At 65.1% G+C, this 51855-nt stretch carries 60 protein-coding genes, 9 tRNA genes, 1 pseudogene and 1 riboswitch (2 of these 71 only partly in view); of the genes and pseudogenes, 24 read left to right on the forward strand and 46 right to left on the reverse strand.

Annotation, left to right across the window (positions count from 1 at the left end; translation table 11 throughout):
• Positions 1 to 740, reverse strand: partial view of a nucleotide sugar dehydrogenase gene (locus AC5P8Z_RS01805; protein WP_495227914.1) — the 5' portion only. It extends 547 nt beyond the left edge of the window; the window shows 740 of its 1287 coding nt (coding positions 1-740); the start codon lies at positions 738 to 740; the stop codon falls past the left edge of the window.
• A gap of 142 nt (positions 741 to 882) precedes the next feature.
• On the reverse strand, positions 883 to 1317 hold the full coding sequence (locus AC5P8Z_RS01810) for a BLUF domain-containing protein (RefSeq protein WP_286071567.1): 435 nt from the start codon (positions 1315 to 1317) through the stop codon (positions 883 to 885).
• 131 nt (positions 1318 to 1448) lie between these two features.
• Here AC5P8Z_RS01810 and AC5P8Z_RS01815 point away from each other — a divergent pair.
• A tRNA-Leu gene (locus tag AC5P8Z_RS01815) sits at positions 1449 to 1535 on the forward strand.
• Positions 1536 to 1558: 23 nt separating this feature from the next.
• Here the strand turns inward: AC5P8Z_RS01815 and hemN are convergent.
• Both hemN and AC5P8Z_RS01825 read right to left on the reverse strand, forming a co-directional pair.
• A complete protein-coding gene (gene hemN / locus AC5P8Z_RS01820) occupies positions 1559 to 2968 on the reverse strand; it encodes an oxygen-independent coproporphyrinogen III oxidase (protein ID WP_286071566.1) in 1410 nt (469 codons plus the stop codon).
• A gap of 44 nt (positions 2969 to 3012) precedes the next feature.
• Positions 3013 to 3453 (reverse strand): group III truncated hemoglobin, encoded by a 441-nt coding sequence (locus AC5P8Z_RS01825; RefSeq protein ID WP_295565751.1) that lies wholly within the window; start codon positions 3451 to 3453, stop codon positions 3013 to 3015.
• Between the two features lie 179 nt (positions 3454 to 3632).
• Between AC5P8Z_RS01825 and AC5P8Z_RS01830 the strand changes: the two genes are divergently transcribed.
• Positions 3633 to 3920, forward strand: a complete 288-nt coding sequence (locus AC5P8Z_RS01830) for a hypothetical protein (protein WP_286071564.1) — start codon at positions 3633 to 3635, stop codon at positions 3918 to 3920.
• Positions 3917 to 4966, forward strand: a complete 1050-nt coding sequence (locus AC5P8Z_RS01835) for a 4Fe-4S dicluster domain-containing protein (protein ID WP_495227916.1) — start codon at positions 3917 to 3919, stop codon at positions 4964 to 4966. The genes AC5P8Z_RS01830 and AC5P8Z_RS01835 overlap by 4 nt, the downstream gene beginning before the upstream one ends.
• A gap of 1 nt (position 4967) precedes the next feature.
• Here the strand turns inward: AC5P8Z_RS01835 and AC5P8Z_RS01840 are convergent, their stop codons facing one another.
• Both AC5P8Z_RS01840 and AC5P8Z_RS01845 read right to left on the reverse strand, forming a co-directional pair.
• Positions 4968 to 5204 (reverse strand): hypothetical protein, encoded by a 237-nt coding sequence (locus AC5P8Z_RS01840; RefSeq protein ID WP_008267971.1) that lies wholly within the window; start codon positions 5202 to 5204, stop codon positions 4968 to 4970.
• A 352-nt stretch (positions 5205 to 5556) separates the two neighbouring features.
• Complete coding sequence (locus AC5P8Z_RS01845; RefSeq protein ID WP_286071562.1) at positions 5557 to 5766, reverse strand: helix-turn-helix domain-containing protein; 210 nt, start codon at positions 5764 to 5766, stop codon at positions 5557 to 5559.
• 111 nt (positions 5767 to 5877) lie between these two features.
• Here AC5P8Z_RS01845 and AC5P8Z_RS01850 point away from each other — a divergent pair, with 111 nt between their 5' ends.
• A complete protein-coding gene (locus AC5P8Z_RS01850) occupies positions 5878 to 6279 on the forward strand; it encodes a transcriptional regulator (protein WP_106548973.1) in 402 nt (133 codons plus the stop codon).
• Positions 6280 to 6301: 22 nt separating this feature from the next.
• A riboswitch (Fluoride riboswitch) is annotated at positions 6302 to 6365 on the forward strand.
• Positions 6366 to 6447: 82 nt separating this feature from the next.
• Entirely contained in the window at positions 6448 to 6840 is a 393-nt protein-coding gene (crcB, locus tag AC5P8Z_RS01855) for a fluoride efflux transporter CrcB (protein WP_286071561.1), read from the forward strand.
• 3 nt (positions 6841 to 6843) lie between these two features.
• Here the strand turns inward: crcB and AC5P8Z_RS01860 are convergent, their stop codons facing one another.
• Complete coding sequence (locus AC5P8Z_RS01860; RefSeq protein WP_495227918.1) at positions 6844 to 7677, reverse strand: AraC family transcriptional regulator; 834 nt, start codon at positions 7675 to 7677, stop codon at positions 6844 to 6846.
• A gap of 133 nt (positions 7678 to 7810) precedes the next feature.
• Between AC5P8Z_RS01860 and AC5P8Z_RS01865 the strand changes: the two genes are divergently transcribed.
• Positions 7811 to 8305, forward strand: coding sequence for a DUF6265 family protein (locus AC5P8Z_RS01865; protein ID WP_286071559.1), 495 nt, complete (start codon positions 7811 to 7813; stop codon positions 8303 to 8305).
• 18 nt (positions 8306 to 8323) lie between these two features.
• On the opposite strand, the gene AC5P8Z_RS01870 is transcribed toward AC5P8Z_RS01865, so the two are convergent.
• A complete protein-coding gene (locus AC5P8Z_RS01870) occupies positions 8324 to 8830 on the reverse strand; it encodes a P-loop nucleotide/nucleoside kinase family protein (protein WP_295565736.1) in 507 nt (168 codons plus the stop codon).
• Between the two features lie 261 nt (positions 8831 to 9091).
• Here AC5P8Z_RS01870 and AC5P8Z_RS01875 point away from each other — a divergent pair, with 261 nt between their 5' ends.
• Positions 9092 to 10168: an alpha/beta hydrolase family protein gene (locus AC5P8Z_RS01875; RefSeq protein WP_286071558.1), complete on the forward strand. Its 1077-nt coding sequence runs from the start codon at positions 9092 to 9094 to the stop codon at positions 10166 to 10168.
• Between the two features lie 90 nt (positions 10169 to 10258).
• The gene (locus tag AC5P8Z_RS01880) at positions 10259 to 10459 is read left to right on the forward strand and encodes a hypothetical protein (RefSeq protein WP_495227920.1); all 201 of its coding nucleotides are present in this window, start codon (positions 10259 to 10261) and stop codon (positions 10457 to 10459) included.
• Between the two features lie 211 nt (positions 10460 to 10670).
• Here AC5P8Z_RS01880 and AC5P8Z_RS01885 read toward each other — a convergent pair whose 3' ends face one another.
• Both AC5P8Z_RS01885 and AC5P8Z_RS01890 read right to left on the reverse strand, forming a co-directional pair.
• Positions 10671 to 10940, reverse strand: coding sequence for a hypothetical protein (locus tag AC5P8Z_RS01885; RefSeq protein WP_286071556.1), 270 nt, complete (start codon positions 10938 to 10940; stop codon positions 10671 to 10673).
• Between the two features lie 124 nt (positions 10941 to 11064).
• Positions 11065 to 11769, reverse strand: a complete 705-nt coding sequence (locus AC5P8Z_RS01890; RefSeq protein WP_295565733.1) for an ArsR/SmtB family transcription factor — start codon at positions 11767 to 11769, stop codon at positions 11065 to 11067.
• 176 nt (positions 11770 to 11945) lie between these two features.
• Here AC5P8Z_RS01890 and AC5P8Z_RS01895 point away from each other — a divergent pair, with 176 nt between their 5' ends.
• The gene (locus tag AC5P8Z_RS01895) at positions 11946 to 12515 is read left to right on the forward strand and encodes a flavin reductase family protein (protein ID WP_286072005.1); all 570 of its coding nucleotides are present in this window, start codon (positions 11946 to 11948) and stop codon (positions 12513 to 12515) included.
• A gap of 479 nt (positions 12516 to 12994) precedes the next feature.
• On the opposite strand, the gene AC5P8Z_RS01900 is transcribed toward AC5P8Z_RS01895, so the two are convergent.
• The 3 genes from AC5P8Z_RS01900 to AC5P8Z_RS01910 all read right to left on the reverse strand — a co-directional run bounded on the left by AC5P8Z_RS01900 (position 12995) and on the right by AC5P8Z_RS01910 (position 15977).
• Complete coding sequence (locus AC5P8Z_RS01900; protein ID WP_495227922.1) at positions 12995 to 14131, reverse strand: hypothetical protein; 1137 nt, start codon at positions 14129 to 14131, stop codon at positions 12995 to 12997.
• Between the two features lies 1 nt (position 14132).
• Positions 14133 to 15275 (reverse strand): hypothetical protein, encoded by a 1143-nt coding sequence (locus tag AC5P8Z_RS01905; protein ID WP_495227924.1) that lies wholly within the window; start codon positions 15273 to 15275, stop codon positions 14133 to 14135.
• Between the two features lie 195 nt (positions 15276 to 15470).
• Positions 15471 to 15977 (reverse strand): hypothetical protein, encoded by a 507-nt coding sequence (locus tag AC5P8Z_RS01910; RefSeq protein WP_495227925.1) that lies wholly within the window; start codon positions 15975 to 15977, stop codon positions 15471 to 15473.
• Between the two features lie 245 nt (positions 15978 to 16222).
• On the opposite strand from AC5P8Z_RS01910, the pseudogene AC5P8Z_RS01915 reads away from it, so the two are divergent.
• Both AC5P8Z_RS01915 and AC5P8Z_RS01920 read left to right on the forward strand, forming a co-directional pair.
• Positions 16223 to 16878, forward strand: a pseudogene (locus AC5P8Z_RS01915) (SOS response-associated peptidase).
• Positions 16879 to 17118: 240 nt separating this feature from the next.
• Positions 17119 to 18252, forward strand: a complete 1134-nt coding sequence (locus tag AC5P8Z_RS01920) for a hypothetical protein (protein WP_495227926.1) — start codon at positions 17119 to 17121, stop codon at positions 18250 to 18252.
• A 263-nt stretch (positions 18253 to 18515) separates the two neighbouring features.
• Here AC5P8Z_RS01920 and AC5P8Z_RS01925 read toward each other — a convergent pair whose 3' ends face one another.
• On the reverse strand, positions 18516 to 18749 hold the full coding sequence (locus tag AC5P8Z_RS01925; RefSeq protein ID WP_495227927.1) for a hypothetical protein: 234 nt from the start codon (positions 18747 to 18749) through the stop codon (positions 18516 to 18518).
• 7 nt (positions 18750 to 18756) lie between these two features.
• On the opposite strand from AC5P8Z_RS01925, the gene AC5P8Z_RS01930 reads away from it, so the two are divergent.
• Positions 18757 to 19656 carry a hypothetical protein gene (locus AC5P8Z_RS01930; protein ID WP_495227929.1) on the forward strand — a complete coding sequence of 300 codons (900 nt, stop codon included), beginning with the start codon at positions 18757 to 18759 and terminating at the stop codon, positions 19654 to 19656.
• Complete coding sequence (locus AC5P8Z_RS01935) at positions 19649 to 19867, forward strand: hypothetical protein (RefSeq protein ID WP_495227930.1); 219 nt, start codon at positions 19649 to 19651, stop codon at positions 19865 to 19867. The genes AC5P8Z_RS01930 and AC5P8Z_RS01935 overlap by 8 nt, the downstream gene beginning before the upstream one ends.
• 8 nt (positions 19868 to 19875) lie before the next feature.
• Here AC5P8Z_RS01935 and AC5P8Z_RS01940 read toward each other — a convergent pair whose 3' ends face one another.
• Positions 19876 to 20094 carry a hypothetical protein gene (locus tag AC5P8Z_RS01940; RefSeq protein ID WP_495227931.1) on the reverse strand — a complete coding sequence of 73 codons (219 nt, stop codon included), beginning with the start codon at positions 20092 to 20094 and terminating at the stop codon, positions 19876 to 19878.
• Between the two features lie 190 nt (positions 20095 to 20284).
• Here AC5P8Z_RS01940 and AC5P8Z_RS01945 point away from each other — a divergent pair, with 190 nt between their 5' ends.
• The gene (locus AC5P8Z_RS01945; protein ID WP_495227933.1) at positions 20285 to 20938 is read left to right on the forward strand and encodes a hypothetical protein; all 654 of its coding nucleotides are present in this window, start codon (positions 20285 to 20287) and stop codon (positions 20936 to 20938) included.
• Positions 20939 to 21058: 120 nt separating this feature from the next.
• On the opposite strand, the gene AC5P8Z_RS01950 is transcribed toward AC5P8Z_RS01945, so the two are convergent.
• Positions 21059 to 21640, reverse strand: a complete 582-nt coding sequence (locus AC5P8Z_RS01950; protein ID WP_495227934.1) for a hypothetical protein — start codon at positions 21638 to 21640, stop codon at positions 21059 to 21061.
• Positions 21641 to 21878: 238 nt separating this feature from the next.
• On the opposite strand from AC5P8Z_RS01950, the gene AC5P8Z_RS01955 reads away from it, so the two are divergent.
• On the forward strand, positions 21879 to 22145 hold the full coding sequence (locus AC5P8Z_RS01955; protein WP_495227935.1) for a hypothetical protein: 267 nt from the start codon (positions 21879 to 21881) through the stop codon (positions 22143 to 22145).
• Between the two features lie 55 nt (positions 22146 to 22200).
• Here AC5P8Z_RS01955 and AC5P8Z_RS01960 read toward each other — a convergent pair whose 3' ends face one another.
• The 5 genes from AC5P8Z_RS01960 to AC5P8Z_RS01980 form a co-directional block, all read right to left on the reverse strand.
• Positions 22201 to 22872 (reverse strand): hypothetical protein, encoded by a 672-nt coding sequence (locus AC5P8Z_RS01960; RefSeq protein ID WP_495227936.1) that lies wholly within the window; start codon positions 22870 to 22872, stop codon positions 22201 to 22203.
• Positions 22873 to 22988: 116 nt separating this feature from the next.
• The gene (locus AC5P8Z_RS01965; RefSeq protein ID WP_495227937.1) at positions 22989 to 24065 is read right to left on the reverse strand and encodes a site-specific integrase; all 1077 of its coding nucleotides are present in this window, start codon (positions 24063 to 24065) and stop codon (positions 22989 to 22991) included.
• A gap of 200 nt (positions 24066 to 24265) precedes the next feature.
• Positions 24266 to 24339, reverse strand: a tRNA-Cys gene (locus AC5P8Z_RS01970).
• Positions 24340 to 24405: 66 nt separating this feature from the next.
• Positions 24406 to 24481, reverse strand: a tRNA-Gly gene (locus AC5P8Z_RS01975).
• Between the two features lie 142 nt (positions 24482 to 24623).
• Positions 24624 to 24699 (reverse strand) — tRNA-Gly (locus AC5P8Z_RS01980).
• Positions 24700 to 24829: 130 nt separating this feature from the next.
• Between AC5P8Z_RS01980 and AC5P8Z_RS01985 the strand changes: the two genes are divergently transcribed.
• The gene (locus AC5P8Z_RS01985) at positions 24830 to 25231 is read left to right on the forward strand and encodes a hypothetical protein (protein WP_495227939.1); all 402 of its coding nucleotides are present in this window, start codon (positions 24830 to 24832) and stop codon (positions 25229 to 25231) included.
• Positions 25224 to 25652 (forward strand): hypothetical protein, encoded by a 429-nt coding sequence (locus tag AC5P8Z_RS01990; protein WP_495227940.1) that lies wholly within the window; start codon positions 25224 to 25226, stop codon positions 25650 to 25652. The genes AC5P8Z_RS01985 and AC5P8Z_RS01990 overlap by 8 nt, the downstream gene beginning before the upstream one ends.
• A 23-nt stretch (positions 25653 to 25675) precedes the next feature.
• Here the strand turns inward: AC5P8Z_RS01990 and AC5P8Z_RS01995 are convergent, their stop codons facing one another.
• Genes AC5P8Z_RS01995 through AC5P8Z_RS02010 form a run of 4 tightly spaced genes read right to left on the reverse strand, consistent with a single transcriptional unit; the run spans position 25676 to position 29931 of the window.
• Complete coding sequence (locus AC5P8Z_RS01995) at positions 25676 to 26596, reverse strand: HlyD family secretion protein (protein ID WP_295565726.1); 921 nt, start codon at positions 26594 to 26596, stop codon at positions 25676 to 25678.
• The gene (locus AC5P8Z_RS02000) at positions 26593 to 27321 is read right to left on the reverse strand and encodes an ABC transporter ATP-binding protein (RefSeq protein ID WP_142807664.1); all 729 of its coding nucleotides are present in this window, start codon (positions 27319 to 27321) and stop codon (positions 26593 to 26595) included. The genes AC5P8Z_RS01995 and AC5P8Z_RS02000 overlap by 4 nt, the downstream gene beginning before the upstream one ends.
• A 10-nt stretch (positions 27322 to 27331) precedes the next feature.
• The gene (locus AC5P8Z_RS02005) at positions 27332 to 28471 is read right to left on the reverse strand and encodes an ABC transporter permease (protein ID WP_495227943.1); all 1140 of its coding nucleotides are present in this window, start codon (positions 28469 to 28471) and stop codon (positions 27332 to 27334) included.
• Positions 28468 to 29931: an efflux transporter outer membrane subunit gene (locus AC5P8Z_RS02010; RefSeq protein ID WP_295565724.1), complete on the reverse strand. Its 1464-nt coding sequence runs from the start codon at positions 29929 to 29931 to the stop codon at positions 28468 to 28470. The genes AC5P8Z_RS02005 and AC5P8Z_RS02010 overlap by 4 nt, the downstream gene beginning before the upstream one ends.
• Positions 29932 to 30123: 192 nt before the next feature.
• On the opposite strand from AC5P8Z_RS02010, the gene AC5P8Z_RS02015 reads away from it, so the two are divergent.
• Positions 30124 to 30294, forward strand: a complete 171-nt coding sequence (locus AC5P8Z_RS02015; protein ID WP_286071549.1) for a hypothetical protein — start codon at positions 30124 to 30126, stop codon at positions 30292 to 30294.
• Positions 30295 to 30297: 3 nt separating this feature from the next.
• Here AC5P8Z_RS02015 and AC5P8Z_RS02020 read toward each other — a convergent pair.
• The 14 genes from AC5P8Z_RS02020 to AC5P8Z_RS02085 all read right to left on the reverse strand — a co-directional run bounded on the left by AC5P8Z_RS02020 (position 30298) and on the right by AC5P8Z_RS02085 (position 44273).
• Positions 30298 to 30373: transfer RNA gene (locus AC5P8Z_RS02020), tRNA-Gly, on the reverse strand.
• A 138-nt stretch (positions 30374 to 30511) separates the two neighbouring features.
• Positions 30512 to 30587: transfer RNA gene (locus tag AC5P8Z_RS02025), tRNA-Gly, on the reverse strand.
• A 126-nt stretch (positions 30588 to 30713) separates the two neighbouring features.
• Positions 30714 to 31340 (reverse strand): CDP-diacylglycerol--glycerol-3-phosphate 3-phosphatidyltransferase, encoded by a 627-nt coding sequence (gene pgsA, locus AC5P8Z_RS02030; protein ID WP_495227945.1) that lies wholly within the window; start codon positions 31338 to 31340, stop codon positions 30714 to 30716.
• 18 nt (positions 31341 to 31358) lie between these two features.
• Positions 31359 to 33203, reverse strand: coding sequence for an excinuclease ABC subunit UvrC (uvrC, locus tag AC5P8Z_RS02035; RefSeq protein WP_295565723.1), 1845 nt, complete (start codon positions 33201 to 33203; stop codon positions 31359 to 31361).
• Positions 33200 to 34612: a hypothetical protein gene (locus AC5P8Z_RS02040; RefSeq protein ID WP_495227946.1), complete on the reverse strand. Its 1413-nt coding sequence runs from the start codon at positions 34610 to 34612 to the stop codon at positions 33200 to 33202. Before AC5P8Z_RS02040 ends, uvrC begins: the two co-directional genes overlap by 4 nt.
• Positions 34609 to 35097: a low molecular weight protein-tyrosine-phosphatase gene (locus tag AC5P8Z_RS02045; RefSeq protein WP_295565721.1), complete on the reverse strand. Its 489-nt coding sequence runs from the start codon at positions 35095 to 35097 to the stop codon at positions 34609 to 34611. The genes AC5P8Z_RS02040 and AC5P8Z_RS02045 overlap by 4 nt, the downstream gene beginning before the upstream one ends.
• The gene (gene kdsB, locus AC5P8Z_RS02050) at positions 35094 to 35867 is read right to left on the reverse strand and encodes a 3-deoxy-manno-octulosonate cytidylyltransferase (protein ID WP_286071545.1); all 774 of its coding nucleotides are present in this window, start codon (positions 35865 to 35867) and stop codon (positions 35094 to 35096) included. The genes AC5P8Z_RS02045 and kdsB overlap by 4 nt, the downstream gene beginning before the upstream one ends.
• Before the next feature lie 74 nt (positions 35868 to 35941).
• Complete coding sequence (gene lpxK / locus AC5P8Z_RS02055) at positions 35942 to 36961, reverse strand: tetraacyldisaccharide 4'-kinase (protein ID WP_495227948.1); 1020 nt, start codon at positions 36959 to 36961, stop codon at positions 35942 to 35944.
• Entirely contained in the window at positions 36961 to 38709 is a 1749-nt protein-coding gene (msbA, locus tag AC5P8Z_RS02060; RefSeq protein WP_286071543.1) for a lipid A export permease/ATP-binding protein MsbA, read from the reverse strand. Before msbA ends, lpxK begins: the two co-directional genes overlap by 1 nt.
• Positions 38706 to 39128, reverse strand: coding sequence for an ExbD/TolR family protein (locus AC5P8Z_RS02065; protein WP_495227950.1), 423 nt, complete (start codon positions 39126 to 39128; stop codon positions 38706 to 38708). Before AC5P8Z_RS02065 ends, msbA begins: the two co-directional genes overlap by 4 nt.
• 3 nt (positions 39129 to 39131) lie before the next feature.
• Positions 39132 to 39794, reverse strand: a complete 663-nt coding sequence (locus AC5P8Z_RS02070) for a MotA/TolQ/ExbB proton channel family protein (RefSeq protein ID WP_286071541.1) — start codon at positions 39792 to 39794, stop codon at positions 39132 to 39134.
• Between the two features lie 3 nt (positions 39795 to 39797).
• Entirely contained in the window at positions 39798 to 42197 is a 2400-nt protein-coding gene (locus AC5P8Z_RS02075) for a DNA internalization-related competence protein ComEC/Rec2 (protein ID WP_286071540.1), read from the reverse strand.
• A 59-nt stretch (positions 42198 to 42256) separates the two neighbouring features.
• Positions 42257 to 43600, reverse strand: a complete 1344-nt coding sequence (locus AC5P8Z_RS02080) for a sensor histidine kinase (protein ID WP_286071539.1) — start codon at positions 43598 to 43600, stop codon at positions 42257 to 42259.
• Between the two features lies 1 nt (position 43601).
• Positions 43602 to 44273 carry a response regulator transcription factor gene (locus tag AC5P8Z_RS02085; RefSeq protein ID WP_286071538.1) on the reverse strand — a complete coding sequence of 224 codons (672 nt, stop codon included), beginning with the start codon at positions 44271 to 44273 and terminating at the stop codon, positions 43602 to 43604.
• A 146-nt stretch (positions 44274 to 44419) separates the two neighbouring features.
• Between AC5P8Z_RS02085 and AC5P8Z_RS02090 the strand changes: the two genes are divergently transcribed.
• Together AC5P8Z_RS02090 and AC5P8Z_RS02095 are read left to right on the forward strand one after the other, a co-directional pair.
• Positions 44420 to 45187 (forward strand): MipA/OmpV family protein, encoded by a 768-nt coding sequence (locus tag AC5P8Z_RS02090; RefSeq protein ID WP_286071537.1) that lies wholly within the window; start codon positions 44420 to 44422, stop codon positions 45185 to 45187.
• Between the two features lie 29 nt (positions 45188 to 45216).
• Positions 45217 to 45501: a hypothetical protein gene (locus AC5P8Z_RS02095; protein WP_286071536.1), complete on the forward strand. Its 285-nt coding sequence runs from the start codon at positions 45217 to 45219 to the stop codon at positions 45499 to 45501.
• Positions 45502 to 45552: 51 nt separating this feature from the next.
• Here AC5P8Z_RS02095 and AC5P8Z_RS02100 read toward each other — a convergent pair whose 3' ends face one another.
• Positions 45553 to 45726 carry a hypothetical protein gene (locus AC5P8Z_RS02100; RefSeq protein WP_286071535.1) on the reverse strand — a complete coding sequence of 58 codons (174 nt, stop codon included), beginning with the start codon at positions 45724 to 45726 and terminating at the stop codon, positions 45553 to 45555.
• Positions 45727 to 45855: 129 nt separating this feature from the next.
• Between AC5P8Z_RS02100 and AC5P8Z_RS02105 the strand changes: the two genes are divergently transcribed.
• The 3 genes from AC5P8Z_RS02105 to AC5P8Z_RS02115 all read left to right on the forward strand — a co-directional run bounded on the left by AC5P8Z_RS02105 (position 45856) and on the right by AC5P8Z_RS02115 (position 47295).
• The gene (locus AC5P8Z_RS02105; RefSeq protein ID WP_286071534.1) at positions 45856 to 46425 is read left to right on the forward strand and encodes a TlpA family protein disulfide reductase; all 570 of its coding nucleotides are present in this window, start codon (positions 45856 to 45858) and stop codon (positions 46423 to 46425) included.
• 113 nt (positions 46426 to 46538) lie between these two features.
• Positions 46539 to 46727, forward strand: a complete 189-nt coding sequence (locus AC5P8Z_RS02110) for a hypothetical protein (RefSeq protein WP_049444507.1) — start codon at positions 46539 to 46541, stop codon at positions 46725 to 46727.
• A gap of 259 nt (positions 46728 to 46986) precedes the next feature.
• The gene (locus tag AC5P8Z_RS02115; RefSeq protein WP_286071533.1) at positions 46987 to 47295 is read left to right on the forward strand and encodes a hypothetical protein; all 309 of its coding nucleotides are present in this window, start codon (positions 46987 to 46989) and stop codon (positions 47293 to 47295) included.
• 96 nt (positions 47296 to 47391) lie between these two features.
• On the opposite strand, the gene AC5P8Z_RS02120 is transcribed toward AC5P8Z_RS02115, so the two are convergent.
• From AC5P8Z_RS02120 to uvrB, 3 genes are all read right to left on the reverse strand, one after another.
• A tRNA-Val gene (locus AC5P8Z_RS02120) sits at positions 47392 to 47466 on the reverse strand.
• Between the two features lie 98 nt (positions 47467 to 47564).
• Positions 47565 to 47639, reverse strand: a tRNA-Val gene (locus AC5P8Z_RS02125).
• A gap of 106 nt (positions 47640 to 47745) precedes the next feature.
• Complete coding sequence (gene uvrB, locus AC5P8Z_RS02130) at positions 47746 to 49770, reverse strand: excinuclease ABC subunit UvrB (protein ID WP_286071532.1); 2025 nt, start codon at positions 49768 to 49770, stop codon at positions 47746 to 47748.
• 171 nt (positions 49771 to 49941) lie between these two features.
• Here uvrB and AC5P8Z_RS02135 point away from each other — a divergent pair, with 171 nt between their 5' ends.
• Entirely contained in the window at positions 49942 to 50436 is a 495-nt protein-coding gene (locus AC5P8Z_RS02135; protein WP_286071531.1) for a GspH/FimT family pseudopilin, read from the forward strand.
• Between the two features lie 48 nt (positions 50437 to 50484).
• Here the strand turns inward: AC5P8Z_RS02135 and AC5P8Z_RS02140 are convergent.
• The 3 genes from AC5P8Z_RS02140 to AC5P8Z_RS02150 all read right to left on the reverse strand — a co-directional run.
• Positions 50485 to 50561: transfer RNA gene (locus tag AC5P8Z_RS02140), tRNA-Asn, on the reverse strand.
• Positions 50562 to 50607: 46 nt separating this feature from the next.
• On the reverse strand, positions 50608 to 51015 hold the full coding sequence (locus AC5P8Z_RS02145) for a type IV pilin protein (protein WP_286071530.1): 408 nt from the start codon (positions 51013 to 51015) through the stop codon (positions 50608 to 50610).
• A gap of 23 nt (positions 51016 to 51038) precedes the next feature.
• Positions 51039 to 51855 carry the end of a pilus assembly protein gene (locus AC5P8Z_RS02150; RefSeq protein ID WP_495227953.1) on the reverse strand. 2954 nt of this gene lie beyond the right edge of the window, so only the last 817 of its 3771 coding nucleotides appear in the window; its start codon lies beyond the right edge, outside the window; its stop codon occupies positions 51039 to 51041.

Genomic DNA, 51855 nt, shown 5'->3' on the forward strand with positions numbered 1-51855 from the left:
GCCGCATCCAGCACGTCCTGGGTATCGATGCCGAGCCGGTCGAAGATCAGTGCCAGTTCGTTGACCAGCGCGATGTTGACGTCGCGCTGGATGTTCTCGACCACTTTGGCCGCTTCGGCCACGCGCATCGACGGTGCCGGGAAGGTCCCGGCGTCGATGATGCGCTGGTACAGGCCGTCGATCACGGCTGCAACCTCCGGCGTCGAACCCGAGGTGATCTTGCGGATGTCGGCCAGGCGCCGCTGACGGTCACCGGGGCTGACCCGTTCCGGACTGTAGCCGCAGTAGAAATCCTCGTTGAAGCGCAGGCACGAGCCCTGCTCCAGCAGCGGCACGCAGACTTCTTCGGTGGTTCCCGGGTATACCGTGGACTCGTAGATCACCAGATCGCCCGCACGCAGGTGGCTGGCGATCAGCCGGCTGGCCGAGCGCAATGGCTCCAGGTCGGGCTGCTCGTAGGCATCGATCGGGGTCGGCACGGTAACGATGTAGACATTGCAGGCGTCGAGCAGCCCCGGATCGCTGCCGTAGTGCAGATGCGGCGCACTGGCCAGCTCGTCGGCCTCCACTTCCAGCGTATGGTCCTGGCCCTCGCGCAGTTCGGCAATGCGCCCGGCATCGATATCAAAGCCCAGCGTCGGCCAGTGCCTGCCGAACGCCACGGCCAACGGCAGGCCGACGTAACCCAGGCCGATCACTGCGAAACGCGGAGTTACCGCCGCCGCAACGGGCGCGCTCATCGGCGCATCCCGTGCATCGGATGAAGGCGCATGCGCGCTGCAATGGCTTCGGCCCACCCACTCATTCGCTGTACCACTCCGGGAAACCCGCACCAGAAAGGCTACAGCCTAACGGCCCCGGCGCCCCAGCGCCAAGGCAGGCTCAGGACCCCAGCGCGACCGCAGCCGGTTCCAGTTCGCCGTCGGCACCTGTCCAGGCCTGCAGCAGGCGTTCGAAGCCACCACTGCCGAGCAGGAATCCCGTCCATGCCGCGTCGACAATCTGCACCAGCAGGTCCGCTTCGATCCGCCGCGTCCCCATCGACCAGCGTGGGAACGCCCGCTGTGCCACCGGTGCACGGCACAACACCTTCAGCTGGACATGGCTGCGCGCATTGAGGATGCGCTGGAACACCGAATCGATCCCGTCCTCGGGACCTTCGAGGTACTGCAGGAAACGGCTGCCATCGAACATCAACACGCCGGTGACACCGGCCACACGATTGAACGCCGTGGCATCGGCCAGCAGGCGATCAAGATCGGTTGTCTGCAGATCGGCGCGGGCCTCACTGGCATAGGCAATCGCGTGCAGCGACATCAGGTGGCTCCCCCCCTGGGAACGATGGCTGGGACTATGACATGAATGGGGTCGACAGTTAAGCACGTCACCGCCGCGACGCGATCCGGTCGCCGCGCTGCAGGTGGGCTACAATCGGCGCCGCGCTGCAGGCCCGGATGGCGAAACTGGTAGACGCATCGGACTTAAAATCCGCCGACCGCAAGGTCATGCCGGTTCGATTCCGGCTCCGGGCACCACGCGCGAAGTGCGCACACACTCCTCAGATCGCACGCGAGTAGCGCGGCTGCTCATGCGCGGCGCGCAGGTACGGATCAAAGCACATCGCCAGCAACCGCAGCAGCGGACGCCCCGGCTCGCTGGCGCGCACCACGCCTTCGCGATACTCGGCCAGACCATCCTCCTGCAGCCGCTGCACCGAGCGCAGGTCGTCGGCGAAGTAGCGCTCGAAATCGACCCCATGGCGCTGCCCCAGCACCGCACCATCCACCTCGCCCTGGCACATCAGCTGCTGGATCAGCTCCGCGCGCAGCTGGTCGTCGGCACTCAGCGCGACACCGCGCCAGACCGGCAACTGTCCTTGGTCCACCGCGTCCTCCCACGACGGCAGGTCACGTGGATTCTGGCTGTAGGTGGCACCGATATGGCTGATCGCGCTCACGCCCAGACCCAGCAGGTCGGTATCGGCGTGGGTGGTATAGCCCATGAAGTTGCGATGCAGCTGGCCGGCACGCTGGGCCCGTGACAGATCCTCTTCCGGCAACGCGAAGTGATCCATGCCGATGTACTGGTAGCCAGCCGCAGAGAGCTTCTCCACCGCCAGGCCCAGCAGCGCCAGCTTGTCTTCCGGCGAGGGCAGCCGGTTTTCGTCGATCTGCTTCTGTGCACGGAACAGATGCGGCAGGTGCGCATAGCCATACACCGCCAGGCGATCCGGGCGCAGCGCCAGCACCTGTTCCAGGGTGCGGCTAAAACCCTCTAGGCTCTGCCCGGGCAGGCCGTAGATCAGGTCGACGTTGACCGAGCGCATGCCGCTGTCGCGGCAGGCGCGCAGAATGTCCAGCGTCTGCTGCACGCCCTGCACGCGGTTGATCGATTCCTGCACGTGCGGATCGAAATCCTGCACGCCCAGGCTGGCGCGGTTGAAGCCCAGCCTCGCCAGCATTCCGACGTCGTGGGTATCGATGAAGCGCGGATCGAGTTCGATCGAGAAATCACGTTGCGGCGAATCACTGAAATCGAATCGGCGGCGCAGCCCCTCCACCAGCGTGGTCATTGCTTCGGCATCGAGGAAGTTCGGCGTACCACCGCCCAGGTGCAGCTGGATGACCTCGCGGCCGTCCTCGAACTGTGGCGCCAGCAGGTCGGCCTCGGCCAGTACGCGCGACACATAACTGTGGCCACGACCACGATCACGGGTGATCACCCGGTTGCAGCCGCAGTAGAAGCACGGGCTGGAACAGAACGGCACGTGCACATACAGCGACAGCGCGCGCGCCTGCCGGTTGCTGTCGGCGATCGCCTGGCGCAGCGCCGGTGCATCGAAGCCATCGTGGAAGTGCGGCGCGGTCGGATACGAGGTGTAGCGTGGCCCCGGCCGGTCGTGCCGGCGCAGAAGGTCGGGGTCGAAGGTCCAGGCCAGGCCACCGGCGGCGGGAGAGAACGTGTCCATGCCACCAGCATCGCGCCGGACGGCCGCTACCGCCTTGACCCAGATCAATCCTTGGCGGCGATCCCCAGCACAGGCAGCCCGACCTGCGGCCAGCGCAGCATCTGGTAGCGCTTCCAGAAGGTGTCGCCGATGCGCGCGGCCACGTCGTTGGCCAGTTCCTGCATCGCCGGGTTGTCGCATTCGGCCGTGGTGATCCGGAACAGCACCAGCCAGCGGTCGAACAGGTCCTTGTCCAGCTCGATGGCCATGTGCTTGGACATCGGCGAGCCCTTGAAGCGGCGGGTACCGCGCAGCATCGCCGACCAGAAGTCGACCAGCTGTGCCAGGTGCTCCGGCCAGTCGTGGACGTGCGCCTCGAACACCGGCCCCAAGCGCTCCTCTTCGCGCACGCGGGCGTAGAAGTCGTGGACCAGGCGGGTCACTTGCTGCTCGGTGCACAGCTCGGGCGAGGCGACAGGAAGGACGGGCGGCGGTGTTGCGTTCATCGGGGTACCCAAAGCGTGCCGGCAGTGTGCCGCAGCGGAGCAGCACCGCCGTTGATCCAGATCAATGTCAGCGCAGTCGGCTGCACCTAGGCTGCCATGCTTGCAGGAAGCATGCCCTGCGGATGCGGCGCCAACCTGGGCGAAGTATACGCGCCGCCCACTTTTCGATCCGGGACAGCATGAACAGACCGACTCCCAGCCGCCGCCAGCGGCTGATCCAGCACTGGGGCGCCATCCTCTGGCCCAGCTTCATCGCCGCGGGCATGGCCAGCGTGGTGTTCTTCGCCTTCGTCGATCCGCTGCGGCTGCAGGCCATCAGCTTCCCGGACACGCCGATCAGCCGCGAGCTGGGCTATACCGCGGGCTTTTTCATGTTCTGGGCGGTGACGGCGTTGTCCAGCGCAGTCACCTGGTACCTGCAACGGCCGCTGCCCAGCGACGACGACGACGAGCTGCCGCTCGGATGAACGCCTCCTGTGCTGCTGCATCCCGTCCCTGGCACTGGCGCGGCCCGCTCAGCGCCGCCCTGCTGGTGCTGTTCCATGCGCTGCCGTGGCTGCGCTGGGACGGCCGCCAGGCCCTGCTGCTGGACATCAGCGCGCGACGCTTCGATCTGTTCGGCTGGACGCTCTGGCCCGGTGACGTGGGCATGCTGATCGGCCTGCTGGCAGTGCTGGCAGTAAGCCTTGCCCTGCTCACCCACCTCGCGGGGCGCGTGTGGTGTGGCCATGCCTGCCCGCAGACGCTGTGGCGGCGGGCCTTCGACTGGATCGCGCAGGGCATGGCCCGCGTGTTGCCGGCCCAGGCCGCGCGACCGGCCACGCAACTGGCCTGGGCGCTGCTCTCACTGTGGACCGGCATCACCTTCGTCGGCCTGTTCAGCCCGATCGCGGAACTGGTCACGGCCTTGCCGCGCGCAGGCTGGAGCGGTTGGGAAACCTTCTGGGTGCTGTTCTACGCCGCCGCCACCTGGGGCAATGCCGGTTTCCTGCGCGAACAGGTCTGCCGTTCGCTGTGCCCGTTCGCGCGCATGCAGCCGCTGCTGACCGATCCCCATACGCCACGCATGCTGTACGACGCCCGTCGTGGTGAGCCACGCGGACCGCGCCCCTCCGGGCTGGGTGGGGTCCTCGGGCGTGGCCGAGGCCTGCTCGACCCGACCACCGCGCAGGACTACGTGTTCCGCGCCGCGCACCCGCTACTGGCCGGACCGATGCCGACCTTCAGCGCCGATCGCCTCGGTGATTGCATGGACTGCGCCGCCTGCGTGAGCGTCTGCCCGATGCAGCTGGACATCCGCCAGGGGCCACAGGCCGATTGCCTGGCCTGCGGCGCCTGCCTGGAAGCCTGCGCACAGCAACAGCACCAGGCCGGCTTCGGCCCGGGGCTGGTGCGTTACTGCAGTCCGCAGGCGATGGCCGGGCAACCGAGGCGCTGGTGGCGACCCCGGACCCTGGCCCTGCTGTCGTTGCTGCTGGCGCTGCTTGCCTGCGGCGCCTGGCGCCTGCTCTGAATCAACGCGGCCCGTCGGCGTGCGGCGGGACAAGCTGTGCACGCCGGACAATGCCCAGCTGCTCGATGATCAGTGCCATTTCGTTGGTGACTTCGGTACGCTCAGTCCCCTGCGGAACCAGGCGGTCCAGCACCTGCTGGTAGGTATCCCAGAACGCCGGACCGCATCCGTGTTTGTGATAACTGGCTTCCAGTTCGCGGCGTACCCGTTCAGCCAAGCCATGCATGCCGTATTCCATACGACCTCCGTTGGACTTGTTCTGCATCGTTGACGGTCTACCGACTCACTTGCGAGCTACTGAAAGACTCCCGGGCTTCACGTCCGGTTGATTCAAATTAGTCACAGATTTCACGAAAGGTCAATTACATGCAGCGACTTTCGTGATCGAAATTATTAATCATTCACGAAACTACATACGGGCCCCGGGGGCTCCCGGATGGGCCGAACCCGACAGCCGCTGGGGAACCCTGCCGCCCCGGCCGGTAGGCATCAACGATCGGCACCGCCAGATCGATCAGTTTTCGCTATTTTGATAAGCATACTTAGCCGATTGCGCTTAGCGTGCTATATGCGACAAAAGGCGGCGCAATTCAGATGGAATCGGCTTCGGCGGCGTCGGTCGCCGGGAACAGGCTGGGATAGCGCTGATGCAGCATGTACTGGCGAAGGGCCGGAATCGGGAAGTCCTTCGGCCATTGCGACACTGCGGATCGGCTGATGCCGAAGAAGCGCGCCAGTTCGGCATCGGTCTGGAATCCCAGCCGGGTACGCACCTGTCGCTTGTTCCAGAATTCGGTCATGGTCGTTCCTTCTGCTAACCAGACTTATTCTTGCGACAAGGACTCTTCGCATTCCACGCGTTAAGCTGGCTTGCATAGATGAATACTCTCGGCCAACGACTCGCCGCCGCCATGAAGAAAGCCGGGCACCCCCGCCCCGCCGATCTGGCCCGCGCCGCCAAATCCACCACGGCAACCATCAGCAACTGGCTCAACGACCACGTCAGTGCGTCCCATGTGAAGGCCGAGCAGCTGTTCCGCATTGCCGATGCGGCCAAGCTGGACGCGCGCGAACTGCTGTATGGGGTGAACGGGCGCGCGGTCGGTGAACCTGGCAATGCCTACATTCCCAGCCAGGCCCACCTGGATGTCTGGCAGGACGCCTACGAACTGGTCAGCCACCTGGTGGCCGAGAACGGCCTGGAAATCGACCACCGTCGCCATGCAGCCCTGGACCTGCTGGCGTTCGAGCTGCTGATGGACGGCTTCAGCCGCAGCAAGGTCGCCCGCGTGCTGACCACCTCGATGACGTGAATGCACCTGCGCTGGTAGCATGGCCCGCGATGGGGATGGGGCTCCCCCGATAACCGCCTGAGAAGGCTGATGGCTCCTGCCAAGACGAAGCTGGCGTTCGTCGATGGCAGGCCGTGCCTGCCCTCGGCGTTCGCCATCGAACCTGCGAACCCGCACTCGAGGCACGCAATGCACACACTGAACAACTATCTCCTGGTCTTCATCGGCGGCGGCCTCGGCGCCTGCCTGCGCCATGCCTGCAACCTGATCGGCGCGCGGGTGGCCATCGGCAGCCCCTGGCCGTGGTCGACCTTCCTGATCAACATCAGCGGTGCGCTGCTGATGGGCGTGGTGGTCGAAGCCTTCGCCCTGCGCAACGGCGCTTCGCCCCAGCTGCGCCTGCTGCTGGCCACTGGCATCCTGGGCGGCTATACCACCTTCTCCACCTATGCACTGGAAATCGGCCTGCTGCTGCAGCGCGGCCAGCATGGGCTGGCCGCGCTGTATGCCGGCGGCTCGGTGGCACTGGGCCTGGCCGGCCTGTTCGGAGGCATGAAGCTGACCCGGCTGGTCCTGGGCTGACGCTCAGGCCGCGCCAGCGCGCGCCTGTCCGCGCCATTCGCGTGGCGACTGTCCGGTGTGCGCCTTGAATGCCCGCGACAGGGCCGCTTCGCTGCCGTAACCCACCTCATCGGCGATCCGCTTCAGCGGCCGCCCCTGGCGCAGGGCCTGCTGCGCCAGCCCTACCCGCCAGCCCTGAAGGTACTGCCCGGGCGTGGTACCCATCGCCTCGCGGAAGCTGGCCGCGAACACGCTGCGCGACATGCCGGCCACATCGGCCAGGCCTTCCAGCGTCCACGCCTGCGCCGGAGCTTCATGCATCGCCACCAGCGCCAGTCGCAGCCGCGGATGACCCAACCCTGCAAACAGGCCGCCCCGCATCTCGCCGCCTTTCATCAACTGGCGCAACACCTGGATCATCACTACCTCGAAAAGGCGGTTGACCATCGCCGCGCGCCCGCAGCGCTGCTCGAAGGCCTCCTCGAACAGCAGCTCCAGCGCCGCATGTCCCCCATACAGGTCGGCCAGCGGCAGGCAGATGAAATCAGGCAGTGCGGCACTGATCGGATTGAGCCGTCCCCCTTCGAAATGCAGGTTGGCGCAGGCCATGTCGGCGCCCCGCTGCGGATCGCTGCTGAAACGGTGCGGCATCGGGCGCGGGTACAGCAGCAGGCTGGGCACCTCGACCTGCACGACCTGCTGGCCGTGGCTGACCTGCAGCGGGCCACGCCTTACCAGATGCAGCTGCCCGGCTTCGTCTTCCCCCTCCAGGGTGTTGATGCCGCACAAGGCACCGGCATGGAACACCGAAGCGGTGACCGCGAAACGTTCGAGCAGGATCGCGAGGCGATCGACCATGGCGGACTCCGGATCACACAGAAAGGGTTAAACACGACCTATCGTATCGGAATCTTCCTGACACTGAAGGGCACTGGCCCGATGCCCCCGCCGCCGCTATACAGACCGCAGATCCCCGCGCATGGAGGCCCCGATGTCGATCCGCACCGCACTGGCGCTGCTGCTGATGTTGCTCGTAACGGCCCACGCAGAAGCCGCCCCACCGTCGAAGATCGAACACCTGGCGTGGCTGGCCGGCTGCTGGCAGCTTGATGGGCAGCCATCCGGTGCCGGCGAACAGTGGTCCACGCTGGCCGGCGGCACGCTTTTCGGCAGCAGCCGCAGCCTGCGCGACGGGCGCACCGTCGGCTTCGAGTTCATGCAGTTGCGCCAGCACGATGATGGGCGCCTGGTGCTGACCGCCCTGCCCTCCGGCCGGAACCCCACCGAGTTCAACGCCACCCGCATCGATGACACCGAGGCCGTGTTCGAGAATCCGGCCAACGACTTCCCGCAGCGCATCCGCTACCGGCGCCTTGACGAACAGCGCGCGCACGCGCGCATCGAGGTGGCGCAGGACAACCCGACACAGGCGATCGACTTTCCGATGCACCGGGTCGCCTGCGGCGGCTCGACGTCGACACGCTGATCCGCTTCTGGCCCCTCCCTACGCCGTATGGCGGATCACCACGAAACCCTCTTCCCTGGCTGGTGGCACGAAGTGGCGGGTGATCTGCTCGAATTCCCCGTCGCTGGCCTGGAACGGATGCTCGCCGCGTGCATTGCGCGCACGCAACCGTGCCTTGCAGACCTCATCGGCGATATCGAGGAAGTGCAGCTGATGCGCGGCGCCGGTCGGCTCGAACAGATCGCGCGCCCAGGCCCGTGTCGCCGGCGTGTTGAAGGGGAAATCGAGCACCACGGAAACGCCTGCCTGCAACAATCCACGCAGATGATCCGTCAGCACGGCGCGCAACGTGGCTGCGCGCTGCAGGTAATCGGCAATGGAATGGATTTCGCCCGGATACAGCGCTGACAGCCATGCGTCTTCGCTGATCAGCACGTGGCGCGGCCTCGCCGCCAGTTGCTGCGACAGCGTCGACTTTCCTGCGCCGATCTTGCCGCATAGCAGATGCAGGGTCGGAGTGTGGTCGGTGGATGAAAGGTGCTGCATCTGCGATCTCCTCGGTGGATTCCAGTTCCCGGGAGAGCGCTGCATGCAACTCGCCTTCCCGGGCGGGTTGCAGGGCCGTGACGACCGCGCGCTACCCCGCCTTCCCGTGGGGAATGCGGATAATCGACGCGGTGACGTGCGGGGCCATGCCGCCAGCGTAGAACGCCGCCTGTTCGGCCCGCAATCCCCTGCGGCAGTGCAGCGCGCGCAACGTTTCGCTGGCATCTATGCTCGGCGCCATTCCCGCATGGAACAACCACGATGCGCCCCTTGCTTCGATGTGCCCTCGCCGTTGGCCTGCTGCTCCCTTCGATGGCATTGCTGGCAGCACCACCCGCGGCACCGCGCACGCTCAGCGGCGAACTGCAGGGCGCGCCGTGGCGGTTGGATGTACCGGCAGACTGGAACGGCGATCTGGTGATGCTGGCCCACGGCTATGAGCCCGTGGGCGTGCCGCGCATCACACCGATGGCTGCCAATGACAGCACGGCAGCGCTGCTGGGTGCCGGCTACGCCGTCGCGCAGAGCGCGTATTCCAGCCAGGGCTGGGCGGTGGCGGATGCAGTCAGCGACATGGAACGCCTGCGCCAACACGCGTTGCTGCAACTCAAGCATGTGCGACACACCTGGATGCTGGGCTTCTCGATGGGCGGTGCCGTGACCATCGGCAGCCTCGAGCGCTTCCCGCAGCACTATACCGGCGGCGTGTCGCTCTGCGGTGCCAATCTCAGTGGCGAGCAGATCGCGGCCGACCTGCTGACCACGCTGGTCGCGTTCGATTACTTCTTCCCCAAGGCGGAGGGGCTGCCGGCCACCGGATTGGCATCACGCGAAGCCGCCGTGCTGCCGCAGGGTGAGCTGTACCAGGGCATTGCCAGCGCGCTGCAGCGCGACCCGGCGCACGCGGCGCTGCTTGCACAGCGGCTGCAGGTCTCCGGTGACCAACTGGCCGGAACGATCAGCCTGCACGCGCTGGTGCTGCACGAGCTGGCCACACGTAGCGGCGGCATGCCGGTCGGCAACACCGGCGTGGTCTACAGCGGCTTCGGCGATGACGCCGCATTCAATGCCGGGGTGCAGCGCATCGATGCCGTGCCTGCCGCGCAGGCCAAGGTGCGCGCGACGCTGGCGCTGACCGGTGCACTGAAGCGACCGCTGGTGATCCAGTTCAACCACAACGACCCGACCATCGTGCCGCGCATGCAGGCGGTGTATCCGCAGTTGGCCGCACACGCCGGTGCGCGGCCGCTGCCACAGGTGCTGCCGGCCGTGGGCGAAGGGCATTGTGGCTTTTCGGAAGCACAGGTGGTCGACGCCTTGAAGGCGGTACGGCCCTGAGTCCAACGCGTTCCGCAGCGCATCAGGACCGTTCAGGAAGTGCTGCTATCGTGGCGCAGCCCATTGACGGGCACACAAAGGACTGACGTGATGATCAAGATGACCTTGAAGACCGTGATGCTCCTTGGCATGGCCGTGACCGGCCTGGCCTTCGCCGCAGACTCCTGCGAGTTCTGCACCCTGAAGTACGAGCAGTGCCTGCGCACATCACATGGTCCGCTGGGCAAGACCTCGCAGCAGTGCGAAGCGGACTATCGCCTGTGCCGCGAAACGGACTGCCCGTCGCCCTGACCGGCACCCGGCCGGCTCCTGCGGGAGCCGGCTCAGCCCGCCAGTTCGGCACGACCGAAGGTGGATGGCTGGGCTTCGACACGTCAGTCTCGTTCGGCCGCCAGGGGCTTGGCCTGCCCCGCACGGTGCTGCACTATGCGCGCGACCGCGCGACCGGGTTGGCACGCTTGGCCAGGCCTCGACCGCGCGCAGGAAGCCGCAACAGGCGGGATCAGCCGCCCAGCGTGCCCATCGTGAAGGTGTAGCCCGAGTTCATCAGGAATTCGCGCATGCGCATTTCCGCGCGCCGCGGTGAGGCCAGGTTGGCCGGCGCATACAGCGCGTAGACCACGCCTGCGCCTTCGATGGCCTCACGCCGCACACCACAGTGCCGGGTTTCCGAAGCGACCACCCATCCGTCCTTCAAACGGTCCGGTCCGATCGATTGGCCGTTCATCAGCCGGAACGTCAGCCAGCGTACTTCCGCCGAGGATTTGCTCATTGCCCGCGTACCGGCCCGGTACCGCGGTCATTCATGTCGTTGCTCGCCATTGCAGCTCCCTGAGGCTTGGAACCTGACCATAGCGCCTTGCCATGTCGTGGGTGACTGAGACTGAGCGGGCGCCTCAGGTCGCCAGGTTGAACAGCCGCCACAACGCCTCCCGCCCCGGCGGGGTCAGGCGCAGTTCGCGGCGGCCTTCGACGCGGCGCAGCCAGTCATTGCCCACGAAACTGTCCAGCATCGCCTCACCGACCAGGCCTGCCAGGTGCGGGCGACGTTCGGTGCAATCCAGGCAGCCACGGCAGTAGCGCGCCGGCTTGGCCACCACCGGCTGCCGCAGAAGCTCGCGCAGCGGCTGGCCCAGCCCGCCGAGGAATACCGCGCCTTCGGCGCTGATCCGCCAATGCCCTTCGCAGGGCAGCACATGCCCCCTCTGCAGCAGGCGATCGGTGATGGCTACCGCGTGCACACCGGCCAGGTGCCGATAACAGGAACGTGCCTGGCGCAGCGCAGGCATGCTGCGTGACGCTGCGGCGGTACACGAGGGCGTGCGGTCGGCCACGCGCAGGATGCCTTCGAGCATCTCTGCCACCTCGCTTGATGCCAACCGGTGATAGCGATGCCGCCCCTGCGCGACGGCCACCAGCAGATCGCCTTCGACCAGCCTGCGCAGGTGCAGGCTCGCCGTCTGCGGGGTCACACCGGCCACGTGCGCCAGCTCCGTTGCGGTGTAGGCACGCCCGTCCATCAACTGCAGCAGCATGGCCGCGCGTGCCTGGTCACCGACCAGGGCACCGACACTGACAAGGGAACCGGAGGTGTGGACCATGCAGGGATTGTGGCACGCACACCTGTGCAGATACTTCGATGCAGACCGAAGCTTCGATGCCCGCAACCACGCCACAGTGGCCCCTCGCCACCGTGAGAACTACCGTGAACACCGCCTCGACCCAGCGCCGCCGCATCACCCCCTCGGTCCTGTACCCGGGCACCCCGGTACTGCTGATGACCACGCTGAACGACGATGGCAGCAGCAACATCAGTCCGCTGTCTTCGTTCTGGGCGCTGGGCAACCGGGTGGTGCTTGGACTTGGGGTGCAGGGCCAGGGCTATCGCAACCTGCAGCTGCGCAACGAGTGCGTGCTGAATTTCCCTTCATCCGGGCAGGCCGCACAGGTCGAGGCGATCGCACGGGCAACCGGCTGTGACCCGGTGCCGCCCGCCAGGCAGGCGATGGGCTACGTGCACGTCCGCGACAAGTTCGCACTGGCCGGCTTCAGCCCCGTCGCATCCACCCACGTGGCGCCAATGGCGATTGCCGAGTGCCCGTTGCAGGTGGAGGTCAGCGTGATGGCGATGCACCCGCCCGGCGAGGACGACGGCCAGGGCTTCGTGATCGTCGAAGGTCGCGTCCGCTGCGTGCATGCGCATGAGGCCATCACCATCGCGGGCACCCAGCACATCGACGTTGCGCACTGGAAGCCGCTGATCTATCTGTTCCGCCACTACCTGGGCGTGAGCGCGCCGGTCGGGCGCAATTTCCGCGCGGAGACGCCCGTGCGCCTTCCGGCCTGACGGCAACGACTCATGGCGTGCCCGCGGGTACGTGCGGATGCCGCAGTCACGGGTTGCGCCGGCCAGGTTGGTGCTCGACGCGGCCATCTGCCGGTTCAACCCGGCGATCTGCGGATCGATGCTTCCCTTGCCGTTTCCGTGGAGGAACGACTGGAGCGCAACTTCATGGGTTCAGCGCCGGCAGCACAAGCATCAAGGCGGTTCGGCGGCGACTGCACGTCATGTGCGTCATGGCGCGACAAGCCATTCCCGCCAGCAACCATGGCGAAGCCAGCCACGCCAAACAAAAAAGCCCTGACGGGAGTCAGGGCTTTTCAATTGGAGGCCTCAAGCGGAATCGAACCGCTGTAAACGGATTTGCAATCCGCATCAAACCCTTACATATCTCACTGTCAGACCTTCCCACCACCCGAATCGCCACCTTGGGCAGGTGCCGGCTGCGGACTTGTCGGACAATCTGACTATGTGTCGGAGTGGGCTCAACTCAATCGCAATCCCAATAGTGCAAGAACTGCATCCTCTAGCAGCGGCACGAGCTCCACCAACGCATCGTTGCCATCTTGGTGCCGGTCGAACACAACGTGCTTCTGTCCTGCGTGAACAATCGCGCATCGAAGCTTGTAGACGATTGCGACTCCCACTTTCCAAGGGGGGCCTTTCTCATTTTGTTCCTTTAACTCATCCTCGATCGCCTTGACCAAGGTATTGCTGCTCAGCTTGATGGCTTCGGCACGAATGACTTCGAAGTATTGTTCCAGGGCATTTACGCTAACCACTTCCTTGAACTGATTTAACTCCGACTCCAACGCATCCTTCACTTGGCCCGTTGCACGCTTAGGGTTGGCAAAGAAACCGGACTTAAATGAATCCATTAATGCCAGGAGGTAGGCAGACTCAAACACGCGATATAGAGCAATGAATCTCCAACGCACTCGAGTCTCTGCTAGCGCCTCCTGCAGCAGCTTACCACTTAGCATTTCTGGCCGATGTACCAGACCCCCGGCGTGAAGTTCAACAACTTTATGTCTCGTCCACTTGGGTGCAGATACTTCGTACGAATCCACGCGGAGCCCGGCAAGTGCAGTGAGCACAGGATGGAACTTGGCATGGTCCTCATCGGACAGAGAGCCACTACCATCCCGCAAGATCAAAGCCCTACCAAGAAGAGCCTTAGGAACTTCGTTACTCCATCTCTCCCCCGCTCCGCCGCCTCCCCCCTCTCCATCCGTGCCGGGCAAAATCTCCGACTGAACGAGCGCTGGAAATCTCGGCCAAGCGCGCGCCAGATCTGACAATGCCGTCGTCGGAAGCGTGGACAGAGGGAACTCCGGATCGTCTACTGACTCTCCAAATGACACCAACGAGCACGCGTATACACCGCCGTCTGTGGCCTGATAGTAGAGATTTCGTGAATTCTCTATGTCTTGAGGCAGAACCTTGGCGATCAGGAAACTCTCGTGGAATATAGCTGAGACGAGCGCCTCCTTAGGCTCATCTCCCGCTAGAAACCATGGAAGCTGCACGTCAGCGACACTATCCAGGTGTGCACGCAGATCCGTATCCGTAAGCTCTGATGAACAACCCAACACGTCCGCAATGTGTTTAGGGATCCCCATATCAAGCTACTCGAGAAGCTGCGAACTCCCAGCACTCGCGCATGGTTCGCATACCACCAGAGAAGAATAGCTCTTGGAATGCGGCGTTCACCAGTTCACGAGTTGCTGAGCCAACGTTCACTTTACCCACATCAAAGCTCTTTCTGAGTTGATCGTACAACTCGATGCCAAGCACATCTGCCGCTTCATTGGCCTGGCACTGGGCCAACAACTCCTCTAGGGCCGGCCAAACGCGTTCCGAGATCTTCTCATGACGCTCTGCCCCGCCGACTGCGGCGCAAAGACCCTGAAGAACTGTCTCACTTCCGAAGAACGAAAGGTGCTCCTTACCTAGTGTCATATCCACAGCAACAATCCAGGCAATAACACGCCGGAATCCGTCATGGCCATCGACGCTTTGATCATCCAGAGCGCTGCCTAAGGTCTCCAGAGCCCCTTCTGCCAGCAGCTCTTCCATAACAACGTTACGAACGTCGATATTTGGCTTGCCCTGAAGCCAAGCTTGAAACGCTTGACTCAACTTCGCGAGCTGGAACTGCCCAGGATTCACGCGTCGGCGACCGTCCCCGGTTGAAAAAATGTCGATGCCGGGGATACCTTCCAAGGACTGGCCAAGTCGAGAACTCAAGACTTCAATCTGATGCTTCATTGACATCGGACGCTGGCCCGCATTCAGAAGAAGCATTCTGTAGGCGATGGCACCGAATGAAGCCCCGACCCAGAACTCAATTCTCAGGCTTCTATCGAGGAATGTCGTCTGTGCAGCAGGATTGTCAGCCAGCTCCTCCGCCGTCATTTTGATAGCATTTGTTCGCTGGAGACCGTCGATGATGTAGATCGATTCGCTTTGAACTGCGGCTAGTTCTGCGGACAGGTCTTCAAGGCTCTTTAGCTGCCCCTCAGTGTTGAGGACACTGATCGGCGCCCCTGCTACGGCCAAAACTATAGGCGGAAGAACACAGCCGTTTCTCAAATCCTGGCGTAGAGTGGCATAGGCTTTCCGACCACCTATCACACCACGTTGGATCTGCAGATTCTCCTCAGACCCTCTAACAGCCTGCAAGAACCATCGATAGTCAACGTGAGCTGTTACGCACCATGCTTTGATTCGATCATCATGATCGACGCAAACCGCCAGAAACATACCGCCTCCAATGGCAACGCGACAACAAGGTTGTGTCGCTCAGAACGCGGAGAATAACCGACTGTAAGTTGGCTTAGAAGTCTTCCTGACGCTGGATGCGAATCAAAGACTTGCTTTGACTTCATTTCGGGAGCAGGGACGTGCAGCCCCTTGCAACGCAAGGGCTCGGTGGCGATTATTTTGAGGGCTCTGCGCTCAGACTGTGCGGCCCATCTGGTGGCGGCCCGCCCTCACCCACGCCTTCATCGGGTCCTTCGCCCTAGGCTTGGTCACCGCCGACGGCTTGCGCGGCTCCAGCGCTACCTTGATCCGCTCGATCTCCTTCGCCCCAGCCTCGGCCAGGCGCCGGGCCTGTTGCTGCTGCTCGCGGGTTGGCGGCAGGCCGGGTGGTGGCGGTGGCGGCTGGATTGCCGTGGTGTCAGTCAACCGGGCAACGGCCTCGCGCAGAGGCAGGTCGGGATACAGCCTGGCAGCGCACCAGCGCTCGGCATAGCGCCTACCCTGAGACACGCTGGCGGCGAAAACCCTCTTGGTCTCGAAGATCTTTCGCGCATCCAGGTAAAGACGGACCCCACGGCCGGGTGCCGGAGTGATGTTGGCGACTGAGCGCCCGTTCCACCAAAGATCCCACCGCTCCCCTGTCTGGACCCAGCCAGACGGAATTGGCGCGGTGCGGAAGCCTTGGTAGCTCGAGGAGATCATGGCCGGAAGGATACGGCCGGCGGTCGCAAAGGCTGCGACAAGGGATCGTTCATCGTCTGAACCGTGCGGACTGAGCGCTGGCGCGGCGCTGCTCACGCGCCCCCGGGTTGAGCTGCCTGCGGCCCCGGATCCGGCAAGGTCAGGATGCCCGTCTTGGCCGGCTGACACCATCGGGCAACCTCGCCCTGTTGGGTCGGGCTGTCCCTGCACGCCCCGGGCACGGCCAGCCGGACTACCCTGCGGCCATGTGCGGCCGATTCGTCCAGCTCCCCGTGATCGACTTCGGCCAGCCTGGGCTGGCTGACCTCGCCCCCGGACTGGCCGAGATCCAGCCCAGCTACAACCTGGCGCCGACGCAGCGCGCCTCGGTGATCCTGGACCGGGGCGAAGGCCGGCAGGTCACCCGGCTGGCGTGGGGCCTGCTGCCGTTCTGGGCCAAGGCCAAGGGCCTGCAGGGATCAACCATCAACGCGCGCATCGAGACCGTCGCCACCAAACCAGCGTTCCGGTCGGCTTTCAAGAAGCGGCGTTGCGTGATCCCTATGGCTGGTTACTACGAGTGGTCGGTGAACCCGGAGGACGGGAAGAAAGACCCCTGGTTCATCCACGCGGCCGGGCCGCTGCTCGCCGCCGGCCTGCCAGCCCCCTGCTGCCCGACGGCAACCTGAGCACCTTCACCATCATCACCGGCGACAGCAGCGGCGTCTCGGCCGACATCCACGACCGCATGCCGGTGTGGCTGCAGGCCGGCCAGATCGATGAGTGGATGGTCGCCACACCAGACGACGCGATGGCGATGCTGCTTGCCAGCGAGACGCCGGCATTGGAGGCCTACCGCGTCAGCCGCGCGGTGAACACGCCACGGAACAATCGAGAAGACCTAATTCAGCAGGTCCCATGAAATTTACAGTAGACAACCCCAGCTCCCCATCCCACATGCTGAGCACGCATGAGTTGGCTTTGACTTTGCTCGTTTCCCGACGTGGCGGATCTAATAAGATGCGCACACCAAAGGACGGACATCGCAATGCCACTACCAATGCCCAAGGGAACTCGCTCGAACCTCATCGAGCAGCTGACAAAATCCATATACGAATCGACCATATTCACTAACGGAAGGGTCAACCCCTACTCGATGAAGATGACCGAGACGCAAGCGCAAATCGCAACGGGCTGCGACTTGGACAAGGCGGCATCAGCAATTCTTGGCGAACAACATATAACCACATTCGTTAGAAGCGAGATGCAGTCCATACAGCTCGATCGATCAAAGCTGTCAGCAAAGTCTTCCAGATTCAGAGATTGCTATTCAGAGGATGAAGCCAAATTCCTCGCCACGGGATTGATACGCTCATTCGAATCGCTCCCATGGAATTACCACTTCTTAATGGCCCTACCTGGCCTTTCAGATCGGATCCATCCAATGGATCGGGGCTTAATCACAATCTCGCGCACGACACAGCTAGTTACCGGATCGCACTTGATTGCCAAAGAGAACTCAGCTGCATGCAAAGGCCCCCCGAACAGGGATCGTCAGAACCAATCGAGATGGCATTCCAACTCGATCTACGCGAGGATCAGCATTGATGGCTATGTATCTAGCGACCAAAAATCAGAATCCGTACTCCAAGCACATGACCGTCTTTTCTCTCTAATCGGCTTGCTGGTGGCATTCAAAGTTCTCGAAGCGGATTACTTGTGGGCGAACGGCGACGAGGGAAGAAATCCAATATCTGTAATTCTTGAAAGTGATCAGATTGAGCAACAGCTGGAAAGCATCCACCTAGACTCAACATACCAGACATTGGCAAACGATTTGGGCTACACACCAAGCTTCCTTTCACTAACCGAATCCCCAAACGCTCCTGCCGAGGCAGTGGAACGATTGATCGAGGCTCTTCAGCCATGTACCAGTGATCGAATTAGCAGTGCTGCAAAATGGTTTTTGGACAGCCATGCCGGGAACAATTCCCAGGTAAAGTTTGTGCAGTTGATGATCGCATTTGAGATCCTTCTAGGCGACCGGGACATGTCCAAGGAAACCGGCATTGCCACACTAATGGCAAATCGCTGCGCCTACATGATCGGCCGATCATCAAAACATCGAGAAAACTTGATAGCCGCCTTTAAGCATGGATATGAAATCCGTAACAGAATTGTCCACGCCGGTACCAGCCGCCTGACCCATAAGGAGCAGATCAACTTCCAGTTCATGCAAGAGCTCTGCGCAAGGGTCATTCAACATGAGGCAGTAGCTCTATTTGATCTCGAATAGACTTTATCGCTATCCCCATCACAGAATCACCAAACCCCCAAGCGAAAAGCACGGTTAGAAATGTGCTTCAGCAGGCGGCGCTTGCCGCCCGGCCAGGAAATGATGGGCTTGGGCATGGTTTCTCAGTATTTGCGATAGAGGAAGCCGACAATCCCGCCGCTCTCGCGAGGGCGACGGGGCCACGGCCAATGCCAGGTGCTGAGACCACCTGTGTCGCGGTGCTGTCTGGATGCTTGCAGGCATCTGGGCAGCGCCCTGTCTTGCTAGATGGTGACTTCGATCACCGGAAGGTTGGGAGCCGCCTCGACCAAGCGACCACCGCGAACCCAGACGTTGTATGGGATGGCCTGCTGCAGCTGGCCGAACGCCCGCATCTGTACACCGTCATACGTCGTCAGCGTGCTGGTGCCATCACTGTTGTGTGCGGTGACGGTCGCCAGCAATCGAGGGTTGCTGCTGACCAGTTCGCCGAATTGATCCCAAAGGTCAGTCCGCATCGCTGTAGTGCCTTTCAAGGGTTACGGTCTGCTCGATCACCACTGCCTGCTGATCGATCACAACATCAACGCGCAGCGACTCGCACTGCCCATGCCATCTCCCCGCAGCGCCAACGACCTCCACCAAGTCCAACGGCATGATAGGACCGACCTCACCTGGTCTAAGCGGCTTGGGAAACAGCGGCATGGTGAGGTCGACAGCGGCTTGCTCACCGCGATCACTGAGGATGTTCCGACCGCGCTCGGCGCCGGCAGCAGCAACATTGATCAGCGGGCTACTGACCTGTTGCGCGAACAGCTGACCTGCCTCGCCGTCCTTGCGCACTTTGCAGGTGATGCCCTTCCCCGGCAGCTCACCGGTGACCATCTGCGCGAGGCATTCGAAACGATCAGCGCGATCGCTGTCGAGGCTGTGTGGCTGCCCAATCAGGCGAAGGCTATCACCCTCGCGCAGGCCCAGACCGCGCTGCGGGATCTGCACCACCGGCTGGCGCAGGCCAACGAACTACTGGAGTTGGTCAGGAATCAGAGCCGCACTGTCATCGATCCTGCGGACCCGTGGCGCGGCCTGTACCACCCGAGTCGCCTCCCAGCGCGCCATGCCGATGGCGAGATCCCGTGCCATCCGGACGTGCCGATGTGGGCTGACGGTCGCGAGGTATCGCTGCGACCGTTGTTGCTTGCGCAGGGATTCGACCTGAAGGTGACGTTTGGCGACTTCACCGAAGAAGCCGTGGAGACCGGGGACCATCGCTACTGGGATGCGATGCGCGCGTGGCAGCCCACTGGCCCTGGCGCAGATTGGCGCTTGGTCTGGCTGGGTGATACCGAAGATGGCCCAGCGGCATGGTTCGTACGGCCCCTTGCCGCTGACGCTCTTGTCGCCTGGGAGGCAGCACATGGCTGACGGTTCCCCCTCATTCATCATCTCGCCGCCACAGGTCTCCCGCCTGCGCCCCCACGAAATCGTGGTCGACCTGTTCGCCGGCGGCGGCACGGTGCTGAAGACCACCGCGCAGGTCCGCATGTGCGGCATCAACGTCAGTCCGCCGCCCTTCTACGTCTTGATCGCCACCAACCTGGACCCAGTCACGTTGCCGCCGGCGGACGCCGCATGAACACAGCGCTAGTTGTCGATCAAGGACGTCGCGAACCGCAGACCGGCGTGCAGGGCTTGTTCGAGCGTGTCGTGCTCGCCGCAGTCGGGGTTGTTGATCTCAGGGAACTCACCGGCTTGTACGAGGTGCACAAATGCCTTCCCGCCTTCGGGCTGCGAAGCCTCAACGTAGATGTCTTGGCCGTAGTAGCTGGTGCTCAACGAATCACTCTGGATCTCTGGCTTCATCACGCGCTCCTTGCTGGTTCGGAGATGGTCGCCGTAAGCCGCTCATTGGTCAATGGCGGACGGTCTGCTCACCGCTGCAATGGTCCACGTGTTCGCCCTAGCCGGGTTTGCGGCCGGCACCGCCACCCTATGGGCTATCAGAGGCGCGTGCCGCGCGCAGGGCTGCGCTGGTGCTGGCGGAGGTGCGCTCATGGCTGAAGCACAACGCGATCGCGTGATGCACCGGGAGATCGGAACGGATCTCGCAGAGCGCGTCGTCCTGGACCTGCTGGAAAGCGGCTGGTCCCGCCAGTCGCTGCGGAAGCACGAGACGGCCGGGCCGACCCCGTGCGGCACTGCCTTCTACCTCGTGCGTGAGGGAGGCATCGCCGTTGCCTACTTCCCCATTTCCGAGTTCACCGACGCGAACGGCCGCGGGCTCTTTTTCGCCATTCGCGACTTCTTCCCCCCGATCCACAAGTCTGCGCACGGCAATGTCGAGAGCCTAAAGCCTTTCGAGGTGGGCGACCAGGTTATCTCGATGGACCGCAATCTGGATGGATCGTGGCACTACGACGATGAAGTGCGGGCCAGCGACTGGAACCGTCTGATTCCCGTTTTCACGGTCGTCTCCGTTCGACCGCATCCGGGGCACCACACACAGTTCGGCGGCAGAGACTACTACCAGGTGAAGATCAAGGACCGCGTGGGCGGTGGTGGTGGCTACCACGACCTTGTGCCCATCGCCGGCAGACCGTGGCAGATGCGCGGCGAGGGAGAGCGTCTGATTCGCGTGAGGTCCGCGCCCTTGGCCGTCGCTGCCCCACCGCCGCCGTTGCCGGCCCAATTGGACCTGTTCGCATGAATGGAGAAGCTCTCCAATTCCAAGATCTGCAGGAGCTTCGCCAGCCAGGGGAAGCGCCCACGCCTTGCCGCGGACGCGTCGATGAGGGGTCCTATGGACAGGAACGAACTCCACCATTCGCTACGAGGGCTCGATCAAATGGTCACGACTTGGGGGGTTATGCATTCGAAAGTTCTCTCTTTCCTCTGCCGCACGGTTCATCGATTCGATGACACCGTTTTTAACCGACTCTGCCAAGTCCTCGAACTCAGATTTGGTCCACGTGCAAAGCGACCGTCTGAGTTCCGCAAGCTCCTTTGCCAAGCCGGAGTAGTAGATCCCATCTTCACCCATCACAAAAAGCTGCGACGGCCTTGTCTTCTCAATAGTTGCGGTGGAACGCTCGAACGCGCGCAGAAGACTTATGCATTTTGCAAGACGCCTCTCCAAATCCTCGCTGATGTTGTGCACGTGTGGAATCAGAGCGGTGACACCATCTGCGGAAACTTGAATGAGCAGCCTCTTAACTTCCTTATGCTTCCAGTGATCGAGCATGTTGCCCGACTTCTTAATGACACCAGCAGATACAAGAAGCCTCTGCTCGAGAAGCTCCAATTCACTGACAGCTATTCTGGCTACCATCCTGGCAAGCCGCGTACGCTGCGAACGATCTCGAATCACAGGCGCGACGCCAACTCCGAGAGCGACCAGGACTGCAAGCAAGGTCGTGACCGGCCCCCAATCGACAACACAGGTGGAGCTCAGTGGTCTGCACTCAACCCATCCTATCCAGCTATTCATTCGCCACCCCCGCTTTTGAACAATCGACATTCTGACATGGAGAATTGCTCTGCTGAGGCTGACAATGGGTAATGAACGTCAAACGGGTACTGCCTGCGACACTGAGGATACCCTCGGCCTTGAAGCGGCAGCCAGGATAATGCGAATTGGCTTGGAGGCAATGAAAGAACTTGTCGACAAAGGCGAGGTTCCGGCTGTACGCTTGAATCAGAAGCACACGGTCATGCTGCGCGAGGACCTGCTCGATTTCCTACGCTCAGAAGGACGCAGGCAGGCCGCCGAGCGAAAGAAATCGGCGATCGGCAACCGACCTGCAGCCAACTCATCCGCGCCAGGCCCGACGAAACGTGCAAGCAAGTCGCGCCGCACGAAACTGCCGGACCTTCGCGCATACGAGCAGGCCGATCAGCAGCGATCGCAAGGTTAAGCAGACCTCCAATGAAGCGTGCCGGGCGTACATCTGCTGTAGAGGCGGCTCGGCGCTACAACCTCGCAATCTGTTCCAATAGTGCCATTTCATCGCGCTGGACTCTTGCGGCCACTTCCTTTGCGACGCAAGGATCGGTCACTTCTCCGAATACCAGCCTACCGAATTCATCCCGCGTCAACAAAGGCTGGAAGTACTCTGACAAAGCGTTCTCGAACGTCTGAAGCGACTGCTCGATGTTGAAGCAGTGAAGGGCGCCACTCGGTGTACTGTTTAGCACCGGAGCAACTCGCTGAAAATCCTTGGTCGCTTGAGAAGAACCGGACCGCAGCAACGTCAGTGCTTCAGACCATTTTTGGCAGTCTTCTTCGCAGAGTAGCGCGATGACTCGCGTGATGTCATCGAAGACGCTCTGAAGCGCCGTGCATGCCAAGCGCTGCCTCTCAGCTGATTCTTGCCCTTCTTTCTCTCGTACGCGAGCCAACTCATCAATAATAAGTTTTTGACTTTGCTTGGCCTGCCCCCGCGCCACCCAGACTGCGGCCAGGACAGCGAAGACCGACAGAATGGCTTGCGCCCAGGCGGCCTGTGCGGCTAGACCGTCCTTGGGCGGCAATGCTGTCGGATCTGCGAAAACGCGGTTCATGTACAGCCAAACCGACAACCAGACCAGGCCCACACCGATACTGGCTGTCAGGATATAGGCCAAAGCTTTGAGGACCTTCATTCCCCCCCCTCTGGTAAATTTCTGCGCATTCTTGGCGGTGGCTCCGCCCGGCACTGAGTTAAACACTTAGACGCTTGTCTGAGCGACCTGATGTTGGCGATCCTCTTGTTGGCGCTTTACCAGAGCTGATCTGCCAGATCGGAGGCGCGAAGATTAGCGTAGCGCTTCAACTGTCGCGGATCACGATGCCCAGTGATCTTCGCAATTTGGATGTCCGTCAGCGAGGTCCTTTCATATAGTCGACTCGTCGCTTCGTGGCGCAGATCATGGAAGCCTAGATCCTTACACCCGGCGGCGACGAAGATGCGCTCAAACTGGCGAGACAGCTTGCTGGATACACGGCGTAGGGCCAGTGGACTACGCTCGCCCTCCCAGAACGGGAATAGCCGGCCGCCGAAGTCACGCTCGTACGCGGCCATCCTGGCGACTAGCGTCGAGGTCATAGGCACCTGGCGCTTGCTACCGTTCTTGGTCTTCTCCAGGAATATCGTGCGTCGCGTCACATCGATCTGGGTGCGCTCGAGCGTGTAGATCTCGCGCATCCGCATCGCAGTTTCCAGTGCCATATCGAACATCAGTATCAGCGCCTCCCGCTGCGGCAGGTCGAGCGGCCGCTGCCGCCCCAGTGGCTTTGCGCCGGCAAGGATCTCGCGGATGCGTTCTTCTTCACCCAGCTCCAGACGGCGATCGCGCTCCTGGTCGGCTTTCGCCTCTCCATCTATGCGCTTCACAGCAATCTTGTCATCAGCCGTGTACGTGGAGTAGCCCCGAGGCAAGAGTCGCAGAGGATTCATTGGCAGCGCGCCGTGAGCAGCGAGCCAATCCAAGGCGCGCGACAGGGCACCCACGTAGTGCCGTATGGTCGAAGGCGCGAGGTTCTGCTCACGCTTCATGGTGGTGACCCACTCGGTCGCCCAAGTGAAGGTCAGCTGCGGCAAGGTAATACCGATAGGCAACCGCGAGAGCAGGACAGGCAGCAGCTGCTCGTCATCAACAGAGATGTGCTGCGCGCTCCGGTATTCGGATACCTGACTGCGCAGGTCCTTCGCCGCCGCCTTGGTGTTGGCCAGCTCCTCCGGCACTATCCCTCGGTCCAGCAGCGCCTCAAGGCGACGCACGTATTCGTCCCCTTCTGCCTCCGAGGCAAAGCTCAGGTAGACCGGCTGGGGCAGCAGCCCCGCCCGCTTGATCATGTACTGCCAGGAGTCGCCTCGGCGTCGCTTCGTTGCCATCCCTGCTCGAACTCACGTAAACGCACTCGGCACATGTTAACGCGAGTTTGCCACCCGGAAACGGGTGGCAGACCGATGATTTTGCGGGCGAATCAGGGGATTTTGCCCTCCGGCGCCAAACGCCAGGCAAAGAAAAAGCCCTGATAAATCAGGGCTTTATTTGGAGGCCTCAAGCGGAATCGAACCGCTGTAAACGGATTTGCAATCCGGTGCATAGCCACTCTGCCATGAGGCCAACGTACTGCGCGTCAGGAACGTAGCCCTGACAAGACAAAACCCCAAGATGGGGCCTGTCGGAACATGGAGCGGGAAACGAGACTCGAACTCGCGACCTCAACCTTGGCAAGGTTGCGCTCTACCAACTGAGCTATTCCCGCGTAAGCCGACATGCTACCCGAAATCGGGAAAACACACCAGCGATTTCACCTTTCTGACTGCGCGTAAAGCCTTGTGGCCCAACGTGCCCCACCTTGCCGCGGCGGGAGAAAAACAAGGCCCCTACCGGGGCCCTGTAGAATCTGGAGCGGGAAACGAGACTCGAACTCGCGACCTCAACCTTGGCAAGGTTGCGCTCTACCAACTGAGCTATTCCCGCAGATTCCGTTCGACCTGCGTCGAAGGAGCGCCATTGTGTCCAAATTCCTTCACGCCGTCAACAGTCTTCACATCATGCGGTCACGGGCGTCCGCGCTGGGGTACGCTGCCCCGCCCGACCCCGTTCGCCCATGCTCCTTCGCGGCACGCCCCTGTTGATCGCCCTGCTGCTGCACCTGCTGGTGGCGTTGCTGTATTGGGTACTGATTCCGCTGGGGATGGATGGGTATCGTGACCATTTCGGCTTTACGTCACATCGTGACATCGGCCTGGGCGTCGCCCAGTTCCATATGTTCTGGATGTTCATTGGCGCCCAGCCGCTGATCGCAGTGCTGCGGCCACTGTTCGCCAAGCTGCTCGTGCTGGCCATTCCCTTGGCATTCGCAACCTGGACGCTGATGCACAACCATCCGCTGCGCCTGCTGTACTTCACGGTCGGGCCGGGGTTGCTGGCACTGGCTGCAATCATCGGCAGCCGGCGGCTCTCGTCGCGCAGCCGTCCGCGATCCCTCACGGATACCGAAGATGCCTAGACGCCATGTCCGTATGTTCTGGCTGCTGGTCGCGCTGACCTGGCTGGCGTTGATCGCAGCACTGGTCAACGCCGGCTTCACTCCGGACTACTGGCTGCTGCACCGCTTGGAAGGTGCAGAGATCCCGTACCCGACCAGCACCGTCATCGTGTTCGCGCTGCTGGGAACGGTCGAGCTGGTGGTGGCCGCCTTGATCGTGCGGCCCTGGAGACTGAAACGGCTATGGCTGCGACTGCTGATCGCCTTCGCCCTGCTGCTGGCGTGGTCGGTGCCGTGGATGCTGTCGGCGATGCACCAGCCACCGGTGCAAGGCATGCATCTGCTGTGGTTGCTGTTGCTGGATGTGGGCCTGCTGCTGGCGCTGTGCCTGGTGTCGGCGGTGAGCGCGTGGCGGGCGCTCAGGCGTCGACAGCGTCCATAGGCGGCCCCACCACAACGCCAGGCCTACTTCCGGAACTCCACCCGCACGTGCTGGCCGAAGCGCGCCTTGGCCTCGCCATCGAACTCCAGCACGCATTCAACCACCTTGGCCACGCCACGCCCTGCATCTTCTGGCAGGCGTGCCTGAGCGAACACCGGGCTGATGCGCACCACGCGTGCAGACGGCAGCGTGGCGGTGTTCTCGGCGCCATCGCTGTCCGGCACCACGGTGGCGTGCATGCCTACCTGCACGGCGTCGGCATAGGCGGCGCTGAGTTCGGCACGCACCTGCAGCGGGCGCGCCGGCAACAGCGAGATCGCCGGCTTGCCGGCCTGCACGAAAGCACCGACGCCCGGCACCTGGCCGACCACCGTACCCGCTTCCGGCGCGCTCAACGACATCTGCTGCAGTTTCAGCTTCGCGTGCTCCAGCTTGTGCTGCGCCATATCGACCTGCGCACCGGCCACGTCGACATCGGCACGCACACCGGCCAGCTGCTGCTTGGCCGCATCGGCCTGCTGGTTCGAGGACACGCCTTCGCTGGCGCCCGTGGACAGGCGGGTGGCGTTGCGCTCCAGTTCGCGCAGCTGCGCCTGGGTGCCCTTCAGGCGGTCATTGGCCAGGGCCAGATCGGCGGTGGCCATTGCCACCTCCTGCTGCAGCAGGGCGCCATCCAGCGACAGCAGCAGCTGCCCCTGCTTCACCGTGGCGCCCTCCTTCACCGGCGCGGCGGTGATCGAGCCATCCACCGGCGGCGCCAGTGCAATCAGGCCACCCTCGACATCGATGATGCCGCGCGCCACTGCAACCTTGCCGGCGGCAGCAGTGCCCGCCTTGCCTGAGGGTGCCGATGCGGGGGCGGGCGCTTCTCTGGAACATGCACCGAGCAGCAATGCCGCCGACAGGGCCAGGCTGAGGGGAAGCAGGTGCGACGTCTTGGTCATGGGGCGGACTCTACAGTTTCGTTCTGGCGACGGTCATCACGGACCATGCCGTCTTCCATGGCGATCACCCGATCGGCATGCCGGATCAGGCGCGGATCGTGGCTCACACACAGCACGGTGGCGCCATGCGCGCGTGCGTAGCGATGCAGGATGTCGATCACGCGCTGGCCGTTCTCGGCATCCAGCGCGCTGGTGGGTTCATCGGCGAAGATCAGCGTCGGCGACTTGGCAAACGCACGGGCAACCGCCACGCGCTGCTTCTCACCACCGGACAGCTGCGCCGGGCGCATGTGGCTGCGATGGCTGAGGCCGACCTCCTCCAGCGCCTTGCGGGCCAGGGGCTCACTTTCACGATTGCGCATGCCGCGGTAACCCAGTGGCAGCTGCACCTGCTCCAGTGCGGTCAGTGCCGGGAACAGGTTGAAGCCCTGGAACACGAAACCGACATGGTGCAGGCGGAAGCGCTCCACCTCGCTGCGACTCATGTGGCCCACATCCTGGCCGAGCGCATGCACGCGCCCACCATCGGGTGCGGACAGGCCGGACAGCAGCGACAGCAGCGTGCTCTTGCCGCAACCGGAAGGGCCGGATACCAGGGTCAGCTCGCCGGGATAGATGTCCAGCGACAGGCCACGCAGCACCGGCACCTGCACATCGCCGGACATGAAGCCCTTTTCCAGTGCGTCGGCCTGCAGGGTCGGGGCGACGGCGCGTGTAGAAGTCATCGGCCGGTCCTCAACGCAGCAGCAACGATGGATCGGAGCGGACGACACTGCGTACCGCCATGATGCTCGACAGCATGGCCATCACTGCAACCAGCGCCACGCAGCCAAGGATCACCATCGGCGTCAGCTGTACCGGCACGCGCTGGGACTGCGCGATCAACAGCACAACGGTGCTGAACGCTGCGGCCAGCAGCATGCCCATGCCACCGATCAGCAGGGCCTGCTCGAACACCACCCGCGCCAGCGCATAGCGACCCGCACCGAGTGCATTGAGCGTAGCGTACTCGCGCACCGATCCGGCCACCACCGACGCGAACGACTGGTTGGTGATCACCGCGCCAACGAAGCAGACGATGACGGCCATGAACAACACGGCGATACCTGCGCCGGTATCGAACAGCCAGTACTGCTGCGAGCGGCTGGCAAATTCCGGTGCGGTCCAGAACTCGACCAGTGTGGCCTGGCCCATCGACGCCGCAAGGCGGTCACGCACGCCATCGGCCAGCTCCGGTGAGCGCAGGCCCGCCACGAAATAGGTGCTGCCCTCGTGCGGATCGGTACCGGCGATGGCGCGCGCGGTATCCAGCGAGGCCAGCACGTTGACGCCACCCAGGCCACGCAGTCCCGGCTGCGCGGCAACCACACGCACGGCCTTGCCGTTGATCCAGGCGCGGTTGTTCTGCAGGTCCACGCCCAGCGTATCCAGGTCGGCGCTGTCGACGATCACGGCACCCGGTTCGCGCAGCTGTGCACGCACACCGGCCGGCAGGATGCGCGCGAACATCATCGCGTCGTCGCGGGTGGAAATGCCGGACAGGTACACCGACACATTGCCGGTGCCCTGCGCGCTGGAACGCCACTCGCCATCCACCCACTCGTAGGGTTCGACGCGGGTGACATCCGGATCCATGCGCAGGTGGCTTTCAACATCCGCGCTGATCGCATGCCCATAGTTGACGCTCTGGGTGCCGGGGAACCCGGCCCAGATATCGGCCGTGGATGCCTTCACGTAGATCGCGGCGGTGCCGAAGATGCCCAGCACCAGCGCCGCCTGCACGATCAGCAGCACGCCGGCAAAACACATCGCCAGCACCACCGGCAGGAACCGACGCCACTCATAGGCCAGGGTCTTGCGGGCCAGCGCGATCATTTCGACGCGTCCTCGGTCCGGGCCGGCAACGGTGCGCCGCCAAGCGCGCGGTACAGCGACGCAAACGCCAGCACGCGTGCGCCTTGCGCACCGATCAGATCAGCCTGCGAGGCCAGCGCGGCACGCTGCGCGTCCAGCCCATCGAATTCGCTGGACAGGCCCAGCTGCACCTGCCGCGCCTGGCGCGTGACCTGCTGCCCAGCAGCATCATTGGCCGCACGCAGCGACTGGATGCTGCTGTCCAGGCGCGCCAGGCTACCCAGCGCGCCTTCCACTTCACTCACACCCTCCAGCACCGCCTTGCGGTAGCCGAGCAGCGCGGCATCGAGCTGCTTTTCATCCGCATGGAAGCGCGCGCGGCGCTGGCCCCAATCCCACAGCGGGATGTCGACGTACGGGCCGATCGACGGGCTGGAATCGGAATTGGAGCGCGCGTTCTGGGTGAGGTTGTACGCGTACAGGATGGAGCCGCCGAGGCTGATCCGCGGGTACATCGCCGCGCGCGCCGAGCCCTTGCTGGCCGCGGCCTGCATCACCTCCGATTCGGCCAGCAGGATCTGCGGGCGATGGCGCAGCAGATCCGCGGGAACCTGCTGCAGCGAGAACGTGCCCAGCTTCGGCGGCGTGCGGTACGCGCGCCAGGCCGGGTCCGGGCCATCGCGGCCCAGCAGCAGGGCCAGCGCGCGGGCCGCATTGTCGGCGTTTTCCCGAGCCTGCGCGATGGCAGCGCGGGTCGCGGCCTGGCGCGCGCGCAGGCGGTCAAGTTCGCCCGGCTCATCCAGGCGCAGGCGCTGGCGGACCAGGACCAGGTGTTCACCGCGGTCATCCACCGTCTGCTGGCGGGCCAGCAGGTCCTGCTGGGCCTGTGCCACGGTCAGGTCCAGATAGCTGCGCACCACGTCGGCAATCACCGCCACCTGTGCGGCGTTGCGTAGCGCCTCGGCGTTGCCGGCCGAGGCCTGCGCGCTCAGCTGCGCGCTCTCGGCGGCGCCGAACAGCCCCAGATCCCAGATCGCTTCAATGCCCGCATGGAAATAGGTATCGACGGCGGCGGCGTCCTGCACCTGCTTGGCGCTGGCCGAGATCTCCGGCAGGAAGCGCGAGTCGGAGGTACCAGCGACGATGCGTACGGCCTGCAGGCGAAGGGTTGCCTGCTGCAGATCGAGGTTGCCTGCAATGGCCTGGTCGACCAGGCCGTCCAGCGCCGGGTCGGCCAGCACCTTCCACCACTGCTTCGCGTCGACGGCCCCCCCCTGCCCCTGCGGCACCTGGGTCCAGGCGCTGGGGGTACGGTCAGGAAGGTCCGGGACCGGCACCGACATGCAACCGACCAGCGCCAGGCTGGCGAGCAACGCGCCCGGGCGCAGCACCGCTTGCAGGGAGAGTCCGCGCCCGGCCCCGGGCACCGCGACTGAAGGAATACGCCTGACCACCAGCCCGCCAACGTGTAGAAGGAGCATGAAGGCTACCGTGCGATTGTGGAGCGAACATGGAGAAATGGTCCGAAAACGGTCACAACACGCGTGCGGTTCAGGCAACGATGGCGTTGGCCTTTCGCCAGCCTTTCACGACGTGCGACACACGCAACGCTGGACGGACTTCACGGCGATTGACGGCTGCAGCGACTCTCTCCCCAACCCACGTGCCTGCGGATGTCCCCACAACCGCCGCACGTCGCCATTCTGATTGCGACATCTGAAACCGGTATGACGGACTACTCCTATCACGACGGCCATGAAGAGGCCGCGGCGCGCCACGGGCGCCTGTCGCAGCCGGGCGCGTATCAAACGAAAAACGCCCCCTTGCGGGAGCGTTTTTCTTGAATCTGGAGCGGGAAACGAGACTCGAACTCGCGACCTCAACCTTGGCAAGGTTGCGCTCTACCAACTGAGCTATTCCCGCTTGGGAGGCGGCATTCTACCGGATTCACATCGGAGGTCAAGCATGGATCGCGAAGATCCGATGCCATCGATGAACCGCCACTTCATCACCGATGAGAGAATGAAAAACGCTCTCTTGCGAGAGCGTTCTTCTTGAATCTGGAGCGGGAAACGAGACTCGAACTCGCGACCTCAACCTTGGCAAGGTTGCGCTCTACCAACTGAGCTATTCCCGCTTGGGAGGCGAAATTCTACCTGTTCTGGGAATGGCGTCAAGCGCTTTTTTCAGGGTGTGCAAGGCACATTGCACCGTGCATCCACGCCATGCGTGGATAGCGCATCGATGGGGTCAGAGCCCAGGCTCAGTTGCCCAGCTTCTTCTGCCGCGCACGCTCGCGCGCCGCGCGCTCGTCGTCGCGCAGGCTCGGCCAGGCGGCGTGCAGGTACTGCAGGCCCGACCAAAGGGTCAGCACCGCGGCAATGGCCAGGGTCCAGTCGCCGATATGGAACACCGGCCAGCCCATCCAGATGTCTTCCACCCGCACGTTCGGGGCCACCGAGTACAGCAGGCACAGCAGCGCGACCATCTGCGCGGTGGTCTTGATCTTGCCGATCATTGCCACTCGCACCTTGGCGCGCTGGCCCAGCTCGGCCATCCATTCGCGCAGCGCCGACACCGCGATCTCGCGACCGACAATGACGGCCGCCCAGAACGCCATCCACGGCGTCGGGTGGCCCTGCACGATCAGGAACAGCGCCACTGCCACCATCAGCTTGTCCGCGACCGGGTCGAGGAAGGCACCGAAGGCCGACTCCAGCTGGTAGCGGCGGGCGATCCAGCCATCGAGCCAGTCGGTGATCGCGGCCAGGCCGAAGATCGCCGCCGAAGCGAAGTTGGTCCAGGTGTAGGGCAGGTAGAACACCAGCACCAGCACCGGGATCATCACGATCCGCAACAACGTCAGCCAGGTGGGCAGGGTCAACTTCATGCTTGCGTGTTTCTCTCTCTACTCGGCCGCATCAGGCGTGGCCAACCCGTGCAGGTTAGCGTAGATGCGTGCCGCAAGGGCGTCATTGATGCCTTCCACCTTGGCGATTTCCGCTTCGCCGGCCGCTTTCAGGCCGACCAGGCCGCCGAAATGCTTGAGCAGGCTGGCGCGGCGGCGGGGGCCGATGCCGGGGATGTCCTCCAGCTTGCTGGTCATCCGCGCCTTCTGGCGACGGCCGCGGTGGCCGGTGATGGCGAAGCGGTGTGCCTCGTCGCGCACCTGCTGGATGAACTGCAGCGCCGGATTGGCTGCGCCCGGGCGCAGCTCACGACCATCGGGCATCACCAGCGCTTCGTGGCCGGCACGGCGTTCCACGCCCTTGGCCACGCCCACCAGCAGCACGCCTTCCACGCCCAGGTCGGCCAGTGCGGCGTGGGCCTGCGCCAACTGGCCAGCTCCACCGTCGATCAGCAGCACATCCGGCAGCACGCCCTGCTCTTCCACCGCACGACGGAAGCGACGGTCGATGGCCTGGCGCATGGCGGCATAGTCATCGCCCGGCTCGATGCCACTGATGTTGAAGCGGCGGTACTGCGCGCGCACCGGCCCGGCGGCGTCGAACACCACGCACGAGGCCACGGTCGCCTCGCCCAGGGTGTGGCTGATGTCGAAGCATTCCACGCGCTTGACCGGCTCGGCCAGGCCCAGCATGTCACGCAGCGCATCGCTGCGCGCGTGCTGAGCATTACGGCTGTTGAGTTCGGTGGCCAGGGTCAGCTGCGCGTTGCGGCTGGCCAGTTCCACGTAGCCGGCACGCTCGCCGCGTACGTTCCACTTCAGCTGTACCTTGCGTTCGGCCGAGGCGGACAGCGCGGCGACCAGCAGGTCGGCATCGGGAATCTCGCGGTCCAGCAGGATCTCGCGCGGCGGCTCGAATTCGATGTAGTACTGCGAGACGAACGCCGCCAGCACTTCTTCCGGGCTTTCCTCGCCATTGGTGCGCGGGAAGAACGGACGGGTGCCGAGGTTGCGGCCATCACGGAAGGCCAGCAGCAGCACGCACGCCTGCGAGCCCTGCATGGCCACCGACAGCACGTCCAGATCGGCGGCGCGGCCGTCCACGTATTGGCGGGTCTGCATGCTGCGCAGCGAGGAAATCAGATCGCGCAGGCGCGCGGCCTGTTCGAACTCCAGCGCCTCGCTGGCGACCTGCATCTGCTCGCCCAGCTCGCGGGTCAGCTCGTCACTCTTGCCTTCCAGGAACAGCGCGGCGCGGCGCACCGATTCAGCGTACTCCGCAGGCGCCACCAGCTCCACGCAGGGCGCGCTGCAGCGGCCGATCTGGTATTGCAGGCACGGCCGCGAGCGGTTGCGGAACACGCTGTCCTCGCAGCTGCGCAGCTTGAACAGCTTGTGCATCAGGTTCAGCGTTTCGCGCACCGCAGTGACGCCGGGATACGGCCCGAAATAGCGCCCGGGAATGGCGCGCGGGCCGCGATGCAGGGCGATGCGAGGCCAGTCCTCGCGGGTCAGCAGCACATGCGGGTAGGTCTTGTCGTCGCGCAGCGAGACGTTGTAGCGCGGCGACAACGACTTGATCAGCTGGTTTTCCAGCAGCAGCGCCTCGGCCTCCGAGCGCGTCACGGTCACGTCCATGCGCGTGATCTGCGAGATCATCGACATGATCCGCGCATTCTTCGGGCTGCCGTTGAAGTAGCTGCCGACACGGTTGCGCAGCGCACGCGCCTTGCCCACGTACAGCAGGGTATCGTCGGCGGCGTACATGCGGTACACGCCGGGGGCGGTGCTGAGCTGGGCCGCGAAGGCCTTGCCGTCGAAGGCCGGGGCGGGAACGTCGGTCATTCGCTGATCGGTACTTCGCTGAGCACGCCGCTTTCAGGATCGAAACGCAGCACGGCGTGGGCGTCGGTCTCGGCGATCCACACCGCGCCTGCGCCCACCGTCACGCCGGCCGGGCCATGCAGGCGACGCGGCAGCGGCTGCGTGGTCAGTTCGCCGCCGCCCAGGCGCAACGTGCGCAGGCGGCCATTGCCGGTGTCGGCGATCCACAGCAGCGGCGCGTCCGGACTGAGGGCAATGGCCTGCGGGAACTGCAGGCTGGCCTGCGCACGCGGGCCATCGTCATTGCCGAAACGCCAGGGCCCCTGCCCGACCAGGGTCTGTACCAGATCACCACGCAGTTGCAGCGCGCGGATCGAGGACCCGAGCGCGTCGGCCACGTACAGCACCTGTTGCACCACCGCCAGCGCGGTCGGCTGGGCAAACGCCGCCAGGTGGCCGCTGCCGTCGCGTTCGTCGATGCTGCCGCTGCCCGCGCGCCATTGCAGGCTGCGCTGGCCCAGGTGATAGCTCCAGATGCGGTTGTCAGCGGCCATGGCGATGTGCAGCTGGTTGTCGGCAATGGCCAGGCCGACCGGATGGTCCAGCGAGACCTGCCGCGCCTGCGCAACGGGTCCCTCCACCGGCGCGCCAGGGCGGCCATTGCCGCACAGCGTGTCGACGATGCCGGTGAGCAGGTTGATGCGGCGCACGGCATGGTTGCCGGTATCGGCCACGTACAGCGCGTCGCGCTCCAGCACGAGCGCCTGCGGGCGGTGGAACGCCGCTTCGGCCAGGTTGCCGTCCATGAAATCGGCCGTCCCCAACCCGAACTGGCGCAGGATGCGGCCACCATGGCTGCATTCGAGGATGCGGTGATGGCCACTGTCGGCGATGTACAGGCGTTCGGTGCTGACCGCCAAGCCCAGCGGAAAACGCAGGGCCTGGCGCGGTTCCGGGTGCAGCTCGGCACCGCCGCGCGGCGGTGCCGACCGGGCGCCCTCGCACAGCGCGTTCAAGGCGCGCTCCAGTTCACCCGCAGCGCCTTGCCCGACCAGGCGCTGCTGTTCGCGCCCCTGCGCATCCAGCAGGACCATGGTCGGCCAGGCAGTGATGCCGAAGCGGCGCCAGCCATCCCAGTCGGCATCCAGCAGCACAGGCATCGACAGGCCCTGGCGGCGCAGCAGTTTCAGTGCCGCGCTGGCGTCACGCTCGAAGTCGAAGCGCGGCACCTGCAGCACCAAGGGCTGCAGCTTGCCGGGGTGGCGCGACAGCCATTGGCCGAATTCGGCCAGGCGCTGCGCGCTCCAGGCGGAGGCGGCGTTGACGAACAACAGCGCCACCGGCCGACCGCGCAGTTCGGTCAGGGTGCAGGGGGCGGCATTGAGCCAGGTGGCGAACTCGGGCAGGTCCGGGACGGGCTGGACGTTCATGACCCGATTATGCCGGAGTCGACGTCATGCAACAGTCGTGCCACGGCACGTTCTGCAGCATCGTCGACCAGCGTCCAGACCTGCTCGAAGTGATCGCTGCCGCCGGTGTAGGGATCCGGGATAGCCACTGGTCCCCGCCCGCCGGACCACGGCAGGTACAGTGCCAGGCGTTCGCGTTGGGCAGGCGTGGCCAAGCGACCGGCATCGCGCAGGTTGGCCTGGTCGGCGCACAGCACCCAGTCGAACCGGTCGAAATCAGCGGCCTGCAGCTGGCGCGCACGCAGGCCGCCGATGTCCACGCCATGCCCGGCAGCGCAGGCGATCGCACGCCGGTCCGGCGGCTCGCCGACATGCCAGTCGCCGGTGCCGGCCGAATCCACCTGCACCCGCCCCGCCAGCGGCGAAGCCTCCAGGCGTGCGCGCAGCGCACCTTCGGCCATCGGCGAGCGGCAGATGTTGCCGAGGCAGACGACCAGCAGCTTCATCGCGCGGCCATCGCCTGCAGCAGCGTTTCGGCACGCTCTAGATCCTCGGGCGTGTCGATACCCGGCGGGAACGGCTCCGGCGAGATCGCCACGCTGATCGGGTAACCCGCCTCCAGCACACGCAGCTGCTCCAGCGATTCAACCTGCTCCAGCTGGCCTGGGGGCATCGCCGCGAACTGCTGCAGGAAACCGGCGCGGTAGCCGTAGATGCCGATATGGCGCAGCCAGGCATGCCCTTCCGGCAGCGTGTCGCGGCTGCGCGCGAAGCCATCGCGGTGCCATGCGATCGGTGCACGGCTGAAGTACATCGCCTCGTTGCGTGCGTTGCGTACCAGCTTCACTACGTTCGGGTCGAACAGGGTGTGCGCGTCCTCGACGGTCGTGGCCAAGGTTGACATCGGCGCACTGCCGTCGACCAGCGCCTCGGCCACCGCGCGGATGCCCGCGGCCGGCGCAAACGGCTCATCGCCCTGCAGGTTGACCACCACGGTGTCGTCGGCCCAGCCGGCGATGCGCGCGCACTCGGCAAGGCGGTCAGTGCCGGACGCGTGCGAGGTCGCCGTCATCGCCACCTTCACCTCGGCCATGCCGGCCAACGTGTCGGCAATGCGCTGGTCGTCGGTGGCCACCCACACCTCGCGGGCACCGGCCTGCAGCGCGCGACGCGCCACGTGCAGCACCAGCGGCTCGCCGCCCAGCGGGCGCAGCGGCTTGCCCGGCAGCCGCGAGGCGGCATAGCGGGCCGGGATGGCGACGACGAATTCGGTCATGGGGCGGTACTCGGCAGGCTCGTTGCAACAGGAATGCGGCCGGCGGCAGGTGAATGCAAGCGCCACCGCGCGACTCAGTTCGGTCTCAGCTTGTCCAGGCGATCGGTCAGCGCCACCCAGAACGCGGCGGGCAGCTCGGCGCGCAACGGAACGGCGTAGTGCCAGTCGTTGCCGAACGAACGGCATTTCACCGCATCCTTTTCGGTCATCAGCACCGGCAGCTGGCTGCCGAAGGACAGATCCTGGGGCTGGTAGGCCTGGTGGTCAGCGAAGGCATGCGGCACCACGCCGATGCCACGCTGGCGCAGCATGTCGAAGAAGCGCTGCGGGTGTGCGATGCCGGCCACCGCATGCACCCGCTGGCCCTTGAAGTACGACAGCGGGCGCGCACGGCCACCGGCCAGCGGCTGCGCACTGTCGATATGCAGGGCCATCGGCCACTGGCCGAATCCACAGGCCTGGGCCGCGGTCTCCTCGTCGGCCTGGCCCAGATTAACCACGCGGAAATCGCATTCGCTGGCGCGGCTGACGGGTTCGCGCAGCGGGCCTGCCGGAATCATGCGGCCGTTGCCGTAGCGACGCTGCGCATCGACCACTTCGATCTCGATGTCGCGCGCCAGCCGGTAGTGCTGCAGGCCGTCGTCGCAGACGATCACATCGCAGCCCGCCTCGATCAGCGCCTTGCCGGCGGCCACGCGGTCAGCGTCCACGCGCACCGGCACGGCGGTCTTCCAGGCGATCAGCACCGGCTCGTCACCGCCCTTGGCGGTCGGCGTGTCGGCCTGTACCCACAAGGGCTTGTCGGCGTCCTCGCGGCCATAGCCGCGGCTGGCCACGCCCGGCTTCCAGCCGGCCGCGCGCAGGCGCTCGACCAGAGCGATGGTCAGCGGTGTCTTGCCGGTGCCGCCGGCAGTGATGTTGCCGACCACGATGACCGGCACTGGCAGCGTGTGGCGCTTGCGCCAGCCTCGCCCATAGGCGCGCCGGCGCAGCGCGGTGACACCGGCGTACAGCGGCGCCAGCAGGCGCATTGCCCACGGAACCGGGCTGCCGTCGTACCAGTACGGCGGGGTCTGGGTACCCTTGCCAGCCATCAGTCCTGCCTTTCGCGGAACTGCATGCTGTGCAGATGCTGGTACAGGCCGCCCATGGCAAGCAGTTCCTTGTGGGTGCCGCGTTCGACGATGCGGCCGTGGTCCATCACCAGCACCTGGTCGGCGTGTTCGATGGTGGACAGGCGGTGCGCGATGACCAGCGTGGTGCGATCGGGCATCAAGCGCTGCAGCGCATCCTGTACCAGCCGCTCGGATTCGTTGTCCAGCGCGGCGGTGGCTTCGTCCAGGATCAGGATCGGCGCATCACGCAGGATCGCGCGCGCAATCGCCAGGCGCTGGCGCTGGCCGCCGGACAGCAGCGCGCCGTTTTCGCCGACCGGCGTCTGCAGCTGCTGCGGCATGCGTGCGATGAACTCCCAGGCGTTGGCGGCTTCGGCCGCGGCACGGATCTGTTCATCACTTGCCTCCATGCCATAGGCGATGTTCGCGGCGATGGTGTCGTCGAACAGCATCACCTTCTGCCCGACGATTGCCACCTGCCGGCGCAGGTCGGCCAACGGATAGTCATCCAGCGCCACGCCATCAAGGGTGATGACACCGCCACTGGGCTCGTAGAAACGCGGCACCAGCCGGATCAGGCTGGTCTTGCCGCTGCCGGAGCGGCCAACGATGGCGGTCACCGTGCCCGGTCTGGCAACGAAACTGATGTCGTCCAGAGCGATGCCGCTGTCCTCGCGGTAGCGCAGCATGACGTGGTCGAACGCCAGTTCGCCCCGCACGCGCTGCACTGTCGTGCGGCCTTCGTCGCGCTCCACCGGCATGTCGAGGATGCCGAACAGGCGCTCGGCGGCAGCGACGCCGCGCGAGATCGAGGTCTGCACGCTGGTCAGGCGCCGCAGCGAGGGAATGATGGCCATCATCGAGGTCATCAGGCCCATGAACTGACCAGCATTGAGGCGCCCGGCCAGCGCTTCGCGGGTCGACACCCAGACGATCACCGCCAGCGCCAGTGCGGCCAGGAACTGCACCACGCTGGAGGCGGCGGCGCGGGTGACCTCGACCTTCATGTTCAGCGCCAGCATGCGGTTGGCCAGCCGCGAGTAGCGCGAGATTTCATGCTGCTGGGTGCCGTGCACCTTCACTTCCTGCTGCGCGGCCAACGACTGCTCGGCCGTCTGCGCCATCGTGCCCATGCCATCCTGGATGCCACGGCTGATCCGGCGGTAGCGCTTGCCCACGTAGGACACGATGCCACCGATCAGCGGCACCACCAGCAGCATCGCCAGAGTGACCTTGACACTCATCTGCAGCATCACCGCCAGCATCGCGATGATGGTCAGGGTATCGGCCACCACGGTCTTGAGCGCATCGGCGCTGGCCTGGGTGACCTGTTCGGTATCGAAGTTCAGGCGGCTGACCATCACCGGCGTCGCTTCGGTATCGAAGTGCGACGACGGCAGGTGCAGGTACTTCTGCAGCACCTGTTCGCGCAGGTCGCGCACGACGCTGCGGCCGGTCTTGGCCAGCGTGTAGTCGCTCACCCATGTGGCGACGCTGCGCATCAGGAACAGGCCGAGGATGGTCAGCGGCAGCACCACGGCCGCGCGCGGCTGCGGGTCGACGAAACCTTCGTTGACCAGCGGCTCCATCAGCTTGGTGAAGTGATAGCCCGCCAGCGCTTCGACCACCATGGCGATGACCGCACCCACCATGAACACCCAGTAGGTGCGGGTGTAGCCCAGCAGACGTTTGTAGATCGGCCACACCGGCGCGTGATGGGAACTCATGGACGCACCTCTGGCGCAGTTGCAATGGCGATACGGCGGAAACCGAGCTGACCGAGCGCATCCTGCGCGGTCACCACGGCCTGGTAGGGAGTGCGTGCGTCGGCGCGCAGCAGCACGGGCTGGCTGCGGTCACTGCCGGCGACGGCGGCGATGGTCTGCTTGACCGACTCGACGTCGCTGCGGAGCACTTCCTGGTCATTGATGAAGTAGCTCCCCTCGGCGTTGATCAGCACGCTGAGCGAACGCGGTGGCTCGTTGGTCTGCTGCTGGCTGGCGGTCGGCAGCTGCACCTGCAGCGTCGAACGCGCGTCGAAGGTGGTGGTGACCACGAAGAAGATGATCAGCACCAGGATGACGTCGATCAGCGGCACCAGGTCGATATGCGGCTCATCCTGGGATCGGTCGTTGCCGATACGCATCGATCAGGCCTTCGCCGCGGCGGCGCCGGCCTGGCGCGCGGCCGGGGCCGTGTTCATCACCCCGGGGCGGCCGTCGAGCGTATCCAGCAGGGCGCCGGCTTCCTGTTCCATTTCCACCACATAACCGTGAATGCGGCCCTTGAAGTAGCGATGGAACATCAGCGCCGGGATCGCCACGATCATGCCGGTGGCGGTGCAGACCAGCGCCTTGCCGATGCCACCGGCCAGCTGGTTCACGTCGCCCACGCCGTGGTCGAGGATGCCCAGGAACATCTGGATCATGCCGATGACCGTGCCCAGCAGGCCCAGCAGCGGGCCGGCCGAGGCAATGGTGCCCAGTGCGTTCAGGAAACGCTCCATGCGGTGCACCAGGTGGCGGCCGGTGTCTTCAATGCGCTCGCGGATCTGGTCGCGCGGGCGGTTGCGGGCTTCCAGTGCGGCAGCCAGCAGCGCACCCAGCGGCGAGTTCGCCCGCAGGGTCTGCAGGTGGGCCGGGTCGAGCTTGCCGCGCGCGGCCCAGTTGCGCACTTCCTGGCCGAGGCCGGGCGGCAGCACCTCGTTGCGTCGCAGGGACCAGAAACGCTCCAGGATGATCGCCAAAGCCAGTACGCCCAACAGCAGCAGCGGCACCATCGGCCAGCCACCGGCCTTGACCAGTTCCCACACGTTTCAACCCTCCGGCCCAACGGCCGCTTGTTCGATCGGCGATAGGATAGCAGCCGACCGCCCCCGCCCAGCGGCATCCCACCACCGGGATGCATGGATGCGCTGTTCACGCAGCTGCAGGCCTTGTGCACCAAGCCATACGCGGATCGCCCCGGCGTCGGCCGTGGCCAGCACTTCGGCCCCTTGCGCCTGCCAGCGCTGGACCACCTCCGGGCGCGGGTGGCCGAAGCGGTTCCCGTGCCCGGCCGAGACCACCGCCAGCCGCGGTGCCACCGCCGCCACCCAGGGCGCGCTGGAGCTGCCGCCACTGCCATGGTGCGGCACCAGCACCACATCGGCCTTCAGCGCCTGTGGATGCGTCTGCAGCAGCGTCCGCTCGGCCGGGCCGCCGATATCGCCGGGCAACAGCACGACACCGTGGCGGCTGGCAATGCGCAACACGCAGCTATCCTCGTTTTCGGCCTGCCGGCTGCCCGGCGCCGGGTGCAGTACCTGGAAATCGACCCCGTCCCATTGCCAGCGCATGCCCTGCTGGCAGGGTGCGGCCCCGGCGATGGCGCTGCCGGGCGGGGCCAGCAGCTGCAGGTCCGGCAGTTGACGGCGCAGGCCGTGCAGGCTGCCGGTGTGATCCAGGTGGTCATGGCTGAGCATCGCCTGCTGCGGTGGCCCCTGGCCGAGCGCACGCAACGCCGGAATCAGGATCCGCTCGTTGCCGTCGCCACCGGTCGGCGGCCCAACGTCGTACCACAGCGCGTGCCGGGCCGTGCGCACCAGCACCGCCGCACCCTGGCCGACATCGTGCACCAGCAGCTCCAGCTCGCCCTCGGCGGGGGCATGCCGGGCCGGCCACAGCAGTGGCAGGCACAGCAGCAGGCCCGCGAGACCGCCGCCGGCGCCACGCGGCAGCAGCCACCAGAACACCCCCAGCACGGCCACCGGTACCGCCCAGCGCGGCGCCTCGGCCAGCCACCACATGGCCTGCGGATGCAGCGCCAACGGCTGCAGGGCCTTCCAGCTGAGCTCGAACAGCCAGGCCGCGGTGCGCCACGCCCAACGCCCCGCGCCGTCATGCAGCATGTGCAGGCCGGTGCCGAGCAGCGACAGCGGTACCACCAGCATCGTCCACCAGGGGATGATCGGCAGATTGACCAGCGGCCCCAGCCGCGCGGTTCCGCCGAACAGGGCGATGCACAGCGGCAACAGGCCGAGACTGGCGACACCCTGCGCGGCAAGGAAACCACGCACCCCGCCGCCGACGCCCTCCGGGCCTGTCCTCGGCAGGCACCAGAGCAGCCACAGCACACCGCCAAAGCTCAGCCAGAATCCGGCCGAGAGCACAGACAGCGGTGCCGGCAACAGCATCACCATCGCGGCCAACGCCAGCCCCTGACCTGCGCCGACCGGGCGCCGCCCGGCCCTGGCCAGTGCGACCAGCCCGATCATCAGCGCCGCACGCACCGTTGGCAGTGCACCTCCGGCGGCCACGGCATAGGCGGCCGCGGCCAGCGCCGCTCCCCACGCGGCCGCCTGCGGTCGTGGCCAGCAACGCCCCAGCAGTGGGCACAACCACCACAACGCACGACACAGCAGCACGCCGAAGCCCGCGACCACGCCCACGTGGAAACCGGAGATGGCGACCAGATGGGTCAGGCCCAATGCGCGCAGATGTTCCCAGTCGGTATCGGACAAGCCACGGGTGTCACCCAGCGCCAGCGCCTGCACGAACCGTGCGGCAGGATGTGCCACCTGCACGGCGATCGCGGCACTGCTGCGCTCCCGCCAGGCCTGCAGGCCCTCCGCGGGCAGCCGTTCGCGCGCAGTTGCCGGATCCCGCACCGTGCCGTTGCCGGAGATGGCGCGCAGCACGGCGTGGCGCTCGCCATCGAAGCCGCCCGGGTTGATCCGTGATCGCGGTGCGCGCACGCGCAACGACAGTTCCCAGTGCGCCCCCGCGCGAACCGCATGGCGTCCCGCGCCGGGGCCATGCTGCGGTGGGCCGCGCCAGGGGTCGTTCCAGGTGACCTGCAGGCGCTTGCCGCGCAGCGCTGGCAACGCGTCGGCTTCTTCCACGTGCAGGACGAAACGCGTGTAGCCGGGCCCACGCTGCGGAAGATCGGCGACCTGCCCCCGCACCTGCACATCCTGCGGCGGCGCGCCGGGCGCAAGCTGGCCGTGCAGGGCCCAATGCCCGTGCAGTGTGGCCCATGCCAGGCCGAGCAGGCTTGCGGCCCACGCGCGGCCGCGCCAGCGCAGCAGCCAGCCGCTGGCGCCGGCGACCGCCATCGGCACGCTCAGCCACAACGGCAGCAACATCGGCATCTGCACGCAGGCCAGCGCCCCGAGCACCAGGCCGGCGGCGCAGCCAAAACCGAACAGGGCCGGGGCGGAGCGATCGGGAACCATTCCCCCAGCCTGCCGCTGGAGGTGGCAGGCTGACTATCGGGCCTTTCCCCGTGTGCCTGTCAGCGCCGTACGGTACCGCGGTGGAAATTGACTCTGAAGCTGGCGCCGCCGCCGGCCGCTTCACCGACGCTGACCGAACCACCGTGGTGCTGCACGATTTCCTTTACCAGGTGCAGGCCCAGGCCGCTGCCACTACCGGCGGCGCGCAGACGATGGAACGGTTCGAAGATCGCCTCACGGTCGCCGACCGGAATACCCGCGCCCTGATCGCTGACCTCCAGCAGGCCGCGTGCATCCAGGCGCACGCAGATGATGCCGCGCCCGCCACCATGGACGATGGCGTTGTGCACCAGGTTGGCGATCACCCGCCCCAGCGCGAGGCTGTCGCCATGGATCCACACGGGCGACTCCGGCGCATCCACCTCGAAGCCATAACCGGCGCCGACCACCAGCGGCGCCAGATCGGCGGCCGCCTCGCGCACCAGCAACGCCAGGTCCAGCCGCTGCAGCGCGCCGACATTGCGGTCGAGCCGCTGCAGGTCGAGCAGGTGCTCGGCCACGTTGCCGAGGCGGGCGACATCGGTCAACAACTGCGATTTCAGTTCACCCTGCGGCAGCTGCGACAGGCGCGCCTGCACCACCGCGATCGGTACGCGCAGCTCATGCGCGGCATCGGCGAGAAACTTGTCGCGCGCTGCATAGCCCTGCTGCACCTTGTCGATCGCATCGTTGAACGCTTCCACCAGCGGCGCGACCTCGGTCGACACCAGTTGTGCATCCAGGCGCGCGCCCGGCTGGCCGATATCCAGCTCCTTGGCCTGCTGCGCGGAGCGTCGCACGCCGCGCATCGCGCGATGGATCACCGTCGGCATCACCAGCAGCGTGACTACGATCAGCGGCAGGAAGAACCACGGGCCGATCAGGCGCAGCACCATCAGCGCGCCATCCAGCAACCCGCCCTTTGGAGCACCGCCAACCATCACCGTGATGCGACGGCCCTCTTCGTTGCGGATCATCACCCGCGCCACATCCAGGTACGGCGGCACCAGCGAACCGAGCTCGGTCGCGCCCAGCGTCGGCAACCGCGCCAGCAGCGGCGCATGGATCGCGGGAATCGTGCCGCGCTCCAGCCAGCCCCCCTTGTCGTCGACCGCCGCGAACCAGAGGTTGCCGCCTGCGCTGGCATCGAGCTTTTCCCAGCGCGCCTGGTCCAGCACCAGCCGGCCACCTTCGCTGTGCACCGCCTTGGCCACTGCCTCGGCCATGAACATGTCCATGCCCCAGGTGTCCTTGTCACCCCAGGTCAGGATCAGCGCGACCACCGCGAACAGCACGGTGAAGGCCTGTGCAAGGAACAGGCGCCAGGCCAGGCCCAGCGTTATGGAGCGGATCGGACGTGCCATCTCAGGCCTCCGCCAGCAGGTAGCCGACGCCGCGGATCACATGGATCTCCACGCCAGCCCCGGCCTGTTGCAGCGCCTTGCGCAGCTTGGAGATATGCGCGTCCAGTGCATTGGACTGGATCTCGTCATCGAAGCCGTACACGGCCGCCTCCAGCGCGCTGCGGGTGACGGTGCGTCCCTGCCGCATCGCCAGCGCCTGCAGCACCAGTACCTGCCGGCGCGGCAGCGCCAACGGCTGGCCGTCAACCTGTGCCTGCAGCGATTCGAAATCGAACTCCAGCCGGCCCAGATGCAGGCGTGGCGTCACCATCGCCGAGGGCCGCCGCGACACCGCGCGGATGCGCGCCATCAGTTCCTCGATCGCCACCGGCTTGACCAGATAGTCATCGGCGCCCACGTCCAGCCCCTCGACCTTGTCCGACAGCGTGCCCTTGGCGGTCAGCATGATCACCGCCAGGTTCGGCCGCAACGCGCGCGCAGTGGCCACGAAGCCAGCACCATCGCCATCAGGCAACTGCCGGTCCAGCAACATCAGCTGGTGCACCGGTTCGCGCAGCGCGATGGCCGCTTCGGCCAGGCTGCCGACCACATCGGCGACCACACCCTGCCGCTCCAGTCCCGACTGCAGTGCACGGGACAGATCAGGATCGTCTTCGACCAGGAGGATGCGCATCGGGGGCTCGGCTACCGGAAACGGTGCCGATCATAGTGCCTCGCGCCCGGTTTTTCCGCTTCGGACTGCCGGATGCGCAGGCGCAATGTTCTGACAATGTTGCCCCGCCATCATGCGCAGCCATCCCCCCGCGTAGTCGCTGATCGATGCCGTCACTGTCCCCGACCCTGCTGTGTCCGCTGCTGTTCTCCGCCGCCCTCGGCCTGCCGATGATCGCGCAGGCGGCCTACCGCAGCCCGGGCGTACAGGCTGGCATCAGCGCTGGCGCAACTTCGGGCGCGTACGCGCACTACGACGTCAAGCCGCTGGTGGTTCCGTCCATCGCCTGGCAGGGCCAGCGCTTCTTCGCAAGCCCAGGCTCGCTGGGCATGTACCTGTACAGGGGCCAGGGCCTGCGTCTTTCGGCGGCGCTCACGCCCTACACGCTGCGCTTCAAGACCGACGATGTGAACGATCCGCAGCTGCGCCGCCTGCATAGCCGGCAGATGTCGGCCATGGCCGGCATCAACGGCGAATACGGCGCCGACTGGGGCATCGTCGAAGCCGATGTGATGCGCGAGATCACCGGCCACGGCGGCGGCATCGAATCACGCCTGCACTACAGCTATCCGATCCAGGCAGGCCGCTTCACCTGGGTCCCCAAGGTCGGCGTCGTGCACTCCAGCGCACGCCTGCTGGATTACTACTACGGCATCAGCGATGAGGAAGCGCTGCGCTCCGGGCTGGCGGCCTACCGTCCGGGCAGCACGACATCGCCGAGCCTGCAGATCGCCGTCAGCACGCCACTTGGCACGAAGTGGCGCGCGACCGGCGTGGTCGCCAACCAGTGGTTCGGCGATGCAGTGAAGGACAGCCCGATGGCACGACGCGGCACACAATCGTCGGCCTTCGTTTCCCTGATGCGCTCGTTCTGAGCGAGCGCCCGCTACGGACAAGGACCCCCATGGCCTCCGTCTCCCCCACCGCCGAAGCACACGCGATCCTGCGTGCTCCCGACCTGGAAAGCGCCGAGCGCGCCTACCTGGGCCTGATGCCTGACCTGGAACACGTGAATGCACTGGCGCGTCGCGCCGTGGGACTCTCGCGCGTTGCCGACGCGGCACGTGGCTACGCCCTGTCGATGACGCTGGTCGGGTTGCGCCTGCAGGAGCTGGAAATGGGCGAAGCCTCAGCAAAGGAACATCGCCAGGCCACGCTGCGCAGCCTGCGCCAGGCTTTCAACGCCTGAGCGCAGTCGGCAACGCTGCCCGTGGCCGAGGCTGCCGGGCAGCGCAATGGCTCAGCGGAGCGTGGTCCAGGCCAGAACAGCGGACAACAGGGCGACCCAGATCACCGCCTTGAACGTACCTTCCAGCATGTTGCCGCCAAACAGCAGTTCAAAGAACGGATTGGGCCTGGAAACCGGCACATGATCGCTCATCGGTGAAAGATCCTGGTGATGGGTGGAGGGCATGCACGCATGCCTGCGCGCGCACCACTCTAGTACAGGTGCGCCGTCGGCGGATGTGCCGGGAACATCCGTTTAACACCCTGCGCGCCAGTTCGGGTATGTTCGAGCCAACGCTGCGTTCAAGGATGATCGATGCTCAAGCGCGTCCTGTTCCCCGTCGTCGCCCTGATGCTGTCCGCCCTCATCGTCGCGCTGGGATGGCAGAACCGCCAGCTCCGGCAGATCAACGAGCAGATGGCCGTCCAGCTGCAGAACATGCGACTGGACGCACACGGACTGGGCCTCGGCAGCCGCCCGGATGCACTGGCGCTGCGCACAACGCAGCACACCCACGTCGATATCGGCGGCGCGCGCGACGCACCTCAGATCCTCTACTTCTTTTCCACCACCTGCCGCTACTGCCTGGCCTCGATGCCGCAGCTGCAACAGATCGCCGCGACGCGCGGCCGTAGTGAACTGATCGGTGTGGGACTGCCCCCTTACGACCAACTGGCCGACTACGCGGGAAAGCATGCATTGCAGTTCCCCATCGCCATCGACACCGAAGCCGATGCGTCCAAGCGCTACCGCGCCACGGTCACGCCGATGTTGATGGTGCTGGCCACCGATGGCAGCGTGGCCTACAAGCATGTCGGCCAGCTGGATGAACAGGTGGTGCGCGACACCATCAACTCCCTGACGCCGGCCCCCGCACGGCCCTGATACAGCGCGCGCCCCGTCGGCACGCACGCCATCGTTTACCGCATCCGCGCCACAACCGGCACTCCGGTGCCTTCGGCAACTGCAACACCACAACGCCAACCAAGGAGATACACATGATCGGAAAGAAAGTGCTTTCGTCCGTCGCCGGTATCGTCGTTGTCGCGGCCATGGCCTTTGGTGCCAGCCAAGCCTTCGCCGTCGCCCCCAAGACCGGGTACGCACCCGGTTGCGAGCCACATCCGAGCTGCCCGTTCGGCAACTCGGGCAAGCCTGGCCAAGTGCTGTGCTGTGATCCGCTGTAATCGAAGCCGCAGCACAGGCCGGCTCCGCTGACCTGATGCAGGCGCCGCAGGGCTGATCCAGCTCGACGGCGATGATCGGCCCATCCCGCACATGGGCACCGCGCCGGGCCGCCTCCAGAGGCGGCCCGGTCGTTTCCGGCCCACGGATTCATCCTTTCCGGAGCGCGTTGACGCACGTTTTACCGGCTTTCGTCGCATACCGGTTTCACTGCGCAGGGGGCGGTGCCACGCTGGACTCCCTTCTTCGGAGCACCGTGCCATGCCGATGCTTGCCCTGCTGCTGTTGTGCGCTGGTCTGTTCGGCCGCAATGCCGAGGCCGGGGATGCGTCCCTGCGCAGTCAGATCCTGCAGGCCGACGCCAGCCAACCCGGCGCCCCCTCAGCACAGCACCCGGTCACGGAGCCGACCGCCCTGCAGCTGTACCGGCTGCGCCAGGACCGCATATTGCGCGTGGGCCAGCAGCATCAGGCCGGCTCGGCGCGCTTCGCGCAGGTCTGGGAACGCGTGGATGGCCAGTGGCGGCTGCAGCGCATGATCAGCATCGACGAGTGGATCGCCCAGCGCTGACCCTCGCCCGCCGGCCACCGCCAGAAACGAAAAAAGCCGGCCAAGGGCCGGCTTCCATCGTGATCCACCGCTGCACCGGCAATGCCGGGAGCCAGGTGGTGGGCGGTACAGGGTTCGAACCTGTGACCCCTACCATGTCAAGGTAGTGCTCTACCGCTGAGCTAACCGCCCATCGTGTTCTTGCCGCCCGAAGGCGGGCCTTGCTACGTAAAAACCCGGCGCCAGGGCCGGGCTTTGCATTTCACGACAGCCTCCTTCCGGAGACTTCGTGGTGGGCGGTACAGGGTTCGAACCTGTGACCCCTACCATGTCAAGGTAGTGCTCTACCGCTGAGCTAACCGCCCGTTTTGCTTCTGCATTTCCGCGATTGCGTCGGTGCAGGCCGCGTATATTACGGATGCCGGCCGTGAAGCGCAACACTTTTGTGAAGATGAGGCTGCACCGCCGCGTTCAGCCGAGGCTGGCTTCCTTCAGCTGCCGGATCTGGTCGCGAACGCGTGCGGCATCCTCGAATTCCAGGTCCTTGGCGTGCTGGTACATCTGCTGTTCCAGCGCCTTGAGACGGGCCGCCAGCTGGGCCGGATTGAGTGAACGGTAGTCGGCGCCCTCTTCCGCCACGCCCGCCCGGCTCTTGCCCTTGCCCTTCTTGGCTTCCTTCTCGGCGGCGTCCGAACGCGCCCCTTCCAGCACGTCGACGATCGGGCGCGCGACCGAGCGCGGCACGATGCCGTGCTGCTCGTTGTATTCGACCTGCTTGGCACGACGACGATCGGTCTCATCGATCGCCGCCTGCATCGAGCGCGTCACCTTGTCGGCATACAGGATCGCCTTGCCGCGCACATTGCGCGCGGCACGGCCGATGGTCTGGATCAGCGAACCGGTGGAGCGCAGGAAACCTTCCTTGTCGGCGTCGAGAATCGCCACCAGCGACACCTCGGGCATGTCCAGGCCTTCGCGCAGCAGATTGATGCCCACCAGCACATCGAACTTGCCCAGGCGAAGATCGCGGATGATCTCCACGCGCTCGACCGTATCCACGTCCGAGTGCAGGTAACGCACGCGGATGCCGTGTTCAGTGAGGTACTCGGTGAGGTTCTCGGCCATGCGCTTGGTCAGCGTGGTGACCAGCACACGGTCGCCAGCCTTGATGCGCGCGTTGGCTTCGCTCATCAGGTCATCAACCTGGGTACCGACCGGACGGATCTCCACCACCGGATCGATCAGGCCGGTCGGGCGCACCACCAGCTCGGTGATCTCGTCGCCCGCCTCGCGGTACTCATACGGGCCCGGCGTAGCGGACACGTAGATGCTGCGCGGGCAGCGCTCTTCCCATTCCTCGAAGCGCAGCGGCCGGTTGTCCAGCGCCGACGGCAGCCGGAAGCCGAACTCGACCAGGGTTTCCTTGCGCGAGCGGTCGCCCTTGAACATGGCGCCGATCTGCGGAATGGTCACGTGCGATTCGTCGATCACCAGCAGCGCATCGGCCGGCAGGTAGTCGAACAGGGTCGGCGGCGGCTCGCCTGCATTCTTGCCGGTCAGGTGCCGCGAATAGTTCTCGATGCCGTTGCAGAAGCCGACCTCGGCCATCATCTCGATGTCGAACTGGGTACGTTGCGCCAGGCGCTGCGCTTCCACCAGCTTGTTCTGCGCGTAGAGCTGCTCCAGCCGCTCCTTCAACTCGACCTTGATCGTTTCGATCGCCGCCAGCACGCGTTCGCGCGTGGTCGCGTAGTGGGTCTTGGGGTACACGGTGAAACGCTGCATGTTGCGCAGCGTCTCGCCGGTGAGCGGATCGAACAGGGTGATCTTCTCGACCTCGCCGTCGAACAGCTCCAGGCGCAGCGCCTCACTGTCCGACTCGGCCGGAAACACATCGATCACCTCGCCGCGCACACGGAACGTACCGCGCTGCAGTTCGTACTCGTTGCGCGTGTACTGCAGCTGGGTCAGGTGGTTGATCAGGTCGCGCTGGTCGATGCGCTCGCCCTTGGACAGGATCAGGCGCAGTGACAGGTAGTCCTCGGGCGCACCCAGGCCGTAGATGGCCGACACCGTCGCCACCACGATCGCATCCGGGCGCGACAGCAGGGTCTTGGTCGCGGCCAGGCGCATCTGCTCGATGTGTTCGTTGATCGAACTGTCCTTCTCGATGAAGGTGTCCGACGACGGCACGTAGGCTTCCGGCTGGTAGTAGTCGTAGTAGCTGACGAAGTACTCCACCGCGTTGTGCGGGAAGAATGCCTTGAACTCGCCATACAGCTGCGCCGCCAGCGTCTTGTTCGGCGCCATGATCAGCGTCGGCTTCTGCACGTTCTGGATGACGTTGGCGATGGTGTAGGTCTTGCCCGAGCCGGTGACGCCCAGCAGGGTCTGCTTGGCGATGCCCGCTTCGAAGTTGCTGGTCAGCTTCGCGATGGCATCAGGCTGGTCGCCCGCCGGCGAATACGGCGAGACGAGTTCGAAACGGTCGCTCATGGTGTTGCCAGTTCCCGGGAACAGTGAGTATACGGGGCAAGGGGTGACGGCCGGCTGAGGGGTTTCCGGACGGGTGGGCGCGGCGGCGCCTGATGGCGGCACTGTCCCTGGGCAGGGACGCTTGAGCCCATGCATTTCCTCCCTACTCCCTCGCGTTCAGCCCTACGCGGCATGCATCTGGTCGAACTGCTGGTGGTGATGATCGTCGTTGCCGTACTGCTGGGCGCCAGCTGGCCCACGCTGCAGACGCTGCTGCTGCGGCAGCGTGCCGACGCCCTTCAGCTGACCCTGCATGCCAGCCTTTCCGGCGCGCGCAGCGAGGCCCTGAAACGCCGCGAGCTCATCGGCATGTGTGCCAGCAACGATGGGTGGGGCTGCGCCAGCGACTGGAGCCAGGGCTGGATCATCTATCGAAGCGGCGACCGCCGGAAGCCGCCGCCCTCGCCCGACGCTGTTCTGGTATATCAACGCGGGCACGCCGACGTCCGGATCGCCGCAGAAGCCAGCAGCGGGCGCCCGCAACTGTTCTTCCACGCGGACGGACGCAGCCCCGGCTCCAACCTGACCTTGCGCATCTGTGCAGGCAACCGTCTGCATGGCCGGCTGGTGGTCAACAACGGCGGACGCACGCGCAGTGAGCGCGTTGATCGCGACCTGCCGTGCTGATGCCAGGCAAAAACAAAAGCCGCGATTTCTCGCGGCTTTTGCAGTATCTGGCGCCCGAAGTTGGACTCGAACCAACGACCCCCTGATTAACAGTCAAGTGCTCTAACCGGCTGAGCTATTCGGGCGGGGAGGCGCATTGTACTGAGCGTTTACGTGAAGATCAACATCTTTTTACCAGCAATCGGACAGCGTGCCCTCTGCGGTCTTGCGATTGGCCTGATCAAGGCTCAGCTTGCCGCAACTATCCTTTGCCTGGGCGCCCTGCGGGCTGGCGGCGATGGTGAAGGTTGCGCCATCCCCCTTGAACTCCAGATTGTAGCGGACAGTCCCCCCCTCGCGTGGCGAGACCTTGCTCGGGAGCGTGAAGCCCGAGTAGGAATTGTTGCTTGAATGATAGCGCTCGGCACGCTGCGCGTACTCAGCAAGATCCGCCTTCGCAACCGCGCGGTGTGACCGGCGCACGTACTCCTGATATGACGGAATGACGACCGCGGCCAGGATGCCGATGACGATTACCACCACCATCAACTCAATCAGTGTGAAACCGCCCAACCGACGAGGCGAGGTCATGGTCGACATGGAAGGAGTTCCTCGCATCGTAATCATTGGAGTTGGCGCCAGGACTGGCGACCACAGGGATACGGAAGATAGAGCGACTGGCTCCCTGCGGCACCAACCACCATCCAGCACGAACTGCCGCCGGGCGGCCCCTCTTTACCACTCCCCAGTCGTGGCATGACCGACAACGACACATCACGGATCGGCGCAGTGCCTTCGCTCTTCAGTGCGATACCCGCCGTTCCCTGCGCCGGCTTGCTGCCCTTCGGCGAACCGGTCCGCACGTTCTCCAGCGCTGGCACACCCGTGAGCGAGGAAACGCCGAACAACCAGTTGGAGCCACTTGTCGAGCAACCAACACTTTCCACATTGGGTACATAGGTCGGCATGAACATGATGCCACTCACCAGCAGCGGGTTTCCGACGAACCGCTCACCATTGCCGTTGGGCAGATTGATCATCCAACCGCGGGAACCGACGGGCGAACTGCCTGCCACGATACTGCGCGCCTCCGCGCCTACCGCCGGGGTATCCGCTGTGTACTGCACCAGATTGCCTGCCGTCAACGTCGTTGCCGCGCGCTTGCCAGAGGTGTCGTTCACCGCGTACAGCGCCTGTTGGCTCTTGTCATCCTTGTCCGAGTAGAACGAGAAGCTTCCCGTGCCGAAGTAGAGCATCACGCCGCCGGAAGGTCCTGTCGCAGCCGTCATGCCACCAGTAATCGGCTGTCGGTAGCTACGACCATCGGTATCCTGCGCAACCCTGGTGGTAAACACGGGTACAGACACCGCGGCGTTCGTGCCGTCCGTCAGGTCGAACTTCCAAATGGCACCACGCTGATCGGCCGCGTACACGGTATCA

Source organism: Stenotrophomonas sp. YJH_SMC_17, from assembly GCF_059371655.1.

What these genes read in the sequence shown, in the direction of transcription:
- AC5P8Z_RS01965 (WP_495227937.1), bottom strand. Translation starts at nt 24,065, where the DNA reads ATGATCAAGCGGGCGGGGCTGCTGCCCCAGCCGGTCTACCTGAGCTTT.
- AC5P8Z_RS01985 (WP_495227939.1), top strand. Translation starts at nt 24,830, where the DNA reads ATGCTCCTTCGCGGCACGCCCCTGTTGATCGCCCTGCTGCTGCACCTG.
- AC5P8Z_RS02100 (WP_286071535.1), bottom strand. Translation starts at nt 45,726, where the DNA reads ATGCCCTCCACCCATCACCAGGATCTTTCACCGATGAGCGATCATGTG.
- AC5P8Z_RS01935 (WP_495227930.1), top strand. Translation starts at nt 19,649, where the DNA reads ATGGCTGACGGTTCCCCCTCATTCATCATCTCGCCGCCACAGGTCTCC.
- AC5P8Z_RS02135 (WP_286071531.1), top strand. Translation starts at nt 49,942, where the DNA reads ATGCATCTGGTCGAACTGCTGGTGGTGATGATCGTCGTTGCCGTACTG.
- AC5P8Z_RS01835 (WP_495227916.1), top strand. Translation starts at nt 3,917, where the DNA reads ATGAACGCCTCCTGTGCTGCTGCATCCCGTCCCTGGCACTGGCGCGGC.
- AC5P8Z_RS01900 (WP_495227922.1), bottom strand. Translation starts at nt 14,131, where the DNA reads ATGGGGATCCCTAAACACATTGCGGACGTGTTGGGTTGTTCATCAGAG.
- AC5P8Z_RS02005 (WP_495227943.1), bottom strand. Translation starts at nt 28,471, where the DNA reads ATGATCGCGCTGGCCCGCAAGACCCTGGCCTATGAGTGGCGTCGGTTC.
- AC5P8Z_RS02010 (WP_295565724.1), bottom strand. Translation starts at nt 29,931, where the DNA reads ATGCTCCTTCTACACGTTGGCGGGCTGGTGGTCAGGCGTATTCCTTCA.
- AC5P8Z_RS02000 (WP_142807664.1), bottom strand. Translation starts at nt 27,321, where the DNA reads ATGACTTCTACACGCGCCGTCGCCCCGACCCTGCAGGCCGACGCACTG.
- AC5P8Z_RS02085 (WP_286071538.1), bottom strand. Translation starts at nt 44,273, where the DNA reads ATGCGCATCCTCCTGGTCGAAGACGATCCTGATCTGTCCCGTGCACTG.
- msbA (WP_286071543.1), bottom strand. Translation starts at nt 38,709, where the DNA reads ATGAGTTCCCATCACGCGCCGGTGTGGCCGATCTACAAACGTCTGCTG.
- AC5P8Z_RS02145 (WP_286071530.1), bottom strand. Translation starts at nt 51,015, where the DNA reads ATGTCGACCATGACCTCGCCTCGTCGGTTGGGCGGTTTCACACTGATT.
- AC5P8Z_RS02045 (WP_295565721.1), bottom strand. Translation starts at nt 35,097, where the DNA reads ATGAAGCTGCTGGTCGTCTGCCTCGGCAACATCTGCCGCTCGCCGATG.
- AC5P8Z_RS01825 (WP_295565751.1), bottom strand. Translation starts at nt 3,453, where the DNA reads ATGAACGCAACACCGCCGCCCGTCCTTCCTGTCGCCTCGCCCGAGCTG.
- AC5P8Z_RS02090 (WP_286071537.1), top strand. Translation starts at nt 44,420, where the DNA reads ATGCCGTCACTGTCCCCGACCCTGCTGTGTCCGCTGCTGTTCTCCGCC.
- AC5P8Z_RS02065 (WP_495227950.1), bottom strand. Translation starts at nt 39,128, where the DNA reads ATGCGTATCGGCAACGACCGATCCCAGGATGAGCCGCATATCGACCTG.
- AC5P8Z_RS01840 (WP_008267971.1), bottom strand. Translation starts at nt 5,204, where the DNA reads ATGGAATACGGCATGCATGGCTTGGCTGAACGGGTACGCCGCGAACTG.
- AC5P8Z_RS01910 (WP_495227925.1), bottom strand. Translation starts at nt 15,977, where the DNA reads ATGATCTCCTCGAGCTACCAAGGCTTCCGCACCGCGCCAATTCCGTCT.
- AC5P8Z_RS01940 (WP_495227931.1), bottom strand. Translation starts at nt 20,094, where the DNA reads ATGAAGCCAGAGATCCAGAGTGATTCGTTGAGCACCAGCTACTACGGC.
- AC5P8Z_RS01885 (WP_286071556.1), bottom strand. Translation starts at nt 10,940, where the DNA reads ATGAGCAAATCCTCGGCGGAAGTACGCTGGCTGACGTTCCGGCTGATG.
- AC5P8Z_RS02105 (WP_286071534.1), top strand. Translation starts at nt 45,856, where the DNA reads ATGCTCAAGCGCGTCCTGTTCCCCGTCGTCGCCCTGATGCTGTCCGCC.
- AC5P8Z_RS01925 (WP_495227927.1), bottom strand. Translation starts at nt 18,749, where the DNA reads ATGCGGACTGACCTTTGGGATCAATTCGGCGAACTGGTCAGCAGCAAC.
- pgsA (WP_495227945.1), bottom strand. Translation starts at nt 31,340, where the DNA reads ATGAAGTTGACCCTGCCCACCTGGCTGACGTTGTTGCGGATCGTGATG.
- AC5P8Z_RS01905 (WP_495227924.1), bottom strand. Translation starts at nt 15,275, where the DNA reads ATGTTTCTGGCGGTTTGCGTCGATCATGATGATCGAATCAAAGCATGG.
- AC5P8Z_RS01870 (WP_295565736.1), bottom strand. Translation starts at nt 8,830, where the DNA reads ATGCAGCACCTTTCATCCACCGACCACACTCCGACCCTGCATCTGCTA.
- AC5P8Z_RS01990 (WP_495227940.1), top strand. Translation starts at nt 25,224, where the DNA reads ATGCCTAGACGCCATGTCCGTATGTTCTGGCTGCTGGTCGCGCTGACC.
- AC5P8Z_RS02095 (WP_286071536.1), top strand. Translation starts at nt 45,217, where the DNA reads ATGGCCTCCGTCTCCCCCACCGCCGAAGCACACGCGATCCTGCGTGCT.
- AC5P8Z_RS01995 (WP_295565726.1), bottom strand. Translation starts at nt 26,596, where the DNA reads ATGACCAAGACGTCGCACCTGCTTCCCCTCAGCCTGGCCCTGTCGGCG.
- AC5P8Z_RS01810 (WP_286071567.1), bottom strand. Translation starts at nt 1,317, where the DNA reads ATGTCGCTGCACGCGATTGCCTATGCCAGTGAGGCCCGCGCCGATCTG.
- AC5P8Z_RS01920 (WP_495227926.1), top strand. Translation starts at nt 17,119, where the DNA reads ATGACCGAGACGCAAGCGCAAATCGCAACGGGCTGCGACTTGGACAAG.
- AC5P8Z_RS02075 (WP_286071540.1), bottom strand. Translation starts at nt 42,197, where the DNA reads ATGGTTCCCGATCGCTCCGCCCCGGCCCTGTTCGGTTTTGGCTGCGCC.
- AC5P8Z_RS01895 (WP_286072005.1), top strand. Translation starts at nt 11,946, where the DNA reads ATGACCACGCTGAACGACGATGGCAGCAGCAACATCAGTCCGCTGTCT.
- AC5P8Z_RS01860 (WP_495227918.1), bottom strand. Translation starts at nt 7,677, where the DNA reads ATGGTCGATCGCCTCGCGATCCTGCTCGAACGTTTCGCGGTCACCGCT.
- AC5P8Z_RS01845 (WP_286071562.1), bottom strand. Translation starts at nt 5,766, where the DNA reads ATGACCGAATTCTGGAACAAGCGACAGGTGCGTACCCGGCTGGGATTC.
- AC5P8Z_RS01955 (WP_495227935.1), top strand. Translation starts at nt 21,879, where the DNA reads ATGAAAGAACTTGTCGACAAAGGCGAGGTTCCGGCTGTACGCTTGAAT.
- AC5P8Z_RS02015 (WP_286071549.1), top strand. Translation starts at nt 30,124, where the DNA reads ATGTCCCCACAACCGCCGCACGTCGCCATTCTGATTGCGACATCTGAA.
- uvrB (WP_286071532.1), bottom strand. Translation starts at nt 49,770, where the DNA reads ATGAGCGACCGTTTCGAACTCGTCTCGCCGTATTCGCCGGCGGGCGAC.
- AC5P8Z_RS01890 (WP_295565733.1), bottom strand. Translation starts at nt 11,769, where the DNA reads ATGGTCCACACCTCCGGTTCCCTTGTCAGTGTCGGTGCCCTGGTCGGT.
- AC5P8Z_RS01880 (WP_495227920.1), top strand. Translation starts at nt 10,259, where the DNA reads ATGATCAAGATGACCTTGAAGACCGTGATGCTCCTTGGCATGGCCGTG.
- AC5P8Z_RS02040 (WP_495227946.1), bottom strand. Translation starts at nt 34,612, where the DNA reads ATGAACGTCCAGCCCGTCCCGGACCTGCCCGAGTTCGCCACCTGGCTC.
- AC5P8Z_RS01875 (WP_286071558.1), top strand. Translation starts at nt 9,092, where the DNA reads ATGCGCCCCTTGCTTCGATGTGCCCTCGCCGTTGGCCTGCTGCTCCCT.
- AC5P8Z_RS02110 (WP_049444507.1), top strand. Translation starts at nt 46,539, where the DNA reads ATGATCGGAAAGAAAGTGCTTTCGTCCGTCGCCGGTATCGTCGTTGTC.
- lpxK (WP_495227948.1), bottom strand. Translation starts at nt 36,961, where the DNA reads ATGGCTGGCAAGGGTACCCAGACCCCGCCGTACTGGTACGACGGCAGC.
- AC5P8Z_RS01960 (WP_495227936.1), bottom strand. Translation starts at nt 22,872, where the DNA reads ATGAAGGTCCTCAAAGCTTTGGCCTATATCCTGACAGCCAGTATCGGT.
- crcB (WP_286071561.1), top strand. Translation starts at nt 6,448, where the DNA reads ATGCACACACTGAACAACTATCTCCTGGTCTTCATCGGCGGCGGCCTC.
- uvrC (WP_295565723.1), bottom strand. Translation starts at nt 33,203, where the DNA reads ATGACCGACGTTCCCGCCCCGGCCTTCGACGGCAAGGCCTTCGCGGCC.
- AC5P8Z_RS01945 (WP_495227933.1), top strand. Translation starts at nt 20,285, where the DNA reads ATGGCTGAAGCACAACGCGATCGCGTGATGCACCGGGAGATCGGAACG.
- kdsB (WP_286071545.1), bottom strand. Translation starts at nt 35,867, where the DNA reads ATGACCGAATTCGTCGTCGCCATCCCGGCCCGCTATGCCGCCTCGCGG.
- AC5P8Z_RS02080 (WP_286071539.1), bottom strand. Translation starts at nt 43,600, where the DNA reads ATGGCACGTCCGATCCGCTCCATAACGCTGGGCCTGGCCTGGCGCCTG.
- AC5P8Z_RS01830 (WP_286071564.1), top strand. Translation starts at nt 3,633, where the DNA reads ATGAACAGACCGACTCCCAGCCGCCGCCAGCGGCTGATCCAGCACTGG.
- AC5P8Z_RS01865 (WP_286071559.1), top strand. Translation starts at nt 7,811, where the DNA reads ATGTCGATCCGCACCGCACTGGCGCTGCTGCTGATGTTGCTCGTAACG.
- AC5P8Z_RS01850 (WP_106548973.1), top strand. Translation starts at nt 5,878, where the DNA reads ATGAAGAAAGCCGGGCACCCCCGCCCCGCCGATCTGGCCCGCGCCGCC.
- hemN (WP_286071566.1), bottom strand. Translation starts at nt 2,968, where the DNA reads ATGGACACGTTCTCTCCCGCCGCCGGTGGCCTGGCCTGGACCTTCGAC.
- AC5P8Z_RS02115 (WP_286071533.1), top strand. Translation starts at nt 46,987, where the DNA reads ATGCCGATGCTTGCCCTGCTGCTGTTGTGCGCTGGTCTGTTCGGCCGC.